This window comes from Geodermatophilus sp. SYSU D00815 (assembly GCF_054050035.1).
This window is the reverse complement of the sequence record NZ_JBJGYO010000009.1, coordinates 56,545-114,215: the sequence shown is the minus strand read 5'-3', so window position 1 is coordinate 114,215 and position 57,671 is coordinate 56,545. Positions and strand designations below refer to the sequence as shown.

At 73.8% G+C, this 57,671-nt stretch carries 45 protein-coding genes and 2 tRNA genes (2 of these 47 only partly in view); 27 read left to right on the top strand and 20 right to left on the bottom strand.

Features of this window, described 5'->3' with window-relative positions; genetic code table 11:
- Positions 1-1,650, top strand: partial view of a CheR family methyltransferase gene (locus ACI78S_RS12820; protein ID WP_456973785.1) — the 3' portion only. It extends 264 nt beyond the left edge of the window; only the last 1,650 of its 1,914 coding nucleotides appear in the window; the start codon falls outside the window, past its left edge; it ends in the stop codon at positions 1,648-1,650.
- Between the two features lie 15 nt (positions 1,651-1,665).
- Here ACI78S_RS12820 and ACI78S_RS12815 read toward each other — a convergent pair whose 3' ends face one another.
- From ACI78S_RS12815 to ACI78S_RS12805, 3 genes are all read right to left on the bottom strand, one after another.
- Entirely contained in the window at positions 1,666-3,033 is a 1,368-nt protein-coding gene (locus ACI78S_RS12815) for an ANTAR domain-containing protein (protein WP_456973783.1), read from the bottom strand.
- Entirely contained in the window at positions 3,030-3,422 is a 393-nt protein-coding gene (locus tag ACI78S_RS12810) for a hypothetical protein (RefSeq protein WP_456973781.1), read from the bottom strand. The genes ACI78S_RS12815 and ACI78S_RS12810 overlap by 4 nt, the downstream gene beginning before the upstream one ends.
- Positions 3,423-3,610: 188 nt before the next feature.
- Positions 3,611-4,537 carry an FkbM family methyltransferase gene (locus ACI78S_RS12805; protein ID WP_456973779.1) on the bottom strand — a complete coding sequence of 309 codons (927 nt, stop codon included), beginning with the start codon at positions 4,535-4,537 and terminating at the stop codon, positions 3,611-3,613.
- A gap of 491 nt (positions 4,538-5,028) precedes the next feature.
- Here ACI78S_RS12805 and ACI78S_RS12800 point away from each other — a divergent pair, with 491 nt between their 5' ends.
- Complete coding sequence (locus ACI78S_RS12800; RefSeq protein ID WP_456973777.1) at positions 5,029-5,196, top strand: hypothetical protein; 168 nt, start codon at positions 5,029-5,031, stop codon at positions 5,194-5,196.
- Between the two features lie 21 nt (positions 5,197-5,217).
- Here the strand turns inward: ACI78S_RS12800 and ACI78S_RS12795 are convergent, their stop codons facing one another.
- From ACI78S_RS12795 to ACI78S_RS12785, 3 genes are read right to left on the bottom strand one after another with little or no spacing between them, the layout of a single operon-like run.
- Positions 5,218-6,141 (bottom strand): NAD-dependent epimerase/dehydratase family protein, encoded by a 924-nt coding sequence (locus ACI78S_RS12795; protein ID WP_456973775.1) that lies wholly within the window; start codon positions 6,139-6,141, stop codon positions 5,218-5,220.
- A gap of 14 nt (positions 6,142-6,155) precedes the next feature.
- On the bottom strand, positions 6,156-7,313 hold the full coding sequence (locus tag ACI78S_RS12790; protein ID WP_456973773.1) for an FAD-dependent oxidoreductase: 1,158 nt from the start codon (positions 7,311-7,313) through the stop codon (positions 6,156-6,158).
- Complete coding sequence (locus ACI78S_RS12785; RefSeq protein WP_456973771.1) at positions 7,310-7,918, bottom strand: hypothetical protein; 609 nt, start codon at positions 7,916-7,918, stop codon at positions 7,310-7,312. Before ACI78S_RS12785 ends, ACI78S_RS12790 begins: the two co-directional genes overlap by 4 nt.
- 74 nt (positions 7,919-7,992) lie before the next feature.
- On the opposite strand from ACI78S_RS12785, the gene ACI78S_RS12780 reads away from it, so the two are divergent.
- A complete protein-coding gene (locus tag ACI78S_RS12780; protein WP_456973769.1) occupies positions 7,993-8,694 on the top strand; it encodes a TetR/AcrR family transcriptional regulator in 702 nt (233 codons plus the stop codon).
- Positions 8,695-8,751: 57 nt separating this feature from the next.
- Here the strand turns inward: ACI78S_RS12780 and ACI78S_RS12775 are convergent.
- The 5 genes from ACI78S_RS12775 to ACI78S_RS12755 all read right to left on the bottom strand — a co-directional run bounded on the left by ACI78S_RS12775 (position 8,752) and on the right by ACI78S_RS12755 (position 14,405).
- Positions 8,752-8,822, bottom strand: a tRNA-Gly gene (locus ACI78S_RS12775).
- A 253-nt stretch (positions 8,823-9,075) separates the two neighbouring features.
- A complete protein-coding gene (locus ACI78S_RS12770) occupies positions 9,076-10,596 on the bottom strand; it encodes a hypothetical protein (protein ID WP_456973767.1) in 1,521 nt (506 codons plus the stop codon).
- The gene (locus ACI78S_RS12765; RefSeq protein WP_456973765.1) at positions 10,593-11,921 is read right to left on the bottom strand and encodes a hypothetical protein; all 1,329 of its coding nucleotides are present in this window, start codon (positions 11,919-11,921) and stop codon (positions 10,593-10,595) included. The genes ACI78S_RS12770 and ACI78S_RS12765 overlap by 4 nt, the downstream gene beginning before the upstream one ends.
- 235 nt (positions 11,922-12,156) lie before the next feature.
- A complete protein-coding gene (locus tag ACI78S_RS12760; protein WP_456973763.1) occupies positions 12,157-13,758 on the bottom strand; it encodes a HesA/MoeB/ThiF family protein in 1,602 nt (533 codons plus the stop codon).
- A gap of 317 nt (positions 13,759-14,075) precedes the next feature.
- Positions 14,076-14,405 carry a hypothetical protein gene (locus tag ACI78S_RS12755; protein WP_456973762.1) on the bottom strand — a complete coding sequence of 110 codons (330 nt, stop codon included), beginning with the start codon at positions 14,403-14,405 and terminating at the stop codon, positions 14,076-14,078.
- Between the two features lie 671 nt (positions 14,406-15,076).
- Here ACI78S_RS12755 and ACI78S_RS12750 point away from each other — a divergent pair.
- Positions 15,077-15,544: a DUF1016 N-terminal domain-containing protein gene (locus tag ACI78S_RS12750; protein ID WP_456973760.1), complete on the top strand. Its 468-nt coding sequence runs from the start codon at positions 15,077-15,079 to the stop codon at positions 15,542-15,544.
- Positions 15,545-15,706: 162 nt separating this feature from the next.
- Here ACI78S_RS12750 and ACI78S_RS12745 read toward each other — a convergent pair whose 3' ends face one another.
- Positions 15,707-17,197 carry an exonuclease domain-containing protein gene (locus ACI78S_RS12745; RefSeq protein ID WP_456973758.1) on the bottom strand — a complete coding sequence of 497 codons (1,491 nt, stop codon included), beginning with the start codon at positions 17,195-17,197 and terminating at the stop codon, positions 15,707-15,709.
- A 448-nt stretch (positions 17,198-17,645) separates the two neighbouring features.
- On the opposite strand from ACI78S_RS12745, the gene ACI78S_RS12740 reads away from it, so the two are divergent.
- The 5 genes from ACI78S_RS12740 to ACI78S_RS12720 all read left to right on the top strand — a co-directional run bounded on the left by ACI78S_RS12740 (position 17,646) and on the right by ACI78S_RS12720 (position 27,724).
- Positions 17,646-18,434 carry a DUF6338 family protein gene (locus ACI78S_RS12740; protein WP_456973756.1) on the top strand — a complete coding sequence of 263 codons (789 nt, stop codon included), beginning with the start codon at positions 17,646-17,648 and terminating at the stop codon, positions 18,432-18,434.
- A 639-nt stretch (positions 18,435-19,073) separates the two neighbouring features.
- Positions 19,074-20,876: a TIGR02677 family protein gene (locus ACI78S_RS12735; RefSeq protein ID WP_456973754.1), complete on the top strand. Its 1,803-nt coding sequence runs from the start codon at positions 19,074-19,076 to the stop codon at positions 20,874-20,876.
- 4 nt (positions 20,877-20,880) lie between these two features.
- Positions 20,881-22,203: a TIGR02678 family protein gene (locus ACI78S_RS12730; RefSeq protein WP_456973752.1), complete on the top strand. Its 1,323-nt coding sequence runs from the start codon at positions 20,881-20,883 to the stop codon at positions 22,201-22,203.
- Entirely contained in the window at positions 22,200-26,429 is a 4,230-nt protein-coding gene (locus ACI78S_RS12725; RefSeq protein ID WP_456973750.1) for a TIGR02680 family protein, read from the top strand. The genes ACI78S_RS12730 and ACI78S_RS12725 overlap by 4 nt, the downstream gene beginning before the upstream one ends.
- Entirely contained in the window at positions 26,426-27,724 is a 1,299-nt protein-coding gene (locus ACI78S_RS12720) for a TIGR02679 family protein (protein WP_456973748.1), read from the top strand. Before ACI78S_RS12725 ends, ACI78S_RS12720 begins: the two co-directional genes overlap by 4 nt.
- 43 nt (positions 27,725-27,767) lie before the next feature.
- Here ACI78S_RS12720 and ACI78S_RS12715 read toward each other — a convergent pair whose 3' ends face one another.
- Positions 27,768-31,520, bottom strand: coding sequence for a hypothetical protein (locus ACI78S_RS12715; protein ID WP_456973746.1), 3,753 nt, complete (start codon positions 31,518-31,520; stop codon positions 27,768-27,770).
- Between the two features lie 204 nt (positions 31,521-31,724).
- Between ACI78S_RS12715 and ACI78S_RS12710 the strand changes: the two genes are divergently transcribed.
- Entirely contained in the window at positions 31,725-32,291 is a 567-nt protein-coding gene (locus tag ACI78S_RS12710; protein WP_456973744.1) for a hypothetical protein, read from the top strand.
- Positions 32,288-33,307, top strand: coding sequence for a hypothetical protein (locus ACI78S_RS12705; RefSeq protein WP_456973742.1), 1,020 nt, complete (start codon positions 32,288-32,290; stop codon positions 33,305-33,307). The genes ACI78S_RS12710 and ACI78S_RS12705 overlap by 4 nt, the downstream gene beginning before the upstream one ends.
- A gap of 285 nt (positions 33,308-33,592) precedes the next feature.
- Here the strand turns inward: ACI78S_RS12705 and ACI78S_RS12700 are convergent, their stop codons facing one another.
- Positions 33,593-34,231: a class I SAM-dependent methyltransferase gene (locus tag ACI78S_RS12700; protein ID WP_456973740.1), complete on the bottom strand. Its 639-nt coding sequence runs from the start codon at positions 34,229-34,231 to the stop codon at positions 33,593-33,595.
- Positions 34,232-34,292: 61 nt separating this feature from the next.
- Positions 34,293-35,309, bottom strand: a complete 1,017-nt coding sequence (locus tag ACI78S_RS12695) for an SMP-30/gluconolactonase/LRE family protein (RefSeq protein ID WP_456973738.1) — start codon at positions 35,307-35,309, stop codon at positions 34,293-34,295.
- Positions 35,310-35,598: 289 nt separating this feature from the next.
- Here ACI78S_RS12695 and ACI78S_RS12690 point away from each other — a divergent pair, with 289 nt between their 5' ends.
- From ACI78S_RS12690 to ACI78S_RS12655, 8 genes are all read left to right on the top strand, one after another.
- Positions 35,599-37,047, top strand: coding sequence for an amidase (locus ACI78S_RS12690; protein ID WP_456973736.1), 1,449 nt, complete (start codon positions 35,599-35,601; stop codon positions 37,045-37,047).
- Positions 37,048-37,192: 145 nt separating this feature from the next.
- Positions 37,193-37,266 (top strand) — tRNA-Pro (locus ACI78S_RS12685).
- Between the two features lie 96 nt (positions 37,267-37,362).
- Positions 37,363-38,817, top strand: a complete 1,455-nt coding sequence (gene tig, locus ACI78S_RS12680; RefSeq protein ID WP_456973734.1) for a trigger factor — start codon at positions 37,363-37,365, stop codon at positions 38,815-38,817.
- Positions 38,818-39,068: 251 nt separating this feature from the next.
- Positions 39,069-39,704, top strand: a complete 636-nt coding sequence (locus tag ACI78S_RS12675; protein ID WP_456973732.1) for an ATP-dependent Clp protease proteolytic subunit — start codon at positions 39,069-39,071, stop codon at positions 39,702-39,704.
- Positions 39,705-39,721: 17 nt separating this feature from the next.
- Positions 39,722-40,351, top strand: coding sequence for an ATP-dependent Clp protease proteolytic subunit (locus tag ACI78S_RS12670; protein WP_456973730.1), 630 nt, complete (start codon positions 39,722-39,724; stop codon positions 40,349-40,351).
- Positions 40,352-40,651: 300 nt separating this feature from the next.
- Positions 40,652-41,926, top strand: a complete 1,275-nt coding sequence (clpX, locus tag ACI78S_RS12665; protein ID WP_456973728.1) for an ATP-dependent Clp protease ATP-binding subunit ClpX — start codon at positions 40,652-40,654, stop codon at positions 41,924-41,926.
- 134 nt (positions 41,927-42,060) lie between these two features.
- Positions 42,061-42,735 (top strand): DUF4230 domain-containing protein, encoded by a 675-nt coding sequence (locus ACI78S_RS12660; RefSeq protein ID WP_456973915.1) that lies wholly within the window; start codon positions 42,061-42,063, stop codon positions 42,733-42,735.
- 109 nt (positions 42,736-42,844) lie between these two features.
- On the top strand, positions 42,845-43,696 hold the full coding sequence (locus ACI78S_RS12655) for a polysaccharide deacetylase family protein (RefSeq protein ID WP_456973726.1): 852 nt from the start codon (positions 42,845-42,847) through the stop codon (positions 43,694-43,696).
- A gap of 3 nt (positions 43,697-43,699) precedes the next feature.
- Here the strand turns inward: ACI78S_RS12655 and ACI78S_RS12650 are convergent, their stop codons facing one another.
- A complete protein-coding gene (locus ACI78S_RS12650; RefSeq protein ID WP_456973724.1) occupies positions 43,700-44,743 on the bottom strand; it encodes a heparan-alpha-glucosaminide N-acetyltransferase domain-containing protein in 1,044 nt (347 codons plus the stop codon).
- A 61-nt stretch (positions 44,744-44,804) separates the two neighbouring features.
- Positions 44,805-47,351 carry a valine--tRNA ligase gene (valS, locus tag ACI78S_RS12645; RefSeq protein WP_456973722.1) on the bottom strand — a complete coding sequence of 849 codons (2,547 nt, stop codon included), beginning with the start codon at positions 47,349-47,351 and terminating at the stop codon, positions 44,805-44,807.
- 42 nt (positions 47,352-47,393) lie between these two features.
- Between valS and ACI78S_RS12640 the strand changes: the two genes are divergently transcribed.
- Both ACI78S_RS12640 and ACI78S_RS12635 read left to right on the top strand, forming a co-directional pair.
- Positions 47,394-48,749, top strand: a complete 1,356-nt coding sequence (locus ACI78S_RS12640; protein ID WP_456973720.1) for a bifunctional folylpolyglutamate synthase/dihydrofolate synthase — start codon at positions 47,394-47,396, stop codon at positions 48,747-48,749.
- Positions 48,746-49,132 (top strand): DUF4233 domain-containing protein, encoded by a 387-nt coding sequence (locus ACI78S_RS12635; RefSeq protein WP_456973718.1) that lies wholly within the window; start codon positions 48,746-48,748, stop codon positions 49,130-49,132. The genes ACI78S_RS12640 and ACI78S_RS12635 overlap by 4 nt, the downstream gene beginning before the upstream one ends.
- Here the strand turns inward: ACI78S_RS12635 and ACI78S_RS12630 are convergent.
- Together ACI78S_RS12630 and ACI78S_RS12625 are read right to left on the bottom strand one after the other, a co-directional pair.
- Positions 49,129-49,650: a Clp protease N-terminal domain-containing protein gene (locus ACI78S_RS12630; RefSeq protein WP_456973716.1), complete on the bottom strand. Its 522-nt coding sequence runs from the start codon at positions 49,648-49,650 to the stop codon at positions 49,129-49,131. The genes ACI78S_RS12635 and ACI78S_RS12630 overlap by 4 nt on opposite strands.
- 1 nt (position 49,651) lies before the next feature.
- Positions 49,652-49,873, bottom strand: a complete 222-nt coding sequence (locus ACI78S_RS12625; protein WP_456538180.1) for a helix-turn-helix domain-containing protein — start codon at positions 49,871-49,873, stop codon at positions 49,652-49,654.
- A 74-nt stretch (positions 49,874-49,947) separates the two neighbouring features.
- On the opposite strand from ACI78S_RS12625, the gene ndk reads away from it, so the two are divergent.
- Positions 49,948-50,370 carry a nucleoside-diphosphate kinase gene (ndk, locus tag ACI78S_RS12620; RefSeq protein ID WP_456973714.1) on the top strand — a complete coding sequence of 141 codons (423 nt, stop codon included), beginning with the start codon at positions 49,948-49,950 and terminating at the stop codon, positions 50,368-50,370.
- Between the two features lie 49 nt (positions 50,371-50,419).
- On the opposite strand, the gene ACI78S_RS12615 is transcribed toward ndk, so the two are convergent.
- Positions 50,420-52,765 carry a putative bifunctional diguanylate cyclase/phosphodiesterase gene (locus ACI78S_RS12615; RefSeq protein ID WP_456973712.1) on the bottom strand — a complete coding sequence of 782 codons (2,346 nt, stop codon included), beginning with the start codon at positions 52,763-52,765 and terminating at the stop codon, positions 50,420-50,422.
- 162 nt (positions 52,766-52,927) lie between these two features.
- Here ACI78S_RS12615 and ACI78S_RS12610 point away from each other — a divergent pair, with 162 nt between their 5' ends.
- From ACI78S_RS12610 to ACI78S_RS12590, 5 genes are all read left to right on the top strand, one after another.
- Positions 52,928-53,881 (top strand): ABC transporter ATP-binding protein, encoded by a 954-nt coding sequence (locus tag ACI78S_RS12610; RefSeq protein WP_456973710.1) that lies wholly within the window; start codon positions 52,928-52,930, stop codon positions 53,879-53,881.
- A gap of 1 nt (position 53,882) precedes the next feature.
- Positions 53,883-54,665, top strand: coding sequence for an ABC transporter permease (locus tag ACI78S_RS12605; RefSeq protein WP_456973708.1), 783 nt, complete (start codon positions 53,883-53,885; stop codon positions 54,663-54,665).
- The gene (locus tag ACI78S_RS12600; protein WP_456973706.1) at positions 54,662-55,495 is read left to right on the top strand and encodes an ABC transporter permease; all 834 of its coding nucleotides are present in this window, start codon (positions 54,662-54,664) and stop codon (positions 55,493-55,495) included. The genes ACI78S_RS12605 and ACI78S_RS12600 overlap by 4 nt, the downstream gene beginning before the upstream one ends.
- Positions 55,496-55,707: 212 nt before the next feature.
- The gene (locus ACI78S_RS12595; protein WP_456973704.1) at positions 55,708-57,636 is read left to right on the top strand and encodes a TIGR03960 family B12-binding radical SAM protein; all 1,929 of its coding nucleotides are present in this window, start codon (positions 55,708-55,710) and stop codon (positions 57,634-57,636) included.
- A gap of 8 nt (positions 57,637-57,644) precedes the next feature.
- Positions 57,645-57,671, top strand: partial view of a TIGR03936 family radical SAM-associated protein gene (locus tag ACI78S_RS12590; protein ID WP_456973702.1) — the 5' end (the start) only. The gene runs 732 nt beyond the window's last position; the window shows 27 of its 759 coding nt (coding positions 1-27); the start codon lies at positions 57,645-57,647; its stop codon lies off the right edge, out of view.

Sequence of the window (57,671 nt, the reverse complement as noted above, 5' to 3'; positions counted from 1 at the left end):
CTGTTCAACACCGTGCTGATCAACGTGACCAGCTTCTTCCGGGACCGCCCGGCCTGGGACAACCTCCGCGAGCGGCTCCTGCCGCCGGTGGTCGACGCGGCGGGGTCGACCATCCGGGTCTGGAGCGCCGGCTGCGCGTCCGGCCAGGAGGCCTACAGCCTGGCGATCGTCCTGGCCCAGGTGCTCGGGGCCGACGAGTTCCGGCAGCGGGTGAAGATCTACGCCACCGACGTCGACGAGGAGGCGCTGGCCCAGGCGCGGCAGGGCGTGTTCACCGAGCGGGAGATGGCCGGGCTGACCCCGGGCGAGATCGAGGAGTACTTCCAGCCCGAGGGGGCGCGCTTCGCCTTCCGCAAGGACCTGCGCCGCTCGGTGATCTTCGGCCGCAACGACCTCGTGCAGGACGCGCCGATCTCGCACGTGGACCTGCTGCTGTGCCGGAACACGCTCATGTACTTCAACGCCGAGACCCAGCGGCGGATCCTCGGCCGGCTGCACTTCGCCCTCGACCCGGAGGGCCTGCTCTTCCTCGGCAAGGCCGAGATGCTGCTGTCGCACGCGCAGCTGTTCGCCCCCGTCGACCTGACCCGGCGGTTCTTCCGCAAGCGCGACGGCCACAGCGGGGCCGACCGGCGCCTCGGCCCCGCCGCGCCCCGGGAGGTGCCGCCGGGCGGCGAGGGGGAGCTGTCCCGCCTGCGCCGGGAGGCCATGCTCGCGGCGCCGGCCGCCCAGCTGGCGCTCGACGCCGACGGGCGGCTGGCGATGGTCAACCGCCAGGCCGAGCGGATGCTGGGCGTCGACGCCCGCGACGTCGGCCGGCCGATCCAGGACCTCGAGGTCTCGTACCGGCCGGTCGAGCTGCGCGGTGTGATCTCCGAGGCGGTCGGCGGCCGCGCGCCGGTGTGGCTGCGCGGCGTGGAGCGGCGCCGCCCGGGGCAGGAGCCCGACGTCTTCGACGTCCAGGTGATCCCCCTCTACAAGGAGGGCGGCGCGCTGCTCGGCACCACGGTGATCTTCGAGGACGTCACCCAGTTCAGCCGGCTGCGGCAGGAGCTCGAGTACTCCAACCGGCAGCTCGAGACCGCCTACGAGGAGCTCCAGTCCACGAACGAGGAGCTGGAGACCACCAACGAGGAGCTCCAGTCCACCGTCGAGGAGCTGGAGACCACCAACGAGGAGCTCCAGTCGACCAACGAGGAACTGGAGACGATGAACGAGGAGCTCCAGTCGATGAACGACGAGCTCCACTCGACGAACGAGGAGCTGCGCAGCCGCACCGAGGAGGTCGACGGCCTCAACCGGTTCCTCAGCGGGGTGCTGGGCAGCTTCCGGGTGGGGGTGGCCGTCGTCGACTCCGAGCTGCGGGTCCTCGCCTGGAACAGCGCCGCCGAGGACCTGTGGGGCGTCCGGGAGGACGAGGCCCGCGGGCAGCTCCTGCTCCGCCTCGACATCGGCCTGCCGGTCGCCGAGCTGCAGACGCTGCTGCGCGGCCAGATCACCGGTGACGGCGCGCCGCACGAGTCCGTCGAGCTGCCGGCGGTGAACCGGCGGGGCCGGCAGGTGCTGGTGCGGGTCACCGTGAGCCCGTTCCAGCAGTCGCCGGAGGGGCGCGAGGGCGCCGTCGTGCTCATGGACCCGACCGACGCCTGACGCCGGGACCGGCGGTCAGCCGCCCGCGCGCAGGACGGCGTCGACGTGCCCCTCGACGATGAGCGCGGCCAGGTCGCGCACCTTCACGTTGAGCCGGGAGCTCACCTTGACCAGGCGGGCGAACGCCTCGTCGGCGTCGACGTCCAGCCGCGCCATGACCACGCCCTTCGCCTGGTCGATCACCGCCCGCGAGGTGAGCGCCCGCTCGAGGTTCTGCGCGAGCGTCTGCATCGACTCGCGCTCGGCGACGGTGCGCAGCACGCCGGCCACCGCGGCGGTGGCCAGCTCGGCGATCCGGCGGCCGGCGGCGCCGAAGCCCTGGGTGCGCCCGGAGTAGACGTTGACGGCCCCGGTGGCGGCGCCGTCCTCGAGGACCGGCACGGCCAGGACGCTGCGCACGGCGCCCTCGCCGGCGATGGCGGCCAGGGCGGGCCAGCGGGGGTCGGTCGTCACGTCGTCGCTCACGACGACCGCGCCGGTGTCGTAGGCCTGCCAGCACGGTCCCTCGCCGGCCCGCACCTGGCGGCCGTCGAAGTCCTGCGCCTCGGCGGAGTCGCTGCCCAGGCGCTGGGGCTCCATCGGGTTCCCCATGGTGATGCTGACCCAGTCGGCGTCGGGGACGGCGCCGCGCAGGAGCGTGGCCATCCGGCCGAGCAGCCGCTGCCGGTCCATGTCGTCCACGGGCAGGGCCGAGAGCTCGGCGAGCGACGTCGCCAGCCCGATCACCGCCGAGGCGGGCATCGGCTCGCCGTCGGCGGCCCGCGGGCGCGGGCGGGCGGCCGCCGGATCGATGAGGTCGAGGTCGCCGGCGCCGTCCTCGGGGACGACGACCCAGGTGATGCGGGCGGCCGAGGCGTCCCGGGCCGCCGTCTCGGTGAAGCCGAACAGGTGGGCCGGGACCGGGTCCAGGCGCCGCGGTCGCAGCATGACCGCCAGCCGGTGCTCCGACGCCGTCCCGGAACGCAGCACCCGCAGCGCCGACCGGAACTCCCGCACGTCGCCGGGGGCCAGGTAGACGCTCAGCGGTTTCCCGTGCAGCCGCTGGAGCGCGGTGCCCAGGTGCGTCGCGAGCGCCGGGTTGGCCTCGACCAGCGCACCGGTGCCGTCGGTGACGCACAGCCCGACCGGCACCAGGGCGGTCAGCTGGCCGCGCCAGCGGCGCTCGGCGTCGTGCCGCAGGAGCAGCTGGGTGATCTGCTCCTGCTGGACCCGCATCTCCTCCTCGGCGACCCGCAGCTCCTCCTGGGCCACCCGGACCTCGGCGAGCTCGGCGAGCAGGCTCTCCTTCGTCGGGCCGGCCGGCAGCGACCGCAACGGCTCCGCGAGGGTGTCCGTCCCGCCGACCGCGAACTCCTCGTCGGGCCGGCGGTGCCCGGCGGTCACGTGCCCCCCCGATGAGGGGACGACTGCCGGGCCTCCTCCCGGTCGTGGGCGGCCTCGGCCAGGTCGGCGGCCGCCTCGCGGCGGTGCTGCTCGGCCCGGCGGCGGTGCTCCTCGGGGTCCCCGACCCCGAGGGCGGCCGCCCGCTCGTGCGCGTCGGCTGCCCGCTCGTGGGTGTGGACGGCGCGCTCGTGGCTGGCCTGCGCGCGTTCGTGGGAGTGCAGCGCCTGCTGCCGCGAGTCCTCCGCGTGCTGGCGGGCGGCCGCCACGTCGTCGGCGCTCGGCTTCTGACCCTGGGCCAGCCGGGTCAGCCGATCGGAGAGCTCGCGCGTGCGCTCCCCGGCCGTCCTCATCCGCAGCGCAGCCTCCGCTGCCGCGTCCTGTGGGTCCATGACTCGTCCCCTCGTGGTCCCGGGGTTCGTTCCCGGGGACCCAGAGATCCATGCTTCCACCCGCAGCGTGTCCGTAGGGGACGCCGAGCGATCGAAGCAGTCCGCACGCGATCCGCGGCGCGCCTGCTCGCTCGGTGAACGGCTCTGCACCGCTCGCGGACGTCGGGGTCGCGACCGGGCTGCCGGCGTCAGGCGGCCGCGGCCAGGACGGCGGGCCCGACCGTGCTGCGGGGAGGGAAGGCGAGGAAGTTGAAGCCGTGGACGGTGTCGGTCTTGATGCGTGCCACGTCGTCCAGCTCGCCGATCTCGACCGGCCCGTTGCTGGTGCAGGCGTAGACCCGGAAGCCGAGGCCCTCGAGCACCGCCCGGGTCGAGGTGTGCTCGGCGTCGCTGCCGTGGTCCTCGTAGATGAGGATCACGTCGCGGTTGGCCAGGGTGTCCGCGCCGCCGGCGAGCGCGGCGGACTCGGCGCCCTCGACGTCGAGCTTGATCAACAGCGGCCGCTCGTCCGGCCAGTGGCGTTGGGCCACCCTGTCGATCGTCGTGGTGGGGACGCGGGTGGTGTACTGCCCCTCGGCCGCGGCCCGTGAGCCGTGCAGCACGCGCGAGCCGGCATGCCACTGCGGGTGGCTGGCCATGGTGAGGTCCACGTCGGGCTCGGACCACAGCGCCGCCTGCTCGCACACGAAGCGGTCGGCGTTGAGCCGGGCGTTCTCCCGCAGCCGGTCGAAGATGGCCGGCACGGGCTCGACGGCGACCACGCGCCCGGGCTCGTCGCACTCGTCGCTGGCGACGACGCTCCAGTAGCCGAGGTTCGCCCCGCCGTCGAGGAACGCGCAGCCGGCCCGCATGGCCGCGGTGAAGTACGGCTCGAGCTCGGGCTCGTAGTGGTACGTCGGGTCGAGCAGCTTGACCGCGTACCCGTCGCCGAGCGGCACGAGGAAGCGGCCGTGGTCGGTGTCGACCACGGCGTCGTTGTGCGGCTCGAACAGGCGGGCCAGCAGCCAGGTCACCCGGTGCGCGCCGCGCTGGCCGAGCGGGCGGGCGGCCAGGACCACCGCCCGGAGGATCCCGAGCTGCACCCGCGCCTGCACGCCCCCACGGACGTCGTGCACGCGCCGCCACGGGCGGGGGACGCGCGGGATGCGGCCCCGCAGGGTTCCGAGGCGCTCGGGAAGGGGTCGCGGCACGCTGCTGGGCCTCCAGCATCGACGGTCGAACGACAACGGGTGCGGCCACCCTACGGTCGATCCGCAGCTCCCCGCGCCAGGTCACGCCGGTCGAGCGGAGAACAGGGTCGTGGAAGAGCTCGCACCGGCCGCCGCAGGTCCTCGAGACCTTCTCCCGAGGGGCCAAGCGGGGCCAGATGACCCGGGGACCAGCTTTGAAGGCCAGGGCTCCCACCGTGCCTGCTGTGACCGGCGCCGGCGCCGGCCGAGACCACATCTCGTCCGCCTCATGGGCGGTCGCGGCCCGTGCGGACGGGTGCTTCGTGCGGGTCGAGAACGTCTCTCCGTCCTTGCACAGGCAGAAGCCGCCGGTCATGACGGCGGCGTGCTGTCGCTGTCGAATCGCCGGCCGGAGTAGGTTCACCTCGAACTCCGCGATGAGCACGACGGTGCTGGACCCCATGCGGGTCAGGGCGGCGGATCCGCAGGCCGGGCTGCTGAGGCTGTCGGCGGTCGGCATCGCCACCGTCACCGCACCGTCGCGCACATCGGTCACGTCGGCGCCGAGCACCTGCATGTACGGCGCGGGTCGAACTGCCGGCTGATCCGCTGGTCCACCGGGCTGCTCACCGCGGTTCCGGCTGGAGCCAGGGCAGCGGTCGAGGACGGAAGCCGAGCTCCCGGCGGGCGCGGTGGTTGTCCGCGCCGCGGAGCGTCTCGGCGTAGAAGCGGCCGTCCGGATCGGTGTCGGGCCCGGTCGAGACGTGGGGTGGGGCGGGCGCGCCGAGGTGCCGCGCGAACGCGGGCAGCCACCGGCCGATCGGGACCGGTTCGTCGTCGCAGACGTTGAACGCACCGGTGACATCGGACTCGACCGCGGCGACCGTCGCGGCGACGGCGTCGTCGACGTGCACGAACGACCAGCGGCCGGCGCCGGTCCCGAGCACCGGGTAGTGCCCGGCGCGGACCTGTGCACCGACGTCGCCGTCGGGGTGGAACCACGTGCCGGGGCCGTGGAAGAACCCGTAGCGGAGCGCGACGCCGGCCAGTGGCCCGTCGGGACGCAGCGTGCGCTGCTCGACGGCGGTCAGCGCGCGGACCCCGCCGGCGACCAGCGGCGGGCCGTGCTCGACCCACGGTTCGAACTCGTCGGCCAGGCCGTCCCCGGGGCGGTAGTAGTAGCAGCCGGACTGCGCGACGTACCGGCGGGCGCCGGCGGCGACCGCGGCGGCGTAGACGTTGTCGCCACCGGCGGTGCGGACCGCCGCGGTCGCGGCCAGCGTCGCGCGCATGGCCTCGGGGGTGTAGTTGCGGGGCAGTGCGGTGAGCTGTTCGACCACGACGTCCGGTCGGGCGGCGGCGACCGCGGTGGTGGTCGCGTCCCGGTCCAGCGCGTCGGCGACGAGCGGCTGCGCGCCGAGCCGGGCCAGCAGTTCGGCCTTGGCGGGGTCGCGGGTCATCCCCGCAACGGTGTGCCCGCGGGCGATGAGGGCGGTGACCAGGGGCCGGCCGATGGCGCCGGTCGCACCGGCGACGAGTACGCGCACCACTTGTCCTCCTCGGTTCAGGCGATCCACTGCCGCATGGGTCCGACGATCGGGTCGGTCAGCGCGGCGCTCGGCAGCATCGGGGTCAGCCGGTCGCGGGCGCGGCTGACGGCACGGCTGCGCAGGAACATGATCCGGGCCAACCGGCGGCTGGTGCGCTGCACCGCCTCGACGCGTGGCCGCTGGTGATCGGCGAACAGGGCGAGTGCGGTCGGGGCCCAGGCCGGGCGGGTGCGGGCGAGTTCGTCGGCGAGCCGGGCGGCGGAGTCCATCGCCATCGAGGCGCCGATGCCGGCGGTCGGCAGGAAGCCGGTGGCGGCGTCGCCGACGAGCACGATGCGACCGCGCGCCCACGTGGAGGTGCGGACGTCCCGGAACGGCCACCAGCGGATGTCGGTCTGGTGGCGCAACCCGCTCAGCACCGGTTCCAGCGCGGCACTGCGCGCCAGGTGCCGGTCGACGGCGCCGGCGACACCGCGGCCGCGAGCGTGTCCGGAGGGTCCGGCGACGACGACACCGAGGGCGCCGCGCACGGGGTACACGCCGGCGAAGCTGCCGGGCAGCCACTGCTCGGTGAAGCCCGCCGCCGTCCGGTCGTGGGCGGCCTCCACGAAGCCGACCCAACCGCCCCATCCGGTGTCCACGCCGCTGACCTCCCGCGCCGGCCAGGCGAGGGTGCGGACGGTGGAGCCGATCCCGTCCGCGCCGACGACGACGTCGAACTCCTCACCGGCGGCGTGGTCGAAGGTGACCAGGACGCTCCCGTCGCGCTGCTCCAGCCCGGTTACCGCGCGACCACGCTGCACCGTCCCGGACCAGCGGGTCGCCAGCACCTCCAGCAACGTCCGACGGTCGACTCCGAGCAGCGGCCCGAAGCCGGTGAGCGCAGCCTGGACGTCGGCGTCGAGCACCGTCCCGCCGGTGCCGTCGAGCAGTCGGAAGCGGTCGACCGGGACGGCCGCCCCCAGGAGGTGCTGATCGGCCCCGTCGAGACTCCGCAGCACGTGCGAAGCCATCGGGTACAGGCCCAGCATGTAGCCGCGTCCGAGCTCGGCCGTGCGCTCGACGACGGTCGCGGCCACGCCGCGCCGCTCGAGGGCGGCGGCCAGTGTCAGCCCCCCGACCCCGGCGCCGACCACGAGCACCCGCAGCGTCCGGGTGGTCGTCCCGTTCACTGCGGTGCCTCCTGGGCGGGGACGGGCCGGTAGGGCTCTTCGCGCACGGCGTGCGCGGCGACCAGCTTGAGCACCAGCACCGGGCCTAGCCAGGCCAGGCCGGCCGGCGCTTGGACCAGTGGTGCCGCGATGAGCGCGACGGTCACGGCGGCCGCGGCCAGCGGGCGGCGCAGGTACAGCGGTACCGCGACGACTGCCACGGTCCCGCCCAGGCTCAGCAGGTACCAGACGCCGGCCCAGACCCACGTCGCGTCCGGGAAGAGCGCGGCCACGACGAACGGGTGCGCGTGCAGGGCCGCGAACCCGACGGAGCTGCGGAGCACGCGGTGCGGCAGGGACAGGCCCGGCGGGGTGGGGGAGTGGTAGAGCCGCTTCGCCGACCCCAGCGCGTTCGCCGGCACCCCGCCGGCGACGTCGACGGTCAGGACGAGCACCAGTGCCCACTGCCACCACGACCACGTCACGGGCTCAGCCGCGGCCACGGCGACCACCGCACCGGCCGCCACCGCGGTCGTCGTCCACACCAGCGACCGCTCGGCCGGCACGGCTCCGGTGCCCAGCAGCCAGTCCGTCCTCCCTCCTGGGAGCTCCCAGTCGACGGTCACCCCTTGACGCAAGTTGGCCATATGGCCTAGTTGGCCGAATGGCCAACAAGTTGTCAAGCCGGGTGCCCGCGTCCGTGGACCGGCTGTCGGGCGTTGCGCACGATCGGTCCTACGGTGATCCGGTGCCGGACCATGCCGACGACAGCGCGGCCCCTGCCCGGCCGTCGCGCGGCGCCCGCCGCCGCGAGCAGCTGGTGCAGGCCGGGCTCGACCTCCTGGCTGAACGGGGCTGGGCCGGGTTGACCACACGAGCCGTGGCCGAACGGGCCGGCACGCACCCGGGGCTGGTGCACTACCACTTCGGCGGGCTGCTCGCCCTGAAGCGCGCGGTCGCCGCCGCCGCCGTGCAGGAAGCGTTCGAGCCCGCCCTGGCCGTGCTGACCACCGCGGACTCGTGGCCGGCGGGCATGGCCACGGTCGTGCGCGCCGCGGCCGAGCACACCGATGCCGCGACCGCGCGGCTCAGCGCGGAGCTGATCGCCGCCTCGCTGCAGGACGCCGAGATCGGCGACCTGATGCGCCAGACCCTGGCCGACGCCCGCGCCCGGCTGGTGCCTTGGCTGGCAGGCACGGGTGCGGATCGACCGGAGGGGCTGGCGACGCTGCTGGTGGCCGCCCTCGACGGCCTGCTGCTGCACCGGCTGCTGGATCCGGCGCTCGCACTGGAGGCGGTGGCCGAGGCTGCGGACACCCTCGCCGGCATAGCTCCCCGCGCCGGCGCCGTCCCCCGGGTCTCGCAGGGCCACCGTCACCCTGAACAGGACGGGGCTCGGTAGGGGCTGCGCCCGGTCGCCGTGTGCCCGCCGGCAGACCAGGGAGCCGTTCAGACGCGGAGCGGGTGACGGGAATCGAACCCGCATGGCCAGCTTGGAAGGCTGGGGCTCTGCCATTGAGCTACACCCGCGAGACTGTGGGACAGAACGTGTGCTAAAACGCGTTCTCTCGCCGTGAGAAAACCCAGCCGACCAAGATCGACCGTGCTCCCAGTCCGAGACGAGGGTAGCGCGCGCCGGATCCGGGGCGCGCGGCGGCGCGCGACCGCGCTCCCGGTGCGTTTCGGAGCGCCTGGAAGGGCCGATTCGTGCCAGCGGCCGCGCTTCAGGGCAGGGCCGACCGCGGTACTTCGTAGCGTGGAGGGGTCGACGGCGCGGAGGCTGCTACGCGGCGTCGGGGAGCGCGTTGCGCGTCGCCAGCAGGTGCTCGTTCGCCCGCCAGACGAGTGCGTTGTACAGGCACACCATGCCGAGCTGCTCGAGCTGCTGGCGGGCGGCACCCTTGCAGCGGGCCCGGCGCAGCCAGAAGCGGCCGTCGACCCAGCTGTTGAACCCCTCGATGCTGGACCGGTGCGGGTACAGCTCCTGGTAGGCGCTCGTGCCGGGCGGCACCTGGCGGACGTTCTCGCTGCGGTTGATCTTGTCCTTGCTCGGGTCCGTGAGCGTGCGCTCGCGGACGACCTCGATGTGGTTCCCGCACTGCAGCTCGTACTCGACGTACCACTGGAAGGAAGGGACGTCGCGGCCGCCGCGGCGTGCGCGCCGAGTCGACGCGGTGCCGTTCTTCTCGGCCTCACGACGGTCGATCTCGGCCTGGTTGGCCTTGCGCCGGGCCCCCAGGTAGCGGAGCTCGCGCACCGGGAGGCTGCCGTCACCTGCGCGCCGGCCGGTCTCGATGATGCGCCCGCCGTAGTAGTACAGCGAGTGCTGGCAGTCCCGGCCGTTGCGCTGGTGGGTGTGGGTGCGGATGAACTTCGACTTCTCCACCCGCGGCTTGGAGTCGGTCGCCGCCTCGGCGGCCGACACCGGTGAGACGACCGCCAACCCGTGGTCGCCGGCGAGCCGGCCGATGACCGCGCCGGGCATGGCGCCGTCATAGAGGATGGCGTCCATCCCGGGCAAGCGTCCCTTCACGGCTTCGATGCCCTTCTCGGCGGTGTCGACCTCCAGGCCGTGCTTGGGCACCCATCCGCAGTGGAGGACGACCTGGGTCCACGGCCTGCCGTTGCCGAGCGTGAGGCCGTAGACGAACTCGAGCCCGTGCACCCAGCCCTTCCCGGTTTTGAAGTCGTCGGCGTCGGCGTCGCCCTTGACCTCGGTGATCTCGCCGGTCTTCTTGTCGACCAGCTCGCGGCGCGTGTGCAGGGACTTCATCACGTGCCCGTCCCACTTGGTCGTGCCGCTGCGTTGTGGACGGTTCGGCGTGCTGGGCCCGTCCTCGGTGCACTGCTCAAGCTGCTGCGCGAGCTCGGCGGCGGCCTCGAAGGCTGCCTTCTCCAGGTCGGGTCGGACATCGTTGAGCCAGGTCCGGGCCGCGTAGCGGTAGTGGTAGGCGCGGATGGGGCCCTGGTCGCAGTCGGTATCCCGGAGCGCCTTGAGCCGCTGGTCCCCGGGGACGGCACGGATGAGGGCGCGCAGGAACCGATCCCAGATTTCCGGGTCGCCGAGGTTGTGCTCGGTGCGCCGCGCGCTTCCGTAGATGCCCTTGACGAGCTCGAAGCCGAGGTAGACGGGCTCGGGGTAGTCCCGAGAGCGGCCAGTGTCTGCTGGACCGGGCAGCCGGGAGAACATGGCCACCACGTGCGGGGCGGTCAGCACAGCGTCCATCGCCTCGTGATCGGAGTACTCCAGCGGGCTGCGGGGCTTGCGCGCCCGCTTGGCGGTCGCGGTCTGGCGTGCGGTCACGGCGCCGTCACCGCGAACTGCACCGCGTCGCCGTCCTCGGTCTGCTCGACGTCGGCGGCCCAGTTGTGGCCGATGAGCTCGGCGGCCCGGTCGAGGCTGGTCAGGCCGAGGTAGTTCGCGGCGTCCTCGATGCGGCCGCGCTGCTCGTAGGCGCGGCGGCCGGCCCAGGCGGTGATGGAGCGCTGGGTGCAGCCGTCGGCCTTGTACAGGTCGGCTCGGTCCAGTACCGCGCGCAGCAACTGCCCGACGGCAGAGACCGGACTGGTGTCGGTGCGGCCGTCGCGCTGGCCGCGGTAGACCAGCGGCCGGGTCGGGTCGAAGTCGGCCCGCTGGCGGAGGGCGTGGACGCGGCCGGTGAGCTGCTCCCACTGCCAGTCGGGGGCCTTGAGGGTCCGGGGGCGGGTGTGCGCGCCGCCGTGCAGGTAGACGCGCTGCTCCTCGCGCAGGTCGCAGGCCCTGAAGGCGGCGATCTCCGCGGTCGTGGCACCGAGCTCGGCCAGGGCCCAGGCGGCGGGCTGTGCGGTCTCCCACGGGGTCTCGATGGAGGCCGCTCGGCAGTCGGTGATCTCCTCGTCCAGCAGCGCTCGCAGGCCGTTGTACTCGCGCTTCGGCAGCTCGAGGTCCAGCGTCGGCTCGCCGGTGGCCAGGCCCAGGCTGCGCGCGGTGCGGTACAGCTGGCGCAGGGCGGCGCGGCGGTTGTGCAGCGTGGGCAGCTGCGGCTCGCCGTACCCGTCGGCGGTGCGGACGTCGGCGTAGATCCACTCACGAGCGAGCTCGGCGTCGTCGGCCTCGCGCAGGGTGTGGCGGCCGGTCGCCCGGGCGTAGGCGACGAACTGGGCGGCGTTGCCGGCCAGCTTGGCCAGGGTCAGCGGGCTGAGGTCGCGCATCTGGCTCAGCCGCCGCCACTGGCTGGTGACCAGCGCGAGGCCCTCCTCCAGGGTCGGGTCAGCCACGAGCGCCAGCCACAGGTTGAACTCGTCGCCGGCCAGGTGCGGCCACTTCTCCCAGGCCCACTCGTAGTAGCCGGCGTGGACGACCTGCGCGCCGACCTCCGCCGGGCACGGCCCCGAGATCAGGTCGGAGGGGAGGGTGTGGTTGTGCTGGCAGGCCGGGTCGAGCACGGCGGGGCCGGCGCGGTGTCCGGTCTTGTTGCGCGGCGCGTGCTCGCACCCGCAGTCGGTCTGCGGCCGCTCCGTCGGGCACTCTCCCGGAGCGTGGTAGCCGCACTCCCGGCTGCGTTCCTGGTTGCGCAGGCGGCGTAGCTCGGCCTCGACAGCCGCCCGGCGGCTGCCCGTGCCCGCTGCCGCGCTGACCTGCTCGTCCATCTGTTCCACCCCGGTGTCGCCGTCTGGTTGACGGGGGGCACAGTTCGGAGCAGATCAGGGTCGGCAGTCGCGGCGGCCGGGACCACCGCGGCAGGCTCACGGCGTCCTGGGCCCTGGGTTGCGGGGAAGCGGCATGCGGTGATGGACGGACACCACTGATGCGGTGCGGCGCACGGCCGCGCGGTCCCGGCGCATCCTCCACGGCGGTACCACCGGGCGACTGTGGTGGCTGGGTTCACGCACCGCTATCGCCTCCCGGGCGACCGCCGCGTCCACGTGTAGTCACCTGGGAGGCGGACGGCTCGTGCAGCGGGCAGTCCGGGTGCACGGAGAGGGGGCGGGGCCGCCAGCGCGGGTGCGCCGGCCCGCGGCGGTCGTGCAGCGTCACCACCTGCAGGTCACCGAACGGCGACGCAGCTCCCGTCGAGCTGTCACGCGTGAGCAGCGCCAGGGCAGTCCGGGCGGCCTGCAGCGCGACGTGCCCCAGGTCGGGGTAGCCCCCGATGTAGGTCGGGTGGGAGCAGCCGGCCGGGACCAGCTCGCCGTCCGGCCGCGCCGGAGGCCACGGCACGGCCCGGGCTGCGCGGTGGAGCTGTAGGCACTCCCAACAGCCGCCTCCGGCGGCGGGGAGTGTGACGATCGTGCCGCCCCAGCCGCCGGCCGTCGCCGAGGCGACCAGCATGGGCGTGCTGGTCAGCCGCAGGTGGGCGGCGAGGTAGCGGGGCACCGACTGGGTGGCGGTCGCGTCGATGACCAGGTCCTCGGCTCGCAGCCGAGGCAACTCCGTTCCGCCGTCGGCGCCCATGTAGCAGGGGGCGATCGTGACGTGGGTGTGCGGGTTGCTACTGAGGATCCGCCCGGCGATCCCGAGGACCTTCAGGTCCCCGGCGTGACGGATCCCCAGGAGCTGCCGAGCGCTGGTGGCCGGGTCATGAACGTCCCCGTCGATGAGGTGCAGATGTCCCACGCCGGCGCGGGCGAGCTCCAGCGCGATCGGGCCGCCCAGCGCCCCGACGCCGACGACGGTGACCGACGCGGCCGCGAGACGCTCACCGCGGTCCCCCGGGAGCCGCGCAGCGAGATCGGCGCGGCTGAACGGCCAGCTGCGGCGCACACGGACCCGCCCGCCGTCATCCGAGGCGCCGGCCGGGGAGGCGGACTCAAGGTCGAACAGGGTCAGTTGCTGGGCGGAGACCGTGGCATCGGCCGATCCGGGACCGGCCGGCCGCGGCTGCGCACCCCCTGCGCCGTGCATCGACCGCTCGACGCCGCTGGCCGTGCGGGTGAGTAGGAGGAACTCCTCGCACGGTCGGCGTCCGGCGCCCTCGCTGCCCACCAGGACGAGCACCGGCTTGGGGCGGGCGCCGGTGTCGGCGGGCAGGGCCTCGGCCACCCGCGCAGCGGCCCGCCGCCACAGGTCGCCGGCTTCGAGTGGGCCCGCCGGCAGGCCCGGCAGACGCACCCACGGCACGCGTTCGGCCGCTTGCAGGCCGAGCACGCCGGTGGCCCAGAGCACGCGGTGGTCGGCGTCGAGCACGGTGACCAACGCATGGACGGGGGCGGCTGTGTTGCCGAGGAACACCACGTCGGCAACCCCGCCGGGGACCTCTGGCGCAGGTAGGCACGCGGAGTCGACCAGCAGGCCGCCGAGCTCAGGCCGCCGCAGGCGGGTCCACACCGGTTCGGCGCCCGCCTCCAGCGCCAGGGTCGCCGGATCCGCACCAGCGGCGCGGCCGGCGGCGAGCAGGCGGGGCAACTGCGCGGCCAGCAGGGCGGCGAGCGTCGTCCCGGGGCGCCAGTCGTCGTCGCTGAACAGCAGGCACAGGCCGCCGTCCACCGGGTTGCGGTGGTGGTGCAGGCCAGACAGCGGTTCGGGTAGCCGCACCCGCGGCGGGAACCAGGGGAACGCGGCCGGGTACTGGATCACGAGAGCCAGCGACTCCGGATCTCCGGCGGCCGGGGCCGGGTGTGGCCAGTTGACGCGGAGCGGCTCCCGGGGGACGCGGTCACCCGGAAGTCCGACCGCGGGGTCGACGGGCGAGCCGTCGGACCACGTGGCGCCAGCAGCGGCCAGCCCGGCCAGCTCGGCCTCCAGGAGACCGGGGTAGGCCAGCCACCAGGCGGTGGGTTCGCTGGCCGTCGTCGGCGCGCTCATCAGCCCACCGGCCGCGGGTGCTCGGTCGCCGGCGCGGCCCACACGGCCGGCGCGAGCGCGATGTCCTCCACCACGGTCTCGTCGGTCGTCGTCTCCCTCTCGGTCCGCGTCGTGGTGGTGTGTCGGATGATCCGCCGCTGACCGCGGCCGGCGGACTGCACCGGCGCCCCGGTGGCGTCGTCGCCGGACTCGTCACCGGCCGGCGCGATCTCGGCGCCCGGGACGACGCTGGACTCCGGGTTGGTGCCGGTCGTGTCTTCGGCGGCGGCGTCCGACGACGCGGCGGGCTCACCGGCGGCGTCGGGGCTGATCGGGGTTTCGTCTGGCACGCGCAGGTCCCTTCGGCAGGGCCGCTGCCGTTCAGCGGCCGACCCTCATCCGACCTGCGCTTCCGGGAGTGAGAGAGCAAGATCAACGAGGTTGCCCAGCTCTGGCTGGGCAACACCTGCCGGAACGGGTGACTCCCTAACGGCGGCGGTGAGTGCGTCCGGAGAGCCCGCCGGCACGCCTTCGCCATGATCATCCCGGGTGGGAACCACATCGACCGGCGACGCACGCTCACCCCGCGGGAGTACCTGATCGACCCGCACCGCTTTGGGGTCCACCGGAGGACCCCGTTCCACGTGCCCTACCCGCCGGGCGGGGATCCCGTCTCGGCGAAGATCGCGCGGCTCCAGCACGAACTCGTTCTGGCATGGCGGGCGACCCGTCCCTACGGCGCGGGAAGCCGGGATGCCCGGGCGTTCGGGATCTCGACCTCGACCTGGAGCCGCACCCTGTTGGGGGAGCGTTGGATGGGGGAGACCGTGATGTCGGCCGTTCTGCGGAGCCTGGGTCTCCCGCGCTGAGCGGCGAAGGCCAGGGCGCCCATCCGTCCTCGGGCGAGTTCAGCTGTGGTGGGCTACCGGTGATCCGTCGTTGCTCTGGAGTGGGACTGCCCGACCCGGGTGCCGCCCGCAGATCGGTGTCTCTGTCGGTCGTCTGCGGCACCATGCCGCGCATGGCCGCGACCGCGTTCCCGCCGCCCGGCGACTACGGGGAGCTCCTCGACGACCTGAAGCGGCAGGTTCGCTCCTCGCGCGCCGCGACGATGCGCGTGGCCAATGCCCAGATGCTCGAGCTCTACCGGACGATCGGCCGCAGCCTGCTCGACCGAGCGCGGGACGGCCGTTCGGCCGAAGTGCTCGACCGGGTTAGCGCCGACCTGCGCACCCGGTTCCCCGACAGCATCGCTTTCTCGGCCAGCAACCTCGACTACATGCGGCGCTTCGCCGAGGCCTGGCCGGACCCGGCCGCCGCGCCGCCGCTGGAGCACCTGCCCTGGGGGCACATCCGGGTGCTGCTGGAAGAGGTCAGCGACCCGCAGGTCCGGGACTGGTACGCCGCCGCAGCGGTGCGGCACGGCTGGTCACAGGACGTGCTGCTGCACCAGATCCTCATCCGCGCCCACGTTCGCGGGGGCGGCTGAGAGCACTGGGCGTAGGTCCGCTGGGCCCTCGGCCGACGTCCGCCGATCTCGTCGGTGATGCGGCCGACGCCCCCGACAGAGACCGACTCCGCCGGTGCGGGGCCGTGGGCCGGGGCCCGCAGCCGACGATCGCGGGACCCGGCCCGGGCGGTAGCGCCTGCCTCAGCGCCCTGCCGGAACGTCATGCGCGCGGCGGTAGGCGTCGAGCACCTCCAACGGCAGGCGCCCCCGGTCGCCGATCGCGAAGCCGTTGCCCCGCGCCCAGGCGCGCATCGCGGCCGGGGAGACGGTGACGTGCGCGGCGGGCAACGTCCCCGCCGCCGCGGCCTGCGGCGAAGATGCGGCGCGCGGGCGCGGAATCGAGCCGGTGGCCGTTCGGGCCGCCGGCTGCAGGTGGTCCAGCAGGATCGCGAACTCGGCGGAGGACACATCGCGGGTGCCGTGCACCGCGGCGACGTCGACCTTGCTGCCGACGAAGCGGCCGTCGGTGACCAGCAGCGTGGTCCGGCGGGAGACGTTGCCCATCACCCGCACACCGAGCTGCTGGGCGCGCTGCTCGAGCTGCTGCCGCCCGTGCTCGAGCTCGCCGGTGAAGGCGACCTTGTCACCGACGCGCAGCGGTTCGCCGAGCGCCCAGTCCGCCGGCAGCGGCTTCAGGCCGGCGGACAGCCGGGCCAGGCGCGCGGCCTCGGCGGCGTCCAGAACGGCATCCAGCTCCTTTGCCGGGACGTCAAGCAGCGCGGCGGTGGCGGTCAACTCGGCCTTCTCCGCCCGGCTCACCCGGCCGTCATCCAGCGCGAGGTGCGCGAGCGCGAGCAGGAACCCGCGGTGCGCGGCGTCGACGGCGTCGCCGTCGAGCTCGTAGAGGGAGGCCACGTCGACGAGCGCGGCGCGCTCGTCATCGGTGAGCACGCCGTCCCCCAGGACGTCGGCGAGGAGCTCGAGGTAGGGCAGGGAGCCCTCGGGAGCGCCCTCGTCGAGGGCGTCGGCCAGCGAGACGTTCTCCAGCAGGCGGACCAGCGGCAGCGCCGGCGGCTTGGCGTAGGACGCGGCGATCCGCCGCTGCATCGGCGAGCGGTCGTCGACGGGCGGACGGACCCCGCCAGGCGCGGTCGGCCAGGACACCGCCCAGCCCCGCTCCGGCAGCGTGAGCAGCTCACGGCTCGGAGGGGTGCCGAAACGCGGGTCGAGGAAGCTGGCCAGCAGGGTGGCGGTGGCCCGGGCGTCCCCGAGCGCGGAGTGCGCGCCGCTGAGCCCGATGCCGGTGGCGGCGCAGCAGTCGGCCAGCCGGCGGCGGTCCAGGTGCGGCAGGTGGTCCCAGCTGTGCTCGAGCGTGCACGCCGCGGGCAGCGGCGGTAGCGCCCAGCCGGCGCGGGCGTACTCGGCCCGCAGGAACGCCAGGTCGAAGCGCACGTTGTGGCCGACCATCGCGGCACCGGCCAGGCGGGCGCTGATCTCGCCGAGGACCTGGCCGAACCGCGGCGCGCCGGCGACGTCGGCGGCGGTGATGCCGTGGATGTGGGTGGCGCCGACCGGCCCCTCCGGGTGGAACCGGCACGCCCACTCGTCCAGCACGCGGCCAGTGGCGTCTGTGCGCACGATGGCCAGCTCGAGGATGCGGTGGCTGTTGGCCGACAGGCCAGTGGTCTCCACGTCGATGACTGCGAACCCGGGAACCCGGGTCTGGGGTGCACGCACGGTGGGGCGCAGGGCCGGTGGCACGGGCGGCAGTCCCGGCGAGAGGACCGGCGCGGCCGGCGCCGGCTTCGGCCTGCGGAACCTGTCGAAGAACCCCACTGCTCACCCTTCGCCGTCGGTCGACTCCGCAGGGGAGCCTGCCAGCCCCCACTGACGATCGGCGTGCTCCGGAGCGGCGGGTCCCGGCCCGGTGGGGCCTGCGGGGTGGATGGAGCTGGTGAGGCGTCCCGGGAGACGGTGAGCGCTGCGGCCGGACCCCGCAGACCCGGGAAGGTGCCCGTGCCGCTCCCCGAAAACGGCGATCTTGAGCGGCCGGATGTGCGATTGCGTCGCAGACGAAGCGGCACTCCAGATCGCGCCTCGCTTCTCGAGCGTCCTGCATTGTCGTCTTGTGTAAGGATGAGTGGCCGTGTCGGTGCCGAGTTCGCTGCTTCAGGTCGTTGCGCTGCTCGTCCTCGTGGTGCCAGGAATCGTCTTTGCAGCTGTCAGGAGACGACTGAAAGGCCCCGTTCCCGAGGATCGGGACTTTAGTGTCAGGTTGTCGCGAGCGATCGCTGTTAGCGTCCTGCTGGATCTCATCTATGTCGCCGCACTTGGTCCCATGCTGGTGCGCAGGTACGGAGAGCGGGTCGCTGATCCCGGAAACCTTACGGATTGGGTCGATGACATTCTGCCCTTGTCGGGCCTCGCGTTCGCGCTACTGCTCGCTGTGCCGACTGTGCTCGCGTTTGCGTTGCAGATCCGATTGCGCCGTCCCCATCTGCGAAGGGATGCATGGAGTCCGCTATACCTTGCCCCCGTTTATCATCCGACGCCTACTGCGTGGGATCGCGCGGCGCCGACCAATGCTGATTGCTTCATTAGGATCCGTACCAGCGAGGGTACGTGGGTTGGCGGATGGGTGGGGAGTGGTGGCCGATCGTTTGTATCCACATATCCGGAGCCGCGAGACATCTTCATCGAGTACGAATGGGAACTTGACGACGAAGGCGTATTCAAGCGTCCCGTCTATGGCAGTCGGGGCATCTTCGTGCCCTTGACGGGATCCGAGAGGGTCTCGTGGGTGAAGTGGCCAGCGCCGGAGGAGGAGCAGCCTCCCAAGAATGAGCAGCCCACCGAGGCGGAGCAGCTCATCCAAAGGCGTAGTTGCGGATGGCGGTGGCGGAGGAACTCCGTGAGGAGGGAGCCGTAGGTTCGAGACCCTCCTCGGGCCCTGCCCCTACTTGCTGTCTTTCGGCTTCGACTCCCCGGCGCCCTGCGGCGGTCCCTCGAGGGGCATGCCCGGAGGAAACCCCGAACTTGGCGATCCCTGGCTCGTTGGCGTCGCTCCTTTGTTCTCGGTTCCTGGCCCCATCACCTTGTTGACGGGCGTCGCACCACCTGTCACCGCGTCGCGAGGCCCCTCGCGGTCCTCCGTGCTCATGTGCTCCTCCAGGTCATCATCCGCATGATCGACACACCATGCTGCCCTCCCCGGGGGCCTGCCGCTACTCGCCGGTAGTCGTCCAGCACTCCACTGCGAGCGACTGTCGCACTGGTGCCCAGATGTGAGACGACGTGGCCGGTTCACGGGGTACGGTCGCTGCTCATCGTCGGCTGAGTCCTCGCCGGGTCGCTGGCTCGACAGAGCCGTGATGACAGATGCGCGCGACCCGTTGCGCGACGAAGCCGGCCCGCGCTACCTTCCGCGCCGGCAGTTGCGCCTGCCAGCCTCCGGAGTCCGGACCGCCCACGTCGGTCCCGACGTCGCACGGGTAAGGGTCTTCGACCTGCGCGTCCCGCTCCACCTGCTGGGGCGGAGGCGTGGGCTCCGCCCGGGACAGGAACCGGGATGACTCCGCACGACGCCGCGGGGAAGCGTGCGGCCCGAGCCCGCATGGCCGCCACCGGTGACAAGTACACCCGCGCCCGCCGACTTACCCGCCGTCACCCCGCTTCCGGCGAGACCGAGGGCGAGCCCATGTCCCCGGCGGGTAGGCCGGATCTGTCTGCACCAGGTGCTTCGCTGCACCGGCCGCCCCACGGGCACACCCCCGACCCGGCCGATCCGGAGGAGCCGATGACCGACGCCGCGACAGCTGCGGACGACGACACCTCAAGCGACCCCGGCACGGGACCGGCGGAACTCGCCCGCCTCGATCTCTACCGGTACGCGACCGCTGACGATCCGGTCGTGCGCGCGCAGTACCTGGCGATCATGCGGCTGTTCTCCGAGACGCTGCTGACCGACCTGGCCGCCAGCGAGGTCGCCGAGCAGCTCACCGCCCGCGGCGAGCCGGTGACCGTGGAGGACGTCGAAGCACGCTGCGAGCGGCTCGAGGCCTGGGGCAACCTGATCCGCTCGGTGCGGGACAGCCGGGTCGCCACCGTCGCCGACTACCTGCGCTCCCGCTCCCGCTACCAGGTGTCCAAGCTCGGCGGCCGCGTGCACCGCCAGGTCGACGAGCTGCTGCGCGCCACCACCGGCGTCCGCGACGTCGCCCGGGAACTCCTCGGCGGCATGGTCGACACCCTCGACCGGATCGTCGACCGGATCACCGACGCCTCCGGCGCCGAGCCGGACGCCGAGGCGATCGCCGCCGACGTCACCACCGTCTTCGCCAGCCAGCAGCTGTTCACCGACTCCGTCGCCGACTTCTACGCCTACCTCAACCAGGTGCTCTCCCGCTACGACCTGGCCGGGGAGGAGTACGCCGGGTTCAAGGAGCTGCTGCTGACCTACGTCGACCTCATCACCGCCGACGTCGCCCGGCACGCCCCGGCTGTGATGGGCAAGCTGGCGGTCCTCGAGCGGCATCTGGACGCCCTGCTCGCCGTCCTGGACACCCTGCCGACGCTGACCAACCCCGACGGGTCCCCGGCCGAGCGGTCCCCGGGGCGGGCGCGCAGCGACTGGGAGGAGTTCGCCGCCTGGTACACCGGGCACGCCGGCCGGTCCGGTCCGGCGCAGCTGCGCACCGCCGCCGAGCAGGCGCTCGCGCAGCTGCTGGCCAACGCCAAGCGGATGCTCGCCGCGGCCGGCACCGGTGTCTCCCGGCGCACCGATCTGCTGCGGCTGGCCGGCTGGTTCGCCGAGGCCGGCCCGGAGGAGGCACACCGGCTGTTCGCTGCTGCGTTCGGCGCCTACCCGGCCCGGCACGTCGTCCTGGGCCCGGAGGAGATCACCGGCCGCGGCGCCGGCGAGGCCACCACCTCCTGGTTCGACGCCGACCCGGTGCCGGTGCCGGTGTCGCTGCGCGAGCGCGGCGACCGCGCCGCCCGCGGCCGCACCTCCCGGGTGCCCGATCCCAGCGCGGAGCGGGAGCTGCTGCGCGCCGAGGCCGAAGCCGACGCCGCCCGGGACCGCGCCGCGGCCGCCGAGCTGGTCGCTGCCGGGCGGCTCGGCGGCGCCCAGCTCACCCCGGCCGCCCGGGACCTGGTCCTGGACCGGCTCGGGGAGATGTTCGCCGCCGGGCAGGACGTCACCGAGGCGCTGGCCTGGACCGACGACGACCTGGGGTTCGTGCTGCGCGCCGAGCCGACGCCGGGGAAGGCCACCGTCATCGCCGCGCCCGACGGGGAGCTGCACGTGCACGGCCTGACCCTGACAGTCGTCCCCTTCGCCGCGTCCCGCGGCACCGGATCGGAGGGCTGAGCCGATGAGCGGCCCGATGACCGCCGGCGTGGACGCCGAACGGCGCGACGCCGCCCGGGCGCTGCTGCGCTGCCCGTTCCTCACCGCCGCCGACGCCCCGGAGACCCTCGCCCTGGTCCGCCGGCACGCGACCGCGCTGAAGAGCACCTTCGCGTCCCTGCTCGGCTATCCGCTGGTCGTTGAGGCCAGCTTCGCCCGGCTGATCAAGGCGCCGCTGACCGACGACGCCCCGGCCCGCCCGGCCCGGCGGGCCTCCGGCGGGGAGTTCACCGCCCGCACGTACGCGCACGTGGCGCTGCTGTGCGCGGCGCTGCTCGCGCCGGGCATCGGCGAGCAGGTGCTCATCAGCGGACTGGTGGAGCAGTTGCGCGCCGACGCCGCGCGGGCCGGGGTGACGCTGGAGGACAGCTACACCGACCAGCGGCACCTGGTCGCTGCGTTCCGGCAGCTGATCGCCTGGGGCGTGCTCGAGGAAACCGAGGGGTCGGTCGCCGCGTGGGGCGACCGGCACGACGAGGCGCTGCTGACCGTGCACCGGCAGCTGCTGCCGCACCTGCTGGCCCGCAGCCTCGCGCCGCTGGCCGGCCCGGCCGACCTGCTCACCGCCGGCCCGGACCTCGTCGAGCAGCCCCGGCGCAGCCTGCGCCGCAAGCTGGTGGAGAACCCGCTGGTCCGCCGCGAGGACCTCACCGAGGCCGAACGGGACGCGCTGAGCCGGGAACGGACCGAGCTGACCCGGCTGCTGGAGGACAACTTCGGGCTGCTGCTGGAGGTCCGCGCCGAGGGCGCGCTGCTCTACGACCCCGACCGGCAGGTCACCGACACGGAGTTCCCCGGCTCGGGCAGGGTGAAGCAGGCCGCGCTGCTTCTGGTCGACGAGCTGCTGCGCGTGCACGCGCCGACCGGCGGCCGGACCGCCGAGGTAGCCGGGCGGAGCGTGCCCGGGCTGCTGTGCGACTGGGACGAGGTCGACGAGGTCGTCACCGCGCTGGCCGGCCGGCACCGCACGGCGTGGGGCGCGGAGTACGTGACCCACCCCGACCGGTTGCGCGCCGAGGCGGTCGGCGTGCTGGCCGGGCTGAGCCTGGCCACCGGCACCCCCGACGGGCTGGTGCTGCACCCGGCCGCGGCCCGCTACCGGGCGGTGGTGGAGACCCCGCCGGCGCGCACCCGCGCGCAGACCCGGCTCGGCCCGGACGGCCGGGACGGCTCGGACCCCGGCGCCGGCCCGGACCCCGACCTGTTCACCGACAGCACCGATGGCACCAACAGCACCGACGACAGCACCGAGACCGACATCGACACCGACGGGACGACCGAGTCATGACCCTGCCGCTGACCGCACCCGCCGACGAGTACGACGACCTCGAGCAGACCCCGCCGAAGCGGTTCCCCAGCCGCTGGCGGCTGCACCGCGGCGGCATCGTCAACGTCTGGTTCTACTACGACGAGGAGTTCACCTTCTCTGGCGGCCGGGTCATCTGGCGCGGCACGAATGGCGCCGGGAAGAGCCGAGCCCTGGAGATGCTGCTGCCGTTCGTCTTCGACGCCGACCGCCGCGGCATCGACGCCACGGGCCAGGGCAAGGTCCGCCTCGAGGAGCTGATGAGCGCCGGCTTCCGGGAGGAGGGCACCAACCGGGTCGGCTACCTCTGGTTGGAGCTGAAGGGCGAGGCCGACGGCGGCGGCGATGAGTACCTCACCGTCGGGGTGTTCATCCGCTACTCGAAGGCCAGCGCCGAGGCGAAGGCCTGGTACTTCCTCACCGACCGCCGGGTCGGGGACGGCCTGCCGCTGATCGACGAGAATCGGCACTCGCTGTCCCGCGACCAGCTGTCGGCGCTGATCGGCGCCGACGCGCTGACCGAGGCGCCGGAGAAGCACCGGGAGCGGGTCCGCGCGCAGGTGTTCGGGCTGCCCGGCGAGCTGGGCAAGGAGCGCTTCACCGGGCTGCTGCGGCTGCTGCACGTGCTGCGCAACCCCGACGTCGGCAACAAGATCGAGGCCGGTCTGCTGCCCTCGATCGTCTCTGACTCGCTGCCGCCGCTGGCCGAGACGGCCCTCGGCGCGGCCGGTGAGCAGCTGGACGGGCTGTCGGAGACCCGCGACGCGCAGCGGGAGCTGGAGGCCGACGCGGCGCACGTGGCCACGTTCCTGGGCACCTACCGGCGCTACGCCGCCGGCGTGCTCGGCGACGCCGCGGAGGCCGCCCGCGCCGCGGCCGGTGTGGTCCGCGAGCGGGACGGCGACGTCCGGGACGCGGTGCAGCGCCGGGAGGACCTGACCCGCCGGCACGCCGAGGCGCGCACCGCCCGCGTTGAGCTCGAGGACACCGAGCGGGCTCTGGACGGGACGATCGCCGGCATCCGCGGCTCGCAGGCCTACGCCGACGCCGCCGAGCTCGACGAGGTCGCTGGCCGGGTCGCCGCGGTCCGCGGCACCGCCGAACGGTCCCTGGGCGCGGCGGAGATCGCGCGGCGGGCCGAGGCGCGCAGCGTCGCCGCCGCCGACGGCCGGGCCGAGGAGGTGGCCGGCTACGCCAAGAGCACCGCCCGGCAGCTGGCCGACCTGGGCGCGCTGATGGCGCAGGCGGGCATGTCCGCCGACGTGCTGCCGGCCGCGGTCACCGCCGGCCGCACCGAGCCGCCGCCGCGGACCGACACGGTGCGCACCACCGCGGACGCCGATCCTGGCCCGGTGCTCCGCCCGCAGCCGCAGACGCTGACGGTCACCCCGGCCGACCCGGCCGAGGTGTCCCGATCGGTGCGCAACGTCGCCGCCGCCGCGCGCACCCGCGCCGACCAGGCCGGCAACCGGCTGACCGCGGCGCGCAGCCTGGCCGGCCAGCTGCGCCGGGTGGAGGGCGCAGAGGAGACCGCCGAGCGAGCCGGGGACGCGGCCGAGACCGCCGAGGCCGACGCGGTCGACGCCGCCGACGCCCGCGACGACGCCGCGACCGCGCTCGCCGGAGACTGGCGGACCTGGGTGGCCGCGCCGGCGACGACCGCGGCGCTCGGCCCGGTGGACTGGCCGGCCACCGCGGTCGGGCCGCTGCTCGCCGACGCCGGCGCGCTGACCGGCGAGGCCGACGACGAGGAGCAGCTGGCCGAGCTGGACCGGGCCGCCGACGACGCCGCGGTCGCCGCCCGGCAGCGGATCGCTGACGACCGGGCCGGGCTGCGCGCCCGGCAGGAGGCCGCCGACGCCGAACGGGAGGAGCTGGGCACCGAGGCCCGGGAGCTGCGCGCCGAGCGGGATCCGGCGCCAGCGGCGCCGCCGTGGCAGACGGCCGCCCCGGCCGGTGGCGTGCCGCTGTGGCGTGCGGTGGAGTTCACCGGGCCACTCGCCGCCGACGACGCCCCGGCGACGGAGAAGGCCGGGCTGGAGGCCGCGCTGCTGGCCGCCGGGCTGCTGACCGCACACTTGACCCGGGACGGAACGCTCACCGCCACCGACGGGCAGGTGCTGCTGTCCGCGGCCGGCCCGACGGCGGACCGGCCGCTGACCGCCGCGCTGGCCGCCGACCCGGCGAGCCCGCTGGACCCGGCCGTGGTCACCGACCTGCTGGCCCGGATCGCTCTGGACGACCCGACACATCCGGTGTGGGTGGGCCGCGACGGCGCCTGGGGCAACGGCCCGCTGCACGGCAAGCACATCGCGCCCGCCGCCCGGCACATCGGTGCGCAGGCCCGCGCCGCGGCCCGCGCGCAGCGGCTGGCCGAGATTGCCACCCGGCTGGAGCAGCTCGATGCTGAGGACGTCGTCCGCGCCGCCGAGGCCGAGGCGCTGACCGCGGCCACGGCCGGGCTGGTCGCGCAGCTGCGGACCGCGCCGCGGACCGCGGCGCTGGCCCGGGCCCGGGTGCAGGCGGCCGCCGCGGCACGCCAGGCCGAGCGGGCCGACCGCGCCGCACGGACCGCCCGCGCCGAGGCTGAGCGGCTTCGCACGGAGTGGCGTGCCGCGGCGGTGCGGCACGCCGAGGCGTGCCGGGCGTTTGGGCTGCCGACTGACGCCGACGCGCTGGCCGTGGTGGCCGGACAGGCCCGGGACGTCGCGGCCGGCTGCGACCTGCTCGCCGGCCGGTTCACCGAGCTGGCCGCGCAGCTGGCCCGGCACGCGGCCGCGCTGCAGGTCGTGGACGCGGACGCGGCCGGCCGCGCCGAGGCGGAGGAGATCGCGGCTGCGGACTGGCTGAGCTGGCATACCGCCGATGCGGAGCTGGTCGCGCTGCGGGCCAGCGTCGGGGAGGACGTCGCGGCCATCCGCGAGCAGCTGGCCGACGCCGAAGCCGAGCGGGGCCAGGTGCGCCTGAAGCTGGGCAAGGCGCGTGACGCCGAGGGTGACCTGGGCGGCAAGGCTGGGGAGGCCACGGCCCGGGCGTCGGCCGCCGAGGAGCGGGCCGCCGACGCCCGCACCGCGCTGGCCGCGGCGCTGCTACGGCTGCGGCGGGTCGCCGACCTGCCCGGCCTGGTCGCCGCAGCGCTGCCCGGCGAGGTGCAGCTGCCCGAGCTGCCGGCCGCCGATCCGGTGGCCGCGCAGCCGGCCGCAGTGGAGGCCGCGGCGCGGGCGGTGCTGACCGCGGCGGCGGCCGGCCGGGGCGGAGCGGTCGATCAGACCGCGGCCGGGCGCGCGGTGCAGGCCCTGCAGTCGGACCTGACCGGCACCTTCGACGTGCTAACCACGGTCGCCGAAGGGGTGCTGCTGGTGGAGCTAGTGGACGCCTCGGGGCCGCGGTCGGTCGCCGCGGCGCACGGCACGCTGACCGCGCGGGTCGCCGAGGGCCGCACGGCGCTGACCGAGCGGGAGCGGGAGGTCTTCACCCGGTTCGTGCTCGGCGGGGTCGCCGAGGAGCTGCAGCGGCGGATCAAGCAGGCGCAGGAGCTGGTCGACGCGATGAACGCCAGCCTGTCGACGATCCGCACGTCGCACGGGATCAGCGTGCGGGTGAACTGGTCGCTGGCGGTGCCCGACGGGTCGCCGCTGGCCCGCATCCGGGAGCTGGTTGGGCTGCCCGGGGAGATGCGCACTCCGGAGCAGGACGGGGAGCTGATCGCGCTGATCACCGCCCGGGTAGAGGAGCAGCTGACCCTGGACGCGACCGCCGGGTACGCCGCGCACCTGAAGGCGGCGCTGGACTACCGTTCCTGGTACGAGGTGGACGTGCGCATCCTCGGCCCAGGCCCGGGGCAGGACCGCGGCATCAGCAAGCGCAGCAAGCTGTCGCAGGGCGAGACCCGGTTCGTCTCCTACATCACCCTGTTCGCCGCGGTCGACGCGTACCTGTCCGGACTGCCCGACATCTCCCGGGCGCTGCGGCTGATCGTGCTCGACGACGCGTTCGCGAAGGTCGACAACCGCACCATCGGGGTGCTGATGGGGCTGCTGGTCCGCCTCGACATCGACTTCGCGATGACCGGGCACAACCTGTGGGGCACCTACCGGCAGGTGCCGGAGCTGGACATCTACGAGGTCCGCCGCCGGGAGGGCGGCGCGGCGGTGACCACGCACGTGTTCTGGGACGGGCACACCAAGCACCTGCGGGTGGCGCGATGACTCTGCCGCCCGCGGGGGCGCCGGTGCTGCCGGAGCGAACCCGGACCTGGCTGGCACACGCGGCGCTGGCGCCGCTGTGGGAGCGGGTCCGGGACCGGCTGGAGCGCAACAGGCTGGCAGTGTCCGGCACGGTCGCCGTCGAACTCGATGCGGACGGCGCCGGTCGACTGGAGCGGCTGCTCGGTCGACGGGTGACGCCGGGTGTCGTCCGGATCCGGCTGGAGACCCTTGACGGCGCCCTGCGGTCCTCGGCCGCCGCGGCCGGGCTGGTCGCCGTCGCCTCCGCGCTCGGCGGGCCGTTGGTCGACCGGACGGCGGCGCGCGAGGAGCGCGACGCAGCCTGGTCGGCGGTGTGGGCAGAACTGGACGCCGGGCTGGCCGCCGCCGGCCTGATCACCGCAGGGTGGGCGCCGACGTTCACCGAGGGGGTGCGCCGGTCCGGGCTGCTCACCCGTGCCGGGGCTGCCGCGGCCCGTTCCGCCGTCGGCGTGGCGACCGCGACGCTGGCCGAGCTCGCCGAGGAAACGCCACTGACCGGGGCGGCCGAGCTGGTCGAGCCGCGATGGGAACTGGCCGAGCTCGCCGGCCGAACCACCGGGAATGCGCATGGTTTGGACGACGGCCACCTGGCCGCCGCGCTGCTGCTGCGGGCGGTGGCCGCCGCGACCGGGGAGCCGGCACCGTCCACCCCGGCTGAGCGCCGCGCGCTGTGGGAACGCGTTGGGGTCACCACCGACCAGGTATCGGGCACCGTGCTCGTATGGGGCCTGCGGCCACCCGGCCCGGGCCGGTGGGCGGCGATGATGCGGGAGCGGGCCGATCAGGGTCTGCCGACCCACCTGACCCTCTACGAGCTGCGCGCAGCCGTCGAGGCGCCGGCGAAAGCGGGAGAGCGAGTGTTCGCCTGCGAGAACCCGCAGGTGCTACAGGCTGCGGCCCGCGCCGGGGTCTCCGCGTCGCTGATCTGCTTCGCCGGCAACCCCGCCTCGGCCGGGCTCCTGCTGCTAGCCCGGCTGGTCGAGGCCGGCGCGCGGGTGAACTACCACGGGGACTTCGACTGGGCTGGAGTGCGCATCGCTGCCCGCCTCGCCCGCCGCGGCGCGGGCCTCTGGCGGATGAGCGCGGACGACTACGCGGCGGCAGTCGCCGACCTGCCGGCCGACGGGCGGCTGACGCTGACGGGGTCGCCGACGTCGACCCCGTGGGACGATCGACTCGCCGTCGCAATGAGCCGCGCGCAGATCGCGGTCCACGAGGAGATGCTGCTGACACCGCTGCTCGACGACTTGCGGTAGCGCGTCGCCACTGCGGGCTCGCGAGGTGGCGCTTCGGCGGACGTCAACGGCGATCCCGACGCTCGTCCTGCCATCGCCCGTCCGCCCTGTACTCCTCGGCAATGGCGTCCAGAAGAGCTGCTGTCCGCGGCCACTGGGAGTGCACCCTGTCGGCCCACACCTGGTACTGCGCGGCGAGGGCGCGCTCCTGCTGTCCACCGTCGTGGGGTCCGCGGGTGGTGACCCCGCGCTGGTTCACGCGAGCCAGGTGCAAGCCCTCTTCGAGGTCCGGGTTCGCGCGTGCCTCGAGGATCTGCCGCACCGGCGCGCTCGGCCAGGTGCCATCGTCGTCGGTGATCCTGCCGGCGAGCGCTTGGCCGATGCAGTAGCGACCGATCTTGCCCCTGCCTGCTTCCGTGAGCAGCGCCTCAGCGCGTGCGACCCACGCCTCCAGCGTGCCGCCGTCCAGGACACCCCCCGTACTCGTCGCCGGCAGCACGTGCCACGTCCGGAGCAGTCCGTAGGCGACGGCAGCGAGCTGCGCGTCACGCTCATCTGCCACCGGACCGGCGGTCCCGTCATCTGGCGTGCCGTCCTCGTCGGCAGGGGAATCGGGGCGGAAGGCGGCGATCACGAGCCGCACGAACAGCTCCGGGTCCTCGGCGAGTTGGCGAAACAGCGCCCGCGGTTGGCGCACGTGGTCGAGCATCGGCTGGAACCACCACTCGATCGCTGCGAGCCGCCCTGTGTCAGCTCCGGCCGCATCCAGTCCGTCGAGCAGCTGGCCGAGGTGGTAGTGGAGCTCCGGCGCGATCTTGGTGCCGTCCTCGCCCGTCGATCGGAGCCCCTCCAGAACCCGCAGCGCGACGTCGATCAACGCCGGCATGAGCGTCTCGGTGTGCCGATGGAGGGTGATCATCGCCAGCGCCGTCCACGGCCTGTCCCGCGCGAGAAGCCGCTCGACGTAGGCCAACAGGTAGTCGTCCGGGACGCCCGAAGAGGGTGGGTGCGCCCAGTAGCGCGCCTGGATGTCGGGGGACGAGCCGTCGACGAGGGCGAGGATGTCCGGAGACGGTGCGCAGCTGCGCAGGATCTCGGCGGCGACGTCCTCGGACGGCGCCGCCGCGAGGACGCGTTCGAGCCAGGCGAGTTCGCCGGTCTGGAATCTCTGGGCGACGTAGCCCCTGACCATCTGTGCGACAGGCTCCGCTCCGGTGAGGAGCGCAAGCAGGGTCGGCTCGTTGGCGCCCAGGTCGAACGCCGCCAGGTGCCAGCCGATGACGTACTTCGCCTGGCTGTCACCGGCGAGGCGGATCACGGCATCGAGGTCGCCGGTCTGGAGTAGTCGCTCGATCGTCGCCCTCCGCTCGCGCTCGACGATGTCCTGTGCCTCCTGTGGCGTGAGGCTGTCATCGTCCATCGCGCGCCGCGGCCAGAACGCGAACCAGTCGACGTCCGGGGTGGCCGTCGCGGCTGGGTCGAGCTCGAGCGCCAGCGCCTCGACCCCGGTCAGCTCGTCCTCGGGCACGGACCAGTCGGCGTCGGCGAACTTGCGGTGCCGCGTCACCTGGTCGGCGAGCAGGCGTGCGATCTCCTGGCGAAGGTCATCGTCAGCTGGGGCCAGGCCGCTGCGGATCGCGGCCAGCAGCGTCGCCCTGGACTGCGACGGGACGCGCATGACCACGTCGACGAGATCACGCAGCCGCTGCGGGTCGTCGCCGACGTCCTCGGCGAGGAGGTCGGCGACATCCCGGAGGCCATCAAACGCATCGCTGAGGTTGGGCTCGCTCACCGCCTCCCAGTCCCGCCATCGGGCCTTGCCTCTGAGCAGGATGCCGCCGCCGGCGGTCGAGGGGACGAGGCGGACCAGCAGCCGCCACGCGACCTCGGGGTACTTCGTGCGGAGCAGGTCGAGGGTGTCCCGTCGTGTCGCGCCTGTCACCGCGGCCTGGGGGTGCAGCAGGTCGAGTGACTCAAGAAGGCTGCCGATCGGGGTGTTGCCCTTGCTGCCGCCGTTGTCCAGCTCTTCGAGGCGGGCGGTCGCGAGGATGGCGCGCCCGACGTACCTCGGGTTGAGAGCCAGTCGCTCCAGGGCCCACAGGAGGTGGTGGTGCCGCGCGCCGGACCCTGAGAGGCCAGGGACCCCGGAGTCTGGTGCGAACAGCGCAGCCAGCGGATCACCGGGTGCTGCCAGCGCGCGTTCCACGGCCGTGAGGAACACGGTCGGCGCCGCCTCCGCGAGTTCCGGGAGGAGATCCGCGATGGAGATCCACGCCCGCGGTTCGTCCTGCGCGAGAAGCGCGCGCACCGAGGCATTGGCGTGTTCCTGGCCCGTGTGTCCGTCCTGCATCTCTCGCTCACCGACCACCGCGCCAAGCGCGGCCACCGCCTGCACCATCGCGGCCCGCAGCGTCGGCGAGTGCGCGCGCCGCACACCCTTGATACCGGCGTACATGCGCTCCGTGGCAGGAAGGTCCAGCACCGGGTCGGGCTCGGTGACGACCGTGACGAGCAGCTCGTGGAACGTGGTGAGATCGGCTCCGGTCAAAGCGGGGAAGAGCAGCTCCCAGGCGTCGAACAGGTCGACGAACTCCCATCGCCCAGCCTGGACCCGCAACGGTGGATCCTCACGGTTCACGAACGGCTGCAGCGAACGGCTCAGCCCCCGCCACTGGCTGGCGGTGAGCTCTTGGAGAACGGCGAGGTCGGCCTGGTTCGTGTCGACCCAGGCACCTGCGAGCAGCGAGGGCGCGAGCACGGCGGTGGCCGAACCCTCAGCCCAGTCCGGTGCGCGCAGCGTCCCGGTGCGTCCCTGGCGCCGACGTAGGCTGCTCAGGCTGCGACGGGCGGCGCGGGCGTACTCTGAGGCGGCCCACCCCCCGACCCCGGCCGCCTCAAACGCGGCCGTCGCCGCAGGAACCTCGATGCGTGGCAGCTTGGCCGGGGAGCGCGGCCCTTCCGGAATCAGGACGTGGTGCCCGGCCTTCAGCGCCAGGGGAACGTCCGGGTCTTCGAACGTCGGCACCAGGATCAGCGGCTCGTTGTGGGTAGCGAGCCGTAGCCACCCGCCCGCGCCGGTCACGACGACGGCGCGGGTCAGCAGCGCCTCGGGCATCGCAGCGGCGAAGAACGCCAGCGACTCGGCGGCCGTGTCGCTGCCGATACGGATCTCCGTCGCCGGGCCGGCGAGGGCGCTGGTCAGGGTCTCGGCCTGCTCGGTGCGACCGGCCAGGAGCAGCCCGGCCGGGAGAGCGGGAGCGGTCTCCGCACTCCACCGTTCCCACCGTCGGCTCAGCAGCTCGACCTCCGTGGGCTTCTTGCCGACGAGCTCGGAAGCCAGGATGTGGACGCCCGGCTGGGTCTCCAGCCAGCTCACGAGTTGGACGCCGTCGATGACGCGAACGTCCGCCCAGTTGTTCGTCGTCTCGGCGAGCTTCCGGTCGATCCACTTCTTCGAGTCATTGCCCTCCCAGTGGCGGGGGGTGAAGAAGACGAAGGTCTGCGTGGCCTGCACCTCAAGGGGCGTTGCCTTCGTGCGCTTCGCGAAGTCGGACTGCGCCTTCGCCTGCGGGTCCGCTCCGACGCCGCCCTCCCAGCGGGAGGCGCCGGCGGGGATCCACGGCTCGTGGGCAACGGGGGCGTCGAGCACGATGTCCCAGCCCGGCTCACCCACCGCATCACCGCTCGGGGCGCGGATTGCGTCAACCCCGACGGTCGCCAGGATGAGCCGTCGCAGAAGCGCCGGGAGCTCCGGGCGGGCGGCGACGCTGTCCGCCCAGTGCTCCAGGTCCATCAGGTTGGCGAACTCGGGGTTCATCAGCCGCTCGCTTCTCCCCCTCGGGGCGGTCGACGGTGCACCGCAGGCCACGGTAGTTCCGCGTACCGACCTTGCGAGGGGGCGTCCACTCTGGCGCCGGGGGCTAGCGGCCGGGTGGCCCCATCCGATTCCAGGACGGCCCACACGGCTGCGGCCCAGAGCCAGGACGACGGTTGTGTCGGGACGGGTCCATACGCTCCGCCGGTGACTCCAGCAGGGCCGCCGCCTCCCTCGCCGCGACAGAGAAGGCGCGACACTATCGTCCGTAGCTGGCTGTTCCTCGTCTCGTATGCACCACTGGCCCTCATCTTCGGGCTGCGAGCACTGCCGAACTGGCTGGCCTTCGCGATCGGTGCCGGCTACTTCGCCGTGTTCACGGCGTTGGCCTGGTTCGCGCTCCACCGTCAGCGGCGCTCAAGCACCACGCCGGTGACCCTGACCGGCATCCGAGGCCAGGGCGCGGCCGTCTCCGGCTACCTGGCCACCTACTTGCTGCCCTTCCTGGGCACCGGGCCGCAAGGCCTGGGGGACTGGCTGGCCTACGTCTGCTACTTCCTCGTAGCGATGGTCGTGCATCTGCGCTCAGACCTCGCCCTGGTCAACCCGACCCTGTACCTCCTCGGCTACCGGATCGCCGAGGCGACACAGGGGGACCGTCTGGTACTGGTTGTCAGTAGGGGCCCGCTCCCGAGGCAGGGGCGGGTCCTCGTCACCGACTTCCTCGACGCCTACGTCGTCCGGACCGTCGACGCAACCAGGAGCCAGCCATGACGCCCGACCAGGCCGTGCCGCAGCTTCGCACGGACACCGACCCCCGGCTGATCGTGGGCTGGCGCGCGGAGAAGGGCTCGCTCGCCGCCCGCCGCGTACCGCTGGACCGTTCGGTGGTCGAGGATCTGCGCGCGATCGCCACGGACACGGTGCAGCTGCTCGCCAGCAGCGAGGCCCGGTCCTACGAGCCGCACGCCAAGCTGGAACAACGCGAGGAGCACTTCACCGTCCCCATCACCGACCTGCCGACGAAGCCCGGGGAGCAGGCCGACGACGACGGCGACCCGTCCCCGGCGACCGCCGCTCTCCTGCACATCACCTCCGCGCCCGACGAACTGGAACCGGTCAGTCCCGACGCCCTGGAGGACCGCACGTACCTCTTCTACGGGCTGGTCTTCGATGACGTCGACAGCAAGCCCGTGGTCCTGTTGAAGAAGGCCGATCCCGTCCGCGCCGCCCGGCAGGGCCGCGTCGCCCTCCTCGGCCGGAACGTGCTCCACCGGGCCGACCCGCCCACCCTCACCCTCGCCCACGACATCGACATCGTGGCGACCGCGACTCACCTGCTGGTGCTCCGGAAATCCGCGTTCGACACGATCCTCAACGACGTCCGCATCGCCATGCAGGACGTGGACACCAACGTCGAGCGCACCGCCACCGCACTGCGGACGGCCGTCCGCCTGAACGAGAAGGCGGAGGCCTCCCTGGCCGCCTTCGCGCATCGTCGCCCCAGCTACGCCGTGCGACTGCGACTCCTGCCCGACCGGCTCAACGGGATCAGCGTCACCCCGGACGAGGTGCGCGCCCGGCTGATCGCGATGGGCAACCAGCCCGGCGACCTCCTCGACGGCGACGAGTTCTCCTTCCCGCAGAACCGGGTGCCCCTCTTCCTCGACCTGCTCGAGGGACGCCACTTCGACGACGAATGGACTGGCCAGCGCATGCGCGCCGACCGCATGTCGCAGTACAAGGCCGAGCTCACGCCACCGGACGGCGACGGCAGCCGGCCGCGCTGATCACCGAGCCGCGTCCCGCCGGCCGGCGTCATGCGCGTGTGCCCAGCTCTCGGCCTGAGCCCTGGGGGTGGGAGGGATGGCTCCGACTCGCTCCGGTTGACGTGTAGGCGGCGCCGAGACCAGGGCGCGGGCCCTACGCGTTTCGGGCGTCGGCCCTTACGGGTTCGCGATCATGGGTCTATGGGTTCTGCGGGTGTGAGAGAACACCGCCGTCACCTGGGCGTCTGGAGTTCTCTCACACAGTCCACCCGCGAGGTGCCCGCCCAGGGTAGCGGGCCGCAACGGTCAGCTCCGGACCGCCGTCCCGAGGATCTGCGGCTGCGTCGGCACCGGCACGCCCACCTCGGGGAACCTGAACCGCTCCAGCCGCTCGACCGTGAAGCCGGCGGCCTCGATCGCCGTCGCGGTGTCGCGGCTGGTGTGGCAGCCGCCGCCCACGAGCGGCCACACCGTGGCGTCCAGCGCCCGCTGCACCCGCGCGTGCCCCGGCCGCTCGGACCGCACGTGCTCCCAGAAGTGCAGCCGCCCACCCGGCCGCAGCACCCGGTGCACCTCCCGCAGCGCAGCGGCCTGGTCGGGCACGCTGCACAGCACCAGGGAGAGGACGGCGGCGTCGCACGCGCCGTCCTCCGCCGGCAGCCGGTCGGCCGTCCCCTCCACGACGGTCACCGGCACCGGAACCCGAGACGCCGCCTCGGCGGCGAGCACGCGCAGCCGCGCCTCGGGCTCCACGGCCAGCACCTCAGTCACCCCGGCCGGGTAGTGCCCGAAGTTCGTGCCGGTGCCCGCGCCCACCTCGACCACCCGGCCGGCGGTGCCCGCCAGCAGCCGGTCGCGGATCTCCGCCGTCCCGTGCCGCTCGGCCGTGGCCGCCAGCCGCGCCCAGAACCGCGCGAACACCGGGTGCGAGACCGTCGCGCTCATCGCGTCCTCCAGGACGTCGGGGCCGGGCTCCCCGCTCGAGGAGCCCGGCCGCCGCGTGTCGTCACGGCCGGAACGGCCGCGCCACGACCTCCGACTCGGGGGTCAGCGTGCCCGCCGCCCGCTCGTCGAACTGGCTGTCCACCAGCAGCAGCCGGCCCTCCACCACGTCGCCGGTCGTGAACACCCGCTCCGGGTCGGTCGGCACCTCGGCCCGCAGCTCCGCCGACGTCGTCCTGCGGTCGAGCCGCAGGTACGTGAGGACGTGCGGGAAGTTGCGGACGGCGACGAGCGTGCGGTCCTTCACCACCAGCCCGTCGGCCGAGGTGAGGTCGACCGACCCCGTCGCGATCCGGGTCGCCGCGGCCGTTCGGAGGTCGAAGCGCCACAGCGCGCCGACGTCGCTCTGCGCGACGACGAGCGAGCGGTGGTCCGGCGCCACCTCGATGCCGTTGAGCCCGAAGTCCCCGGTCTGCGGGATCGTGGCCGCGGCGTCGGCCCACAGCGTGGCGGTCCACCCGCCGTTCTCGCGGGCGATCCGGAAGACCCGCGGGGTCACCGAGTCGGTGACGTAGGCGGCGCCGTCCGGGCCGACGACGACGTCGTTGAGGAAGACCTCGCCCGCCACCGGCATGCGCAGCGCGGTGATCAGCTCGCGGTCGTCGTCGTAGATCCAGAAGTCCGGCGCCTCCGCCGTCCCCACCAGGGTGCGGTTGTCGCCGCCGGCGACGAAGACCCGGCCGCGGTGGTCGGTGGCGATCCCGACGGCCGTGCGCCGCCCGTCGGCCAGCGCGGCCTCCTCGTCGATCCACACCTCGGTGTCGGGGTCGTCGGCGTCGCCGCGGTGGATCTCCCCGCCCGTCACCTCGGTGACGTAGAAGGTGTCGCGGTCGTCGTGGTCGACGGTGATGCCCTCGAACGCCGATCCGCCCGCGTCCCCGCGGAGCGTGTAGACGGCGGGCAGGTCGCGGTCGCGGCCGCCGTCCCGGTCGCGGTCGTGCGCGGCCGCCGGGACGGCGGTGACCAGCAGGACCGGCGGCAGGAGGAGGGCGGTGGCTGCGGCGCGTCGGAGTGGACGCATGGGGGCTCCCGAGAACTCTCAGCTCGTCCCCCGACGGCGACACTCTGGCGCAGGACCCGCCCGACACGCCAGTCATCCGTGCACGAGCCGTTCCGGATTCCGCGCGACCAGCCGCACGCCGATCTCCTCGGCGACCTCCCGTGCCGCGTTGCGCCCCATCGGGGCCCGGCGGGCGCGATGGTGTGCACGTGACCGACGTGGTCCCCGGTGGAGGGGCCGCCGGGCAGCGCAGCCCCGCCCCGGCGCGCAGGTCGACATCTGAGTCGGTACCGACCGATACGGTCCGCCCGTGACGGACACGACGTGGCTGGACGCGACGGCGCAGGCGGAGCTGGTCCGGCGGGGCGAGGCGAGCCCCGCCGAGCTGGTCGAGGCGGCCATCGCCCGCATCGAGAAGGTGAACCCGCAGCTCGACGCGGTGCTGCGCGAGCGCTTCGACGACGCCCGCGCCGAGGCGGCCGGCGAGCTGCCGGACGGGCCGTTCCGCGGCGTGCCGATGCTGCTCAAGGACCTCGGCTGCCACGTGGCGGGGGAGGAGACGCGGTACGGCACCTCGTTCCTCGCCGGCGTCCGGTGGCCGGGCGACAGCCACCTGGCCCGGCTGTTCCGCGAGGCCGGCTTCGTGTCCCTCGGCCGCACCAACGTGCCCGAGTTCGGCACCACGGTGACCACCGAGCCGGCCTGCAACCCCCCGGCGCGCAACCCGTGGGACCCCGGCCACTCCACCGGCGGGTCCAGCGGCGGCTCGGCGGCCGCGGTCGCCGCCGGGCTGGTGCCGGTCGCGCACGCCAACGACGGCGGCGGCTCGATCCGGATCCCCGCCGCCCTGTGCGGGCTGGTCGGCCTCAAGCCCACCCGGGCGCGGGTCAGCCAGGGGCCCGACATCGGCGAGTCCTGGGCCGGCGCAACCATCGACGGCGTCGTCACCCGCAGCGTGCGCGACAGCGCCGCCGTCCTCGACCGGATCGGCCGGCCGATGCCCGGCGACCCCTACGTCGCCCCGCCGCTGCCGCGCCCGCTGGTGGAGGAGGTCGGCGCGCCGGTCGGCCGGCTGAAGGTGGGGCTGCTCGACGCCGACCCGGGGGAGCAGTACCTCGACCACCCCGCCTGCCGGGACGCCGTGGCGTCGGCCGGCCGGCTGCTCGAGCAGCTCGGCTGCGCGGTCGAGCCCGGGACGCCGGACGGCCTGTTCGACCCGCTCTTCCCGCGCTTCTTCACCACGACCATCGCCGCCGACACCGCGCTGACCATCTCGGCGTTCGAGCGCTTCACCCTCGGCCGGGAGATCGCCGACGAGGAGCTCGAGCCGCGCAACGCGATGTACCGGGCCGTCGGCCGCAGGCTCTCCGCCGAGGACTACCTCGGCGCCCGCATGTGGCTGGGCTCGTGGACGCGCCGGGTGGCGGCGTTCTGGGCCCCCCTCGAGCTCGGTGGCCGGGGCTTCGACCTGCTGGTGACGCCCACCGTGGGCGCCCCGCCGCCGGAGCTGGGCTGGTTCACCGCCGAGGGCCCGGAGGCCGAGGGGCGGCGGATCAACAGCTTCATCCCCTACACCGCGCAGTTCAACGTCACCGGGCAGCCCGCGGTCAGCCTGCCGCTGGCCTGGACGCCGGAGGGCCTGCCGGTCGGCGTGCAGCTCGTCGCGGCGTTCGGCCGGGAGGACCTGCTGGTGCGGGTGGCGGCGGCCCTGGAGGAGGCGGCTCCGTGGGCGGACCGCCGTCCTCCGGTCTCCGCCTGAGGTGCCCGGCGGAGGGCCGCCGCCCCGTGGGCCGGACGTCGTCGCGCGGGGCGCGCCGAGCAGCCGGATCCCGTCCTCCTCACCCGCCGCCGGCTCGGGGCGAGCCTCGGGACGGGGCCGGACCGCGCATACACTTTGGCCGCCACGGGGTGTGGCGCAGTTTGGTAGCGCACCCGCTTTGGGAGCGGGGGGCCGTGGGTTCAAATCCCGCCACCCCGACGTTCTCGCGACGTCCGTAGACTCGTGGGCCGACCCGGCGCCGCCCGACCCTGCCCGGCGCCCCCAACCCCGTTGCGATCGAGGAGCACTGCCGCTGTGAAGAGCACCATCGAGGAACTGGGCCCCACGCGGGTCCGGATGGCGATCGAGGTGCCGTGGGGGGACCTGGACCACGCCTTCGGTGAGGTCTACAAGGAGCTCAAGAAGCAGGTCCGGGTGCCCGGCTTCCGCCCCGGCAAGGTGCCGAACAAGGTGCTCGACCAGCGGGTCGGCCGCCCGCTCGTGCTCGAGCAGGTCGTGCAGCACGCGATCCCGGAGGTGTACTCCGAGGTCGTCCGCGAGAACCAGGTCCGCGTCATCGGCCAGCCCGACATCGAGGTGACCCGCCTCGAGGACAACGACACGCTCGCCTTCACCGCCGAGGTCGACGTCGCGCCGAAGCTCGAGCTGCCCGAGCTCGACGACCTGAAGGTCACCGTCGACGACGTCGAGGTCACCGACGAGGAGATCGACGAGCAGATCTCCGTCATGCGCGAGCGGTTCGCCATGCTCACCGGCGTCGACCGCCCGGCCGAGGACGGCGACTTCGTCTCCATCGACCTCGAGGCCAGGCTGGACGGCGAGGTGCTCGAGGACGGCTCGACCACCGGCATGTCCTACGAGGTCGGCACCGGCAGCCTCATGGCCGGGCTCGACGACGCCGTCCGCGGGCTGTCCGCCGACGAGTCGAAGACCTTCACCACCCCGCTGCTGTCCGGCCCGAACGCCGGCGAGCAGGCCGAGGTCACCGTTACCGTCCGCTCGGTCAAGGCCAAGGAGCTGCCCGAGCTCGACGACGAGTTCGCCTCCACCGCCAGCGAGTTCGACACCCTCGAGGAGCTGCGCGACGACGTCCGCCAGCGGCTGTCGCGGGTGAAGACGATGCAGCAGGGCGCCCAGGCCCGCGACAAGCTGGTCGAGCACCTGATCGAGACGATCGAGGTGCCGGTGCCCGAGAACATCGTCGACCGCGAGGTCGAGTGGCGCTCCCAGCGGCTGGGCCAGGAGCTCGCCCAGGCCGGCATGGACTGGGACGCCTACCTGCAGGCGGCCGGGGTCGAGAGCCGCGAGGCCTACGACGAGGACAACCGCAAGAGCGTCGTCGAGGCGGTCAAGACGCAGTTCATCCTCGACGCGATCGCCGACGCCCGGGAGGTCACCGTCGACAACGACGACCTCTCCGCGCAGATCGTGGCCCAGGCGCAGCGCAACCGCGTGAGCCCGGAGCAGTACGCCCAGCAGCTGCAGCAGGGCGGCAACATCGCCGAGTTCGTCGCCGAGGTCCGCCGCACCAAGGCGCTGGCCCAGCTGCTGGAGCAGACGACGATCACCGACGCGTCGGGCAACGTCGTCGACCTCGAGGCGCTGCGCCCGCAGACCGTCCAGGCCCCGGCCGCCGAGGAGGCCGCCGAGGCCGCCGAGGCCGAGGCCGAGGCGGACGTCGACGCCGACGCCGACGCCGCGGCCGACGAGCCGGCCGCCGCGGAGTCCGAGGACACCGCCAAGGCCTGAGCCCCGGGTACCGACCGACGCCGACGCCGCCCTCCCCGAGCCGGGGAGGGCGGCGTCGTGCTGCCGGGGGCGGGACGGCGCTGCGCCCACGGCGAACACCGGCCCGCGGAGGACTGCCGCCCCGGCTGCGCGCGTTAGGGTCGACAGGACTCAGGCGAATCCCGGCGGGTACCGCCCGCCGGAGGCCCCGAGGGGCCCGGCACCACTCGCCAGTCCGACCGCGCAACAGTCCTACGGAGGTCATTCCACCCGTGAGCACCGACCCGATCCCGGCGGGCGCGCCCCTGATGCGCGCCGCGGCCGGAGGGATGAATCTCAACGACTCGGTCTACGAGCGTCTCCTGCGCGAGCGGATCATCTTCCTCGGCAGCCAGGTCGACGACGTCATCGCCAACCAGCTGGCCGCGCAGATGCTGCTGCTGTCGGCCGAGGACCCCAAGCGCGACATCCACCTCTACATCAACTCGCCCGGCGGCTCGGTGACGGCCGGCATGGCGATCTACGACACGATGCAGTTCATCGACTGCGACGTGGCCACCTACGGCATGGGCCTGGCCGCCTCGATGGGCCAGTTCCTGCTCACCGCCGGCACCAAGGGCAAGCGCTACGCCCTGCCGCACGCGCGGATCATGATGCACCAGCCCTCGGCCGGCGTGGGCGGCACCGCGTCCGACATCGCCATCCAGGCCGACCTGTTCCGCCGGACCAAGCGCGAGCTCAACGAGCTGCAGTCCTTCCACACCGGCCAGAGCATCGAGCAGATCGAGAAGGACTCCGACCGCGACCGCTGGTTCACCGCGCAGGAGGCCCTCGAGTACGGCTTCGTCGACCACGTCGTCAGCCGTGCGGCCATGACCGACAGCGCCAACCCGGTCACCGACAACTGAGTCCGGAGGGACTGATCATGAGCGGCTTCCAGATGCCCTCCAGCCGGTACGTCCTGCCCTCCTTCGTGGAGCGCACGAGCTACGGCATGAAGGAGAGCAACCCGTACAACAAGCTCTTCGAGGAGCGGATCATCTTCCTCGGGGTGCAGATCGACGACGCCTCGGCCAACGACGTGATGGCCCAGCTGATCACGCTGGAGTCCGCCGACCCCGACCGCGACATCACGATCTACATCAACTCGCCCGGCGGCTCGTTCACGTCGCTGATGGCCATCTACGACACGATGATGTTCGTCCGCCCCGACATCCAGACCGTCTGCATGGGCCAGGCCGCCTCCGCCGCCGCCGTCCTGCTCGCGGCCGGCACGCCGGGCAAGCGGCTGGCGCTGCCGTACTCGCGGGTGCTGATCCACCAGCCCTCGGGCGAGTCCGGCGGCCAGGTGTCCGACCTGGAGATCCACGCCGCGGAGATCCAGCGCGTGCGCACCCAGATGGAGGAGATCCTGGCCCGGCACACCGGCCAGACGGTCGACCAGGTCCGCACCGACATCGAGCGCGACAAGATCCTCACGGCCGAGGAGGCGAAGGCCTACGGCATCGTCGACGAGGTCATCCAGAGCCGGAAGCTGAACGCCCTCCCGGCCTGATCCCCCCGGATTCGGTGCGGGCCGGGGCTTCGCGAGTCGGGGTTCCGGCCCGTACCGTCAGGGGGCGCAGGGAGCACAGGCGACAGATGTGGTTCGCCCCTCCCGACCGGGTGCGTCATTGCCCGTCCGGGTCGGGGCGAGCGGGTACGGTCGGCGAGACCCGATCCCCGGTGGAGCCGCCGGGAGGACAGCCTCGCGGGGCGCGCCGCCAGAGCGAGGCGAGAGCACGGGCACGGCAGCACGACATGCACACGCGGGGCCCACTTCCCAGGCCCCGACATCCGAGGTGGAGGTCAGCAGGTGGCACGAATCGGCGAGAGCGGTGACCTGCTCAAGTGCTCTTTCTGCGGCAAGAGCCAGAAGCAGGTCAAGAAGCTCATCGCGGGCCCCGGGGTCTACATCTGCGACGAGTGCATCGACCTGTGCAACGAGATCATCGAGGAGGAGCTCTCGGAGTCGTCGGACCTGAAGTTCGACGAGCTGCCGAAGCCCAAGGAGATCCACGACTTCCTCGAGCAGTACGTGATCGGCCAGGAGAAGGCCAAGCGCACGCTCTCGGTGGCCGTCTACAACCACTACAAGCGGATCCAGGCCGGCGGTGAGCGCGCCAGCCGCGACGACTCGGTCGAGCTGGCCAAGTCCAACATCCTGCTCATGGGCCCGACCGGCTGCGGCAAGACCCACCTGGCGCAGACGCTGGCCCGGATGCTCAACGTCCCGTTCGCCATCGCCGACGCCACCGCGCTCACCGAGGCCGGCTACGTCGGCGAGGACGTCGAGAACATCCTGCTCAAGCTGATCCAGGCCGCCGACTACGACGTCAAGCGGGCCGAGACCGGGATCATCTACATCGACGAGGTCGACAAGATCGCTCGCAAGAGCGAGAACCCGTCGATCACCCGCGACGTCTCCGGCGAGGGCGTGCAGCAGGCGCTGCTGAAGATCCTCGAGGGGACGACGGCGTCGGTGCCCCCGCAGGGCGGCCGCAAGCACCCGCACCAGGAGTTCATCCAGATCGACACGACGAACGTGCTGTTCATCGTGGGCGGCGCCTTCGCCGGTCTGGAGAAGGTCATCGAGCAGCGGATCGGCAAGCAGGGCATCGGCTTCGGCGCCGAGGTCCGCAGCAAGAAGGAGATCGAGGAGGCCAACGCCTTCGCCGAGGTCATGCCGGAGGACCTGCTGAAGTTCGGCATGATCCCCGAGTTCATCGGCCGGCTGCCGGTGATCACCAGCGTGCAGGCGCTGGACCGCGAGGCGCTGATCCAGATCCTCACCAGGCCGAAGAACGCGCTGGTGCGCCAGTACCGCAAGCTCTTCGAGCTCGACGGCGTCGACCTGGAGTTCACCGACGACGCGCTCGAGGCGATCGCCGACCAGGCGATCCTGCGCGGCACCGGCGCCCGCGGCCTGCGCGCGATCATGGAGGAGGTGCTCCAGTCGGTGATGTACGACGTCCCCAGCCGGGACGACGTCGCCACCGTGGTGATCACCAAGGAGGTCGTGCTCGAGCACGTCAACCCGACGATCGTGCCGCGCAAGCCCGCCCGCGCCCCCCGCGAGAAGTCGGCGTAGCACCTGCACGCCTCGCGGCCCGCCTCCCAGCTGGGAGGCGGGCCGTTTTTCTTGCCCCAGCGGGAATGACGGGGCGCCATCGTGTGCTGCACCACGCAATCCCCCCGTCGCCCGCAGGGAGCCCGCGCGTGCCGATGCTGCTGGACCGTCCGATCCCCGCCACCGCCGCGCCCCGCCGGCGCCGTCCCCGCGGCCGCCGCCTCGTCGTGGGCGCCGCCGCCCTGGCCGCCGCCGGCTTCGGGCTGCAGACCCTCGTCGGCTGGGAGAACCCCTTCGCCGAGGAGGTGGTCGACCGCAGCACCACCCCGCTGCTGCTGGCGCTGGACGACCTGCACGAGTACCACGCCGCCACCGGCACCTTCCAGGTCGTGGTCGACCTGGAGCGCGACACCCCGTACCTGCCCTCGGTGATCAGCGGCGAGCGGACCAGCCTCCTGGCCACCGGCACCGTGGACGCCTACGTCGACCTCGAGGACGTCGGGGACGCCGTGGAGCTCTCGGCCGACGGGCGGACGGCGACGGTCGTGCTGCCGGCGCCGGAGCTCGCCGAGCCGCGCCTGGACCCCGCCGAGAGCCGCGTGCTCGACCGCGACCGCGGCCTCGTGCAGCGGGTCGGTGACGCGCTCGCCGACGACACCACCGACGACACCGCGCTCTACGCCGAGGCCGAGGAGCGTCTCGCCTCCGCCGCCGCGGCCAGCGACCTGCGCGAGCGCGCCGAGGACAACACCCGCGACATGCTCACCTCGCTGGCGGAGGGCCTCGGCGTCGAGGAGCTGACCGTCACCTTCGAGGCCGACCCCGCCTGACCCGCCGCCTCCGTCGAGCGGGCCGGGACCGTGACTTTCGATCCGAACCAGGCCCGAACTGACGAGACCAGGGGGTTCCGGTGCAGCCCTCGTGGGTGTACCGATAGGCGTGCCCACGAGACGGGACCTCCTGGTCGGCCTCGGGTCCGGCGCCGTCGGGGCCGCGGCAGGGGCGGTCACCGGGGTCGTGGTCACCGATGACGAGGACGCCGTCCGCCGCCGCGCCGCCGTCCGCGCCGAGCGGCAGTTCCTGGAGACCAGCGGGGCCGCCGACGAGTTCTCCGACGTCGAGCGACTGGGGTCGCACCGGCTCCTCTGGTCGCTGACCACCGACCAGCCGCTGGTCGCCTTCACCTTCGACGACGGGCCGACGCCCGAGTTCACGCCGCGGATCCTCGACGCCCTGGCCGCGGCCGGCGCCACGGCCACGTTCAACATCATGGGCTACAACGCCGTCGAGCACCCCGGCATCCTGCGGGACGTCGTCGCGGCCGGGCACGAGCTGGGCAACCACACCTGGACGCACGAGGACCTCTCCCGGCTGACCCCGGCGCAGACGCGCGAGCAGATCGTCCGGTGCGCCCAGGAGGTCGAGGACATCGTCGACGCCCCGATCACCAGCTTCCGCCCGCCGCGCGGCGAGCTGACCGGCTCGGCGCTGAAGATCTGCGCCGAGATGGGCTACGAGGTGCGGCTGTGGTCGTGCACCCGCGGCCCCGGTGACAGCAGCGACCCGCGGGTGGTGGCGAGGTACATCGGCGACACCCCGCTGGCCGGTGACGTGCTCGGCCTGCACGACGGCATCGGCCGCGGCACGTTCAACCCCGGCGCGGCGTTCACCGTCAACCTCTCCGCCCGGCGGGAGACCGAGGTGGAGGCGCTGCCGGAGGCGCTGGCGCGGCTCACCGAGCGCGGGCTGCAGGTGGTCAGCGTCGACCGCATGGTCGCGGTCGCCACCTGACGGTCACACCCGGACGACGATTTCGCGCCGGGCCAGGACGGCGCAGACGGCCCACACGACGCCGATGCTGGCCAGGGCCCACGCCCACGCCGCCACCGCCGGCGTCGTGGCACCGGCCAGGGCCGCCACCACCGCGGGCTGCGCCGTGTCGTCGAGCAGCGCGCCGAAGAGCAGCTCGGAGAGGACGAACGCGACGATCGCGTTGAGCCCCAGCACCTCCAGCGGCCGGAACGGGCGCCGCACGCCGCGGGTGTCCACCGCCCAGTGCGCCGCGGCCAGCACCAGCAGCCCGATCCCGCCGGTGGCGAGCACGTACGACGGCGTCCACAGCGCCTTGTTCAGCGGCAGCACCGGCGCCAGCAGCAGCCCCGCGGCGAGGAGCGGAAGGCCGAAGAGGACCAGGCGGACGTCGGCGGCGCGGCCCTGGAACCGCTGCAGCAGGCGGCCGGCCAGCACGCCGAGGAAGACGGTGAGCGCGCTGGGCAGGTAGCAGTGCGGCCCCTCGGCCGAGAAGCCCGGCCCCAGGGCCGCATCGAACCACGAGGCCCAGTTCGCCCCCTCGGCCAGCGACGGCGCCGCGGCACCGGGGGCCGGCACCCACCACCACAGCACGGCCAGCCCGGCCAGGACGGCGGACGCCACCGGGACCTGCGCCCGCCGGGGGAGCCGCAGCAGCAGCCAGCACAGCAGGTACGCCCCGGCGATGTGGCCGAGCACCCCGGCGCCGACGCTGCCCCACCCGTACTTCGCGGTGACGATCAGCCAGCCGAGCGCGAACAGCCGCAGCACGCGCAGCAGCGCCGCACGCGGCCGCTGCGCCCGGCGGGAGAACGGCATGGAGACGCCGACCAGCAGCAGGAACAGGGGGAAGACGACGTCGGCGACCCGCAGGCCGTGCCACGGCGCGTGCACCAGCTGGCTGCCGATCGCGTCGCTGCCCCGGTTGTCGACCAGCAGCATGCCGACGACGGCCAGCCCGCGGGCGGCGTCCACGCCGTGCAGGCGGATGCGCGGGGGAGCGGCGGCGGGCGCGACGGCAGCGGCCATCACCTCACGCTAGGCCGGGAACCTGTGCGTCGGCGCGCCGCGCCGCCCGGGCGCCCGCCGCTCAGGCCTGCGCGGGCGGGGCGAGCACGACGGCGACGCGCAGCTCGCCGTCACCGGGCTCGATCGTCAGCGCGGCGATCCGGCCGGCGTCCACCAGGTCGGAGCGCGCCGCCTCCAGCAGCGGCACCTGGGCGGCCGGCGCGGTGACCGTCGCCGACTCGACGTCGGCCCGCATCGACTGCTTGGCGTCGGACTTCGCCTTGCGCACCCCGGCCAGCGCCTCGGCGACCACGCCGACCAGCGCCGGGTCACCGCCGCGCGGCAGCTCGGTGGCCCGCGGCCACAGCGCCCGGTGCACCGAGCCGCCCTGCCACCAGGACCAGACCTCCTCGGTGACGAACGGCAGCACGGGGGCGAACAGCCGCAGCAGCACCGACAGCGCCAGCGCCAGCGCCGCCTGCGCCGACTCCGCCGCCGGTCCCGACCCGTAGGCCCGCGACTTCACCAGCTCCACGTAGTCGTCGCAGAACGACCAGAAGAAGGTCTCGGCCACCTCGAGGGCGCGGGTGTAGTTGTAGGCGTCCATCGCCTGCGTCGCCTCGTCGACGACGGCGGCCAGCCCGGCCAGCAGCGACAGGTCCAGCGGCTCGGTGACCTGCTCGGCGGTGAGGCCGGAGGACGCGCCGAGCCCCAGCACGAACTTGCCGATGTTGAGGATCTTGATGGCCAGCCGGCGGCCGACCTTCATCTGCGCCTCGTCGAACGGCGAGTCCGCGCCCGGCCGGGCGCCCGCGGCCCGCCAGCGCACGGCGTCGGTGCCGTAGCGCTCCAGCACGTCGATCGGCGTGACGACGTTGCCCTTCGACTTCGACATCTTCTTGCGGTCGGGGTCGACGACGAACCCGGAGATCGCCGCGTGCGACCACGGCGCCGCGCCGAACTCGTAGTGCGAGCGCACCACGGTGGAGAACAGCCAGGTGCGGATGATGTCGTGCGCCTGCGGGCGCAGGTCCATCGGGAAGACGTGCGCGAACAGCTCGGGGTCGGTCTCCCAGCCCGAGGCCACCTGCGGCGACAGCGACGACGTCGCCCAGGTGTCCATGACGTCGGGGTCGGCGACGAACCCGCCCGGCCGGCCGCGCTGCGACTCGTCGTACCCCGGCGGGACGTCGGACGACGGGTCGACCGGCAGCGCCGCCTCGTCGGCCAGGATCGGGTCGTCGTGCACCGGCTCCCCGGAGGCGTCCAGGCGGTACCAGACCGGGAACGGGACGCCGAAGAACCGCTGCCGGCTGATCAGCCAGTCGCCGTTGAGGCCCTCGACCCAGTTCTCGTACCGGTGGCGCATGTGCTCGGGGACCCACTCGATCTCCCGGCCGCGCGCGATCAGCGCGTCGCGCAGCTGCGGGTCGCGGCCGCCGTTGCGGATGTACCACTGCCGCGTGGTGACGATCTCCAGCGGCCGGTCGCCCTTCTCGTAGAACTTGACCGGGTGGGTGATCGGCTTGGGCTCGCCGTCGAGGTCGCCGGACTCCCGCAGCATCTCCACGATCCGCTGCTGGGCGCTGAACGGCGTCTTCCCGGCCAGCTCGGCGTACGGGCCGGCGGGCACCCCGGCCGGCGGCTCGGCGACCAGCCGGCCGTCCCAGCCGACGATCGCCCGGGTGGGCAGCTGCAGCTCGCGCCACCAGGTGACGTCGTTGAGGTCGCCGAAGGTGCAGATCATCGCGATGCCCGAGCCCTTGTCGGGCTCGGCCAGGCGGTGGGCGACCACCGGCACCTCGACGTCGAACAGCGGCGTGCGCACCGTCCGGCCGAACAGCGGCTGGTACCGCTCGTCGTCGGGGTGGGCGACCAGCGCGACGCAGGCCGGGATGAGCTCCGGCCGGGTGGTCTCGATGAAGACCGGGCCGGAGGCGCCGTGGAAGGAGATCCGGTGGTAGGCGCCGGGGCGCTCCCGGTCCTCCAGCTCGGCCTGGGCGACGGCGGTGCGGAAGGTGACGTCCCAGAGGGTCGGCGCCTCCTGCGCGTAGGCCTCACCGCGGGCGAGGTTGTGCAGGAACATCTTCTGGGCGATGGCCCGCGAGGTCTCCGAGATCGTCCGGTAGACGTTCGACCAGTCCACCGACAGGCCGACCCGGCGCCACAGCTGCTCGAAGGCGCGCTCGTCCTCCTCGGTCAGCCGCTCGCACAGCTCGACGAAGTTGCGCCGCGACACCGGCGTCTGGTCCTTGCCGGGCTTGGCCGGGGGCTCGTACGAGCTGTCGTAGGGCAGCGAGGGGTCGCAGCGCACGCCGTAGTAGTTCTGCACCCGCCGCTCGGTGGGCAGGCCGTTGTCGTCCCAGCCCATCGGGTAGAAGACGTGCTTGCCGAGCATGCGCTGGTAGCGGGCGACGATGTCGGTGTGGGTGTAGCTGAACACGTGCCCCACGTGCAGCGAGCCGCTCGCGGTCGGGGGCGGGGTGTCGATCGAGTAGACCTGCTCCCGGGGCGCGGAGAGCGCGGCGGCGCGGTCGAAGGCGTAGGTGTCCTCCGCGGCCCAGTGCTTGATCCACTTCTCCTCGAGCCCGTCCAGGGACGGCTTCTCGGGCACGCCGCGGGTTTCCATGCCCTCCATCCTAGGAAGCGGGCCCCTGGCATCCTGGGGAGGATGAGCAGCACCGAGCACGGCGAGATGGCCCGCGTCGAGAAGGCGCTGCTCGCGCGCTGGCCCGAGAGCCGGCTGGAGCCCTCGCTCACCCGGATCAACGCCCTGATGGACCTGCTCGGCTCGCCGCAGCGGGCCTACCCGGTCGTCCAGGTCGCGGGCACCAACGGCAAGACGACGACGGCGCGGGCCGTCGACGAGCTGCTGCGCGGTTTCGGCCTGCGCGTCGGCCGGTTCACCAGCCCGCACCTGCAGTCGATCCGCGAGCGCGTCGTCCTCGACGGCGAGCCGGTCGGCGCCGAGCGGTTCGTGGAGACCTACGACGACATCGCCCCGTACGTCGAGATGGTCGACGCCGCCGGCGACGTCCCCATGAGCTTCTTCGAGGTCATGGTCGGCATGGCCTACGCGCTGTTCGCCGACGCGCCGGTCGACGTGGCCGTCATCGAGGTCGGCATGGGCGGCACCTGGGACGCCACCAACGTCGCCGACGCCCGGGTCGCCGTGGTGACGCCGGTGGCGCTCGACCACGCCGAGTACCTGGGCCCCGACGTCGGCACGATCGCCGGCGAGAAGGCCGGGATCATCAAGCGCGACTCGATCGCGGTCCTCGCCCACCAGGAGCCGGCCGCCCTCGACGCCCTCGTGCGCCGGGTGGTGGAGGTGGAGGCGACGGTGGCCCGCGAGGGCACCGAGTTCGGCGTGCTGGAGCGCAAGGTCGCCGTCGGCGGCCAGCTGCTGCGCCTGCAGGGCCTCGGTGGGGAGTACGAGGAGCTGTTCCTCCCGCTGTTCGGCGCCCACCAGGCGCAGAACGCCGTCACCGCGCTGGCCGCCGTCGAGGCCTTCCTGGGGGCGGGCGCGGCCACCGGGCCGATCGACGTCGAGACGGTGCGCCGGGCTTTCGCCGGCGTCCGCTCGCCCGGGCGGCTGGAGCGGGTGCGCAGCTCGCCGACCGTGCTGGTCGACGCCGCGCACAACCCGGCGGGCATGGCCGCGACGGTGGCCGCGATCCGGGAGTCGTTCGACTTCACCCGCCTGGTCGGCGTGGTCGGCTGCGTCCGCGGCAAGGACGTCCCGGGCATGCTCGCCGCGCTGGAGGACGTCTGCGCCGAGCTGGTCGTCACCCAGAACAGCTCGCCGCGGGCGATGCCGGCCGACGAGCTGGGGGCGCTGGCGGTCGACGTCTTCGGCGCCGACCGGGTGAGCGTGCACCCGCTCCTCCCGGAGGCGCTGGAGTCGGCGATCGAGCTGGCCGAGGCCGGCCCCGACGACGCCCTCGGCGGCTCCGGCGTGCTGGTCACCGGCAGCGTCATCACGGCGGGGGAGACCCGCACGCTGCTCGGGGGCTCGACCCCGTGAGGGCCGTCGACCCGGCCCGCGCCGCCAAGGCTCTGAGCGGCGGCGCGGCCGCGGCGCTGCTGCTCGAGGCGATCGTGGTCCTGTTCGTGCCGCGCGGGATCGCGCAGTCGGGGCCGGGCCTGACCGGGTTCCGGCTGACCGCGCTGCTGGTGCTCTTCGCCCTGCTCGTGGTGGCCGCCGGGCTGCAGCGCCGGCCGCAGGGGCTCCTCATCGGCACGGCGCTGCAGGTCCCGGTCGTGCTCACCGGCCTGTTCAACAGCGTGATGTGGCTGCTCGGCGGCGTGTTCGCGCTGATCTGGCTGTACCTGCTGCAGGTGCGCAAGGAGCTGCTCGGCAGCACGTTCGGCCCGCCCGCGGCCGCCCCCGAGGACGGCGACGGCTAGGCGGCGTCGCTGCCCTCCAGCCGCTCCCGCAGCGCGTCGGCGTCGGTGCCGAGCTGCTGCAGCAGGCGGGCGACCGCCGGGTCGCCCACGGCGAGGACGCCGGAGAGCACGTGCCCGCTGTCGATCCGCCGCTGCCTGCGCCGGAGGACGGCGCGCAGCGACTCCTCCAGCGCCTTCCTGCTGTCGCCGGTGAACGGCAGGTGGCCGCCGGTGCGCGGGCCCTGGTGGTCGAGCGCGCCCGGCCCGAACGCGGCCTCGGCGGCGGCGCGCACCGAGTCGAGGTCGATGCCGACGGCGGCCAGCGCGTCGGCGTCCAGCCCGCCGGACCGCCGCAGCGCCGACCGCAGCCGCTCGTGCTCGACCCCCGCGGCGCGCAGCGTGCTCCCGCCGCGCGCCGGGTCGCGGCTGAGCGCCAGCAGCAGGTGCACCGGCTCGATCCGGCTCGCCCGCAGGTCGCGCGCCTCCTCCTGGGCGCGGACGACCACCTGGCGGGCCTCCTCGGTGAAGCGCTCGAACATCTCAACCGTCCTTCCTGCCGCGGGCGTGCTTCTTGTGCACGGCCTGCCGGGTGACGCCCAGGGCGTCGGCGATCTGCTGCCACGACCAGCCGCGGTCGCGGGCGTTGCGCACCTGGAGCACCTCGAGGCGCTCGGCGAGGTCGCGCAGCGCCCGCACCGCCCGCAGCCCGGTGTCCGGGTCGTCGGCCGCGGCGGCCGTGGTGACGTCGGTGGGGGAGGCCATGGTTGTCAACGTAGGTTGACATCTCCCGCCTGTCAACCCGAGTTGACACACGGCGTCCCGTAGGCTGCCGCCTCGTGTCCGCACCCACTGCTGAGCGCACCCTGGTCCTGGTCAAGCCCGACGGCGTAGCCCGCGGCCTGGTCGGCGAGGTCGTCTCCCGGCTGGAGGCCAAGGGCCTGCGGCTGGTCGCCGCCGAGCTGCGCACGCTGACCGCCGAGGTCGCCGAGACCCACTACGCCGAGCACCGCGAGCGGCCGTTCTTCGGCTCGCTGGTCGAGTTCATCACCAGCGGCCCGCTGCTGGCGCTGGTCGTGGAGGGGCCGCGGGCCATCGAGGCGTTCCGCGCCCTGGCCGGCGCCACCGACCCGGTCAAGGCCGCGCCGGGCACGATCCGCGGCGACTTCGCCCTCGAGGTGCAGTCGAACATCGTGCACGGCTCCGACTCGCCCGAGTCGGCCGCGCGCGAGGTGAAGCTCTTCTTCCCCGACCTGGGCTGAGGTCCGGGGGCCCGGCGGACGCGTCCCGGGGTCGACCCGCGACGCGTTCCTAGCGCGGCAGCAGCGGGGCGCCGGCGCGCACCAGGCGCGCCACCTCGTCGGCCGGCACCGGCGGCGAGAACAGGAAGCCCTGGGCGCTGCGGCAGCCCAGCTCCTGCAGCGCCGCCAGCTGCTCGCGGGTCTCGACGCCCTCGGCGACCACGCCCAGCCCGAGGCCGGCGCCGAGGGCGACCATCGCCCCGGCGATGGACCCCTCGGCCGCCCCGGCCCGCAGCGGGGCCACGAACGACCGGTCGATCTTCAGCCGGTCGAGCGGGAAGGCCTGCAGCCGGCTGAACGACGAGTGCCCCATGCCGAAGTCGTCGATGGCCACGGAGGCGCCCAGCCGGCGCACCCCGTCCAGCGCCTCGGCCGCGTCGGTGTCCGAGCCGGTGGCCAGCGTCTCGGTGACCTCGAGCTCCAGCCGGCCGACGTCCACCCCGGCCTCGTCGCTGCGCGCGGCGACCGCGGCGGGCAGGTCGCCGCGGGCGAGCCGCCGGGCCGAGACGTTGATCGAGACCCGCAGCGGGGGGAGGTCCGCCTCCCGCCAGTCGCGCAGCTGGGCGCAGGCGGTCTCGAGCACCCAGTCGTCGATGGCGTCGACCAGCCCGGCGCTCTCGGCCACCGGCAGGAAGTCGCCCGGCGCCAGCAGCCCGCGCTCCGGGTGCTCCCAGCGCACCAGGCCCTCGACGCCGTCCACGCACCCCGACCGCAGGTCGACCTGCGGCTGGAACAGCAGCCGCAGCTGACCGCCGGGGATCGCCTCGCGCAGGTCGCCGACCAGCCGGTCGTGCGCGACGACGTCGTCGCGCATGCCCGGCTCGAACACCCGGGCGCGGTTGCGGCCGGCCGACTTGGCCGCGTACATCGCGATGTCGGCGTCGCGGAGCAGCTCGTCGGGGCCGCGGCGGTCGCGCGTCCCGGTCAGCGTGATCCCGATGCTGCAGCCCACCTCGAACCGCTCGGTGCCCCACGGCACCGGCCGGACGATCGCGGCCAGCAGGCGCTCGGCCACCGCGCAGGCGTCGGCCCGGCCGTCGACGTCCTCCATGAGCACGACGAACTCGTCGCCGCCGAGCCGGGCGACGGTGTCGTCCGGGCGCACGCAGGCCTGCAGCCGGCGGGCGACCTCGGTGAGGACGGCGTCGCCGGCGCCGTGGCCGAACACGTCGTTGACCGACTTGAAGTCGTCGAGGTCGAGCAGCAGGACGGCGTCGCGGCGGGGCACTCGGCGGGCGGCGAGCGCGTGCTCGAGCCGGTCGCGCATCAGCGCGCGGTTGGCCAGCCCGGTGAGCGGGTCGTGCAGCGCCAGCCGGGCCAGCTCGTCGGCCTGCTCCTGCAGCCGGTGCGCGGCGGCCAGCGCCTCGGCCTGGCTGCGCTTCTGACCGCTGATGTCGCGGGAGATCGCGGCGATGCCGGTGGTCCGCCCCTCGTCGTCGCGGATCGCCGAGAGGGTGACCAGCGCGTCGAAGCACCGGCCGTCGCGGCGGCGGTGGGTGCGCTCGACGCTGAGCCCGAAGTTCTCCGCCACCTCCTCCAGGACCGCCCGCGTCGACCGCGGCTGGCCCTCCGGGACCACCACCCCGATCGGCCGGCCGACGGCCTCCGCCGCCGACCACCCGTAGAGCCGCTCGGCCCCGGGGTTCCAGGTGAGGATCCGCCCGTCGGGGGAGAGCGTCGCGACGGCGTCGTCGGTCGACTGGACGACGGCGGCCAGGCGGGCCAGCTCGTCACGCTGCGCGCGCAGCTCGGCCGTCCGGCTGGTCACCAGCGACTCCACCCGGGTGCGCCGGTCCTCGAACCGCCGCCAGGCCACCACGCAGGCCCAGCTCTCGAGGACGACGAAGGCGGCGTGGACGGCGGCCATGCCCAGGGCCGGCACGTCGTGGGCGAACACCGAGCCGGGGAACAGGGTGCCGAAGAGGAAGTGGTGCACGGCGACGTAGGCGACGGCCAGCACGAACGGCACCGGCGTCGCGTACAGGGTGGCCAGCGGGAGCAGCGCGAAGAACAGGAAGTGCGCCTCGGTCTGCCCGCCGGAGAGGTGGACCACCAGCGCCGCGGCGGTCATCAGCGCCGCCGCGCCGGCCCCCGCCCGGTGCACCCGGGGCAGCGCGGTCGCCCGGGCGGCCAGGGTGAGCAGCACCAGCGGGGCGGCGTGCGCGGCGGCGTGCAGCGGCGGGTGCCCCTGGACCAGGGCGTAGCCGGCCACGGCGACGCAGAGCGCGACCAGCGTGCGCAGGACGAAGCCGTGGTGCTCGGCCCACTGCTCGTCGGGCAGCGCGCGGCCGCCGGGGAACGCGCGGCGCAGACGGGCCAGGGCGCTGTCGGGGGAGGTGCGTGCTGCAGCGTCCACCCGTCGTCCCCTCGACGTCCTCACCAGGTGTAGTCGCGAGACTACGAATTCGATCCTGGCGGCTCCCATGACCGGGGGCCACCCGAGAGGGGGGTGACCGTCGCCACTCGGGCCACCGGAACCCGCTCGTCCGTGTCGGTGCCCGTCACTAGGGTTCGGCGCGTGGACCAGGCCCTCATCAGCGCGCGCGGCCTGGTGAAGCGCTTCGGCGACTTCACGGCGGTCGACGGCATCGACGTCGAGGTCGCGCCGGGGGAGTCCTTCGGGTTCCTCGGTCCCAACGGCGCCGGCAAGAGCTCGACGATGCGGATGATCGGCGCGGTCTCGCCGCCCACGGCCGGGGAGCTGCGGGTCCTCGGGCTCGACCCGACGGTCGACGGGCCGGCGATCCGGGCGCGCCTCGGCGTCGTCCCGCAGACCGACAACCTCGACCTCGAGATCACCGTCGCCGAGAACCTGCTGGTCTACGGCCGGTACTTCGGCCTGCCCAAGGCGCTGCTGCGGGAGCGCGCCGCGGAGCTGCTGGAGTTCGTGCAGCTCGCCGACCGCGCCGGCGACAAGGTCGAGCCGCTCTCGGGCGGCATGAAGCGCCGGCTCACCATCGCCCGCTCGCTGATCAACGAGCCCGACGTCGTCCTGCTCGACGAGCCCACGACCGGGCTGGACCCGCAGGCCAGGCACGTGCTCTGGGAGCGGCTCTACCGGCTCAAGCAGCGCGGGGTGACGCTGGTGCTCACCACCCACTACATGGACGAGGCCGAGCAGCTGTGCGACCGGCTGGTGGTCATGGACAAGGGCCGGATCGCCGCCGAGGGATCGCCGGCCGAGCTCATCCGCCGCTACTCCACGCGCGAGGTGCTCGAGCTGCGCTTCCCGCTGCTGGAGGGCCAGCCCGGGCCGGAGCGCCACGTGCCCGACCTGGAGCCGGTGCTGCAGCGGGGCGCGGCCGACCGGATCGAGGTGCTGCCGGACCGGCTGCTGCTCTACACCGCCGACGGCGACGCCGCGCTCTCCGCCGTCACCGCCGGCGGCGTCCACCCGCTGTCGAGCCTCGTGCGCCGCAGCTCGCTGGAGGACGTCTTCCTCCGCCTGACCGGCCGCACGCTGGTGGACTGACGTGACCGCTCCCGCGCCCGGCGCGCTGGCCTTCGCCGCCCACCGGCTGACCGCCTACCGGCACTACTGGCGCAGCAGCCTGGTGAGCAGCGTGCTGGAGCCGGCGCTGTTCCTCGCCGCGATGGGGCTGACCCTCGGCGTCCTCGTCGACCGCGGACCGGGTCAGCTGCCGGGCGGGGTGGGGTACCTGGCGTTCCTGGCGCCGGGGCTGCTGGCCGCCGCCGCGATGCAGCTGGGCAGCTTCGAGTCCACCTACCCGGTGCTCGGCGCGATCAAGTGGGACAAGACCTACGAGGCGGTGCTGGCCACCCCCGCCGGCGTCCGCGACCTGCTCGTCGGTCACCTGCTGTACGTGGCGTTCCGGGTGGGGACGTCGGCGGCGCTCTTCCTCGCCGTCCTCGTGCTCTTCGGCGCGGCCGACAGCGCGCTGGTGGTGCTGGCGCTCCCCGCCGCGCTGCTCACCGGGCTGGCGTTCGCCGCCCCGATCACCGCGTTCGCGGCCAGGCTGGACAACGACTCCGGCTTCGCCGGGCTGCAGCGGTTCCTGATCCTGCCCATGTTCCTGTTCTCGGGGACGTTCTTCCCGGTCAGCCAGCTGCCCGCGTTCTTCGAGTGGGTGGCGTACGCGACGCCGCTGTGGCACGGCGTGGCGCTCTCCCGCGGCCTGGCGCTGGGCACGCTGGAGGGCGGGCCGGCGCTGGTGCACGTCGGCTACCTGCTGCTCTGGTTCGGCGTGGGCGTCGTCCTCGCCGCCCGGGCGTTCCGCCGGCGGCTGGTCACGTGAGCACCCTCGAGGCCGCGGCCCCGCGGCAGGCGCTGCTGTGGCGGATCTTCCCGCTGCACCCGCTCTCGGCGAGGCGGGCCGGCTACCTCGTGCAGCGCAACCTGCTGGTCGCCCGGCGCACCTGGCTGCTGTTCGTCTCCGGCCTGTTCGAGCCGTTCTTCTACCTGCTGTCGATCGGCGTCGGCATCGGCGGGCTGGTCGGCACCGTGGTGACCGACGCGGGGTCGGCGCTGACCTACCAGCAGTTCGTCGCGCCGGGCCTCATGGCGGCCGCGGCGATGAACGGCGCCATCTACGACTCGGTGTTCAACCTCTTCTTCAAGCTGCGGTACTCGAAGCTCTACGACGCCGTCCTGGCCACGCCGCTGTCGGCGCCGGACGCCGCGGTGGGGGAGACGATCTGGTCGCTGCTGCGGGGCGCCACCTACTCCGCGGCGTTCCTGGTGATCATGCTGGTGCTCGGGCTGGTCGGCTCATGGTGGGCGCTGCTCGCCCTGCCCGCGGCGGTGCTCATCGGCTTCGCGTTCGCCGCCGTCGGCCTGGCCGCCACCACGTTCCTGCGCGGCTGGCAGGACTTCGAGTTCGTCCAGCTGGCGCTGCTGCCGCTGTTCCTGTTCTCCACCACCTTCTACCCGCTGTCCACCTACCCCGAGCCGCTGCAGGTGGTGGTGCGGTGTACGCCGCTGTACCACGGCATCGAGCTCGTCCGCGGGCTGGTGACCGGTGACGTGGGCTGGTCGCTGCTGGGCAGCGCCGCCTACCTGCTGGTCATGGGCCTGCTCGGCCTGGCCGTCGGCGCCCGCCGCCTCTCCGGCCTGCTGCTGAAGTGAGCCCCTGACCCCTGTCGCTCATCGGCGGGTGGCCGCCCCCGCCGGCGTGCCGACCGGCCACCCGCCGATGATCAGCCCCCGGCCGGAACTTGATCATCGAGTCGTTGCCGCTGGACACGCGGGGGAACGGCGTGTCCAGCGGCACGAAGCCGATGATCGACTCGCAGCGGCCCGGGGGAGGTCTCCGCGGCGGCGGCTACCCTGGACCGGTCATGACTGTGCAGTCGCTGTACCCCGTCCTCGAGCCGCTCCTGGCCCAGGTCCAGAAGCCGATCCAGTACGTGGGCGGTGAGCTCAACTCGCAGGTCAAGGAGTGGGACGCCGTCCCCGTCCACTGGGCGCTGATGTACCCCGACGCCTACGAGGTGGGGCTGCCCAACCAGGGCCTGATGATCCTCTACGAGGTGCTCAACGAGCGCCCCGACGCCCTGGCCGAGCGCACCTACGCGGTCTGGCCCGACCTGGCCGCCCTCATGCGCGAGCACGGCGTCGGCCAGTTCACCGTCGACGCCCACCGCCCGGTGCGCGCCTTCGACCTGCTCGGCGTCAGCTTCGCCACCGAGCTCGGCTACACCAACCTGCTCGAGGCGCTCGACCTCGCCGGCGTGCCGCTGCACGCGCTCGACCGCGACGAGACCCACCCGGTGGTGGTCGCCGGCGGGCACGCCGCGTTCAACCCCGAGCCGATCGCCGACTTCGTCGACTGCGCCGTCCTCGGCGACGGCGAGCAGGTGGTCGGGGACATCACCGACGTCGTCCGCGCCTGGAAGGAGCAGGGCCGCCCCGGCGGCCGCGAGGAGCTGCTCGCCCGGCTGGCCCGGGTCGAGGGCGTCTACGTGCCCCGCTTCTACGCCGTCTCCTACGCGCCCGACGGCGCCATCGCCGCGGTCACCCGCACCCGCGACGACGTCCCGGCCCGGGTCGCCAAGCGCACGGTGCTCGACCTCGACGAGTGGCCCTACCCGAAGACCCCGCTGGTGCCCATGGCCGAGAGCGTGCACGAGCGGATGAGCGTGGAGATCTTCCGCGGCTGCACCCGCGGCTGCCGGTTCTGCCAGGCCGGGATGATCACCCGTCCCGTCCGCGAGCGCACCATCACCGGCATCGGCTCGATGGTCGACCAGGGCCTGCGCGCGACCGGCTACGAGGAGGTCGGGCTGCTGTCGCTGTCGTCCGCCGACCACTCCGAGATCGGCCAGATCGCCAAGGAGCTCGCCGACCGCTACGAGGGCACCAACACCGGCCTGTCCCTGCCGTCGACCCGGGTGGACGCCTTCAACGTCACCCTCGCCAACGAGCTGTCCCGCAACGGCCGCCGCTCGGGGCTCACCTTCGCCCCCGAGGGCGGCAGCGAGCGGATCCGGCGGGTGATCAACAAGACGGTGTCCAAGGAGGACCTCGTCCGCACGGTCACCACCGCCTACGCCAACGGCTGGCGGCAGGTGAAGCTCTACTTCATGTGCGGGCTCCCCACGGAGACCGACGAGGACGTCCTCGAGATCGCCGAGCTCGCCGTCGAGGTCATCCGCGCCGGCCGGGAGGCCAGCGGGTCCAAGGACATCCGCTGCACCGTCTCGATCGGCGGCTTCGTGCCCAAGCCGCACACGCCGTTCCAGTGGGCGGGGCAGGCCAGCGCCGAGACGATCGACCACCGGCTGCGCGTCCTCCGCCAGGCGATCAACGCCGACAAGCGGGTCGGCCGCTCGATCGGCCTGCGCTACCACGACGGCAAGCCCGGCATCGTCGAGGGCCTGCTCTCCCGCGGCGACCGCCGGGTCGGCCGGGTGATCGAGCGGGTCTGGCGCGACGGCGGGCGGTTCGACGGCTGGAGCGAGCACTTCTCCTTCGAGCGGTGGACGACGGCCGCCGCCGAGGAGCTCGCCCCGTTCGGCGTCGACCTCGACTGGTTCACCACCCGCGAGCGCACCGAGCACGAGGTGTTGCCCTGGGACCACCTCGACTCCGGCCTGGACAAGGAGTGGCTCTGGGAGGACTGGCAGGAGGCGATCTCCGAGCAGGAGGTCGGCGACTGCCGCTGGACCGGCTGCTACGACTGCGGCGTCTGCCCGACCATGGGCACCGAGATCCAGATCGGCCCGACCGGGCGCAGCCTGCTGCCGCTGACGGTGGTCGGCCGGTAGTGGCCCGCATGCCCGAGGGGCCGCCGCCGCCCCCG

Excerpts from the sequence above, each read along its gene's own strand:
- ACI78S_RS12630 (WP_456973716.1), bottom strand. The coding sequence starts at position 49,650 with ATGTTCGAGCGCTTCACCGAGGAGGCCCGCCAGGTGGTCGTCCGCGCC.
- ACI78S_RS12750 (WP_456973760.1), top strand. The coding sequence starts at position 15,077 with ATGGCCGCGACCGCGTTCCCGCCGCCCGGCGACTACGGGGAGCTCCTC.
- ACI78S_RS12720 (WP_456973748.1), top strand. The coding sequence starts at position 26,426 with ATGACTCTGCCGCCCGCGGGGGCGCCGGTGCTGCCGGAGCGAACCCGG.
- ACI78S_RS12730 (WP_456973752.1), top strand. The coding sequence starts at position 20,881 with ATGAGCGGCCCGATGACCGCCGGCGTGGACGCCGAACGGCGCGACGCC.
- ACI78S_RS12650 (WP_456973724.1), bottom strand. The coding sequence starts at position 44,743 with ATGGCCGCTGCCGTCGCGCCCGCCGCCGCTCCCCCGCGCATCCGCCTG.
- ACI78S_RS12670 (WP_456973730.1), top strand. The coding sequence starts at position 39,722 with ATGAGCGGCTTCCAGATGCCCTCCAGCCGGTACGTCCTGCCCTCCTTC.
- ACI78S_RS12800 (WP_456973777.1), top strand. The coding sequence starts at position 5,029 with ATGAGCACGACGGTGCTGGACCCCATGCGGGTCAGGGCGGCGGATCCG.
- ACI78S_RS12660 (WP_456973915.1), top strand. The coding sequence starts at position 42,061 with ATGCTGCTGGACCGTCCGATCCCCGCCACCGCCGCGCCCCGCCGGCGC.
- valS (WP_456973722.1), bottom strand. The coding sequence starts at position 47,351 with ATGGAAACCCGCGGCGTGCCCGAGAAGCCGTCCCTGGACGGGCTCGAG.
- ACI78S_RS12640 (WP_456973720.1), top strand. The coding sequence starts at position 47,394 with ATGAGCAGCACCGAGCACGGCGAGATGGCCCGCGTCGAGAAGGCGCTG.
- ACI78S_RS12735 (WP_456973754.1), top strand. The coding sequence starts at position 19,074 with ATGACTCCGCACGACGCCGCGGGGAAGCGTGCGGCCCGAGCCCGCATG.
- ACI78S_RS12695 (WP_456973738.1), bottom strand. The coding sequence starts at position 35,309 with ATGCGTCCACTCCGACGCGCCGCAGCCACCGCCCTCCTCCTGCCGCCG.
- ACI78S_RS12810 (WP_456973781.1), bottom strand. The coding sequence starts at position 3,422 with ATGGACCCACAGGACGCGGCAGCGGAGGCTGCGCTGCGGATGAGGACG.
- ACI78S_RS12725 (WP_456973750.1), top strand. The coding sequence starts at position 22,200 with ATGACCCTGCCGCTGACCGCACCCGCCGACGAGTACGACGACCTCGAG.
- ACI78S_RS12715 (WP_456973746.1), bottom strand. The coding sequence starts at position 31,520 with ATGAACCCCGAGTTCGCCAACCTGATGGACCTGGAGCACTGGGCGGAC.
- ACI78S_RS12625 (WP_456538180.1), bottom strand. The coding sequence starts at position 49,873 with ATGGCCTCCCCCACCGACGTCACCACGGCCGCCGCGGCCGACGACCCG.
- ACI78S_RS12595 (WP_456973704.1), top strand. The coding sequence starts at position 55,708 with ATGACTGTGCAGTCGCTGTACCCCGTCCTCGAGCCGCTCCTGGCCCAG.
- ACI78S_RS12765 (WP_456973765.1), bottom strand. The coding sequence starts at position 11,921 with ATGGACGAGCAGGTCAGCGCGGCAGCGGGCACGGGCAGCCGCCGGGCG.
- ACI78S_RS12700 (WP_456973740.1), bottom strand. The coding sequence starts at position 34,231 with ATGAGCGCGACGGTCTCGCACCCGGTGTTCGCGCGGTTCTGGGCGCGG.
- ACI78S_RS12705 (WP_456973742.1), top strand. The coding sequence starts at position 32,288 with ATGACGCCCGACCAGGCCGTGCCGCAGCTTCGCACGGACACCGACCCC.